At 43.2% G+C, this 57277-nt stretch carries 63 protein-coding genes (2 of these 63 running past the window's edge); 51 read left to right on the forward strand and 12 right to left on the reverse strand.

Annotation, left to right across the window (positions count from 1 at the left end; all coding sequences use genetic code 11):
* The 11 genes from SNR34_RS07565 to SNR34_RS07615 form a co-directional block, all read left to right on the forward strand.
* Positions 1-340 carry the 3' portion of an ABC transporter substrate-binding protein gene (locus tag SNR34_RS07565; protein WP_486181566.1) on the forward strand. 38 nt of this gene lie to the left of the window's left edge, so the window shows 340 of its 378 coding nt (coding positions 39-378); its start codon lies off the left edge, out of view; the stop codon is at positions 338-340.
* A gap of 444 nt (positions 341-784) precedes the next feature.
* On the forward strand, positions 785-4405 hold the full coding sequence (locus tag SNR34_RS07570; protein ID WP_486181567.1) for an S-layer homology domain-containing protein: 3621 nt from the start codon (positions 785-787) through the stop codon (positions 4403-4405).
* Between the two features lie 420 nt (positions 4406-4825).
* A complete protein-coding gene (locus SNR34_RS07575; protein WP_486181568.1) occupies positions 4826-5848 on the forward strand; it encodes a hypothetical protein in 1023 nt (340 codons plus the stop codon).
* A gap of 145 nt (positions 5849-5993) precedes the next feature.
* Positions 5994-7040 (forward strand): hypothetical protein, encoded by a 1047-nt coding sequence (locus SNR34_RS07580; RefSeq protein ID WP_486181569.1) that lies wholly within the window; start codon positions 5994-5996, stop codon positions 7038-7040.
* Positions 7041-7275: 235 nt separating this feature from the next.
* The gene (locus SNR34_RS07585) at positions 7276-8232 is read left to right on the forward strand and encodes a DUF2971 domain-containing protein (RefSeq protein WP_486181570.1); all 957 of its coding nucleotides are present in this window, start codon (positions 7276-7278) and stop codon (positions 8230-8232) included.
* Between the two features lie 150 nt (positions 8233-8382).
* Positions 8383-8892: a GIY-YIG nuclease family protein gene (locus tag SNR34_RS07590; protein WP_486181571.1), complete on the forward strand. Its 510-nt coding sequence runs from the start codon at positions 8383-8385 to the stop codon at positions 8890-8892.
* 330 nt (positions 8893-9222) lie between these two features.
* Positions 9223-10329 (forward strand): DUF4062 domain-containing protein, encoded by a 1107-nt coding sequence (locus tag SNR34_RS07595; RefSeq protein WP_486181572.1) that lies wholly within the window; start codon positions 9223-9225, stop codon positions 10327-10329.
* 285 nt (positions 10330-10614) lie between these two features.
* On the forward strand, positions 10615-11250 hold the full coding sequence (locus SNR34_RS07600) for a macro domain-containing protein (RefSeq protein ID WP_486181573.1): 636 nt from the start codon (positions 10615-10617) through the stop codon (positions 11248-11250).
* Complete coding sequence (locus SNR34_RS07605) at positions 11250-11819, forward strand: TIR domain-containing protein (RefSeq protein WP_486181574.1); 570 nt, start codon at positions 11250-11252, stop codon at positions 11817-11819. The genes SNR34_RS07600 and SNR34_RS07605 overlap by 1 nt, the downstream gene beginning before the upstream one ends.
* Positions 11820-11952: 133 nt before the next feature.
* Complete coding sequence (locus SNR34_RS07610) at positions 11953-12153, forward strand: hypothetical protein (RefSeq protein WP_486181575.1); 201 nt, start codon at positions 11953-11955, stop codon at positions 12151-12153.
* A complete protein-coding gene (locus SNR34_RS07615; protein WP_486181576.1) occupies positions 12134-12454 on the forward strand; it encodes a hypothetical protein in 321 nt (106 codons plus the stop codon). Before SNR34_RS07610 ends, SNR34_RS07615 begins: the two co-directional genes overlap by 20 nt.
* Positions 12455-12970: 516 nt before the next feature.
* On the opposite strand, the gene SNR34_RS07620 is transcribed toward SNR34_RS07615, so the two are convergent.
* Complete coding sequence (locus SNR34_RS07620; RefSeq protein WP_486181577.1) at positions 12971-13222, reverse strand: helix-turn-helix domain-containing protein; 252 nt, start codon at positions 13220-13222, stop codon at positions 12971-12973.
* 163 nt (positions 13223-13385) lie between these two features.
* Here SNR34_RS07620 and SNR34_RS07625 point away from each other — a divergent pair, with 163 nt between their 5' ends.
* The 5 genes from SNR34_RS07625 to SNR34_RS07645 all read left to right on the forward strand — a co-directional run bounded on the left by SNR34_RS07625 (position 13386) and on the right by SNR34_RS07645 (position 17054).
* Positions 13386-13571 (forward strand): aspartyl-phosphate phosphatase Spo0E family protein, encoded by a 186-nt coding sequence (locus SNR34_RS07625; RefSeq protein WP_486181578.1) that lies wholly within the window; start codon positions 13386-13388, stop codon positions 13569-13571.
* Between the two features lie 36 nt (positions 13572-13607).
* Positions 13608-13913 (forward strand): hypothetical protein, encoded by a 306-nt coding sequence (locus SNR34_RS07630; protein ID WP_486181579.1) that lies wholly within the window; start codon positions 13608-13610, stop codon positions 13911-13913.
* 562 nt (positions 13914-14475) lie between these two features.
* On the forward strand, positions 14476-14880 hold the full coding sequence (locus tag SNR34_RS07635) for a RidA family protein (protein WP_486181580.1): 405 nt from the start codon (positions 14476-14478) through the stop codon (positions 14878-14880).
* An 18-nt stretch (positions 14881-14898) separates the two neighbouring features.
* A complete protein-coding gene (locus tag SNR34_RS07640; protein WP_486181581.1) occupies positions 14899-16398 on the forward strand; it encodes a monooxygenase in 1500 nt (499 codons plus the stop codon).
* Positions 16399-16568: 170 nt separating this feature from the next.
* Positions 16569-17054 carry a MarR family transcriptional regulator gene (locus SNR34_RS07645; RefSeq protein ID WP_236416304.1) on the forward strand — a complete coding sequence of 162 codons (486 nt, stop codon included), beginning with the start codon at positions 16569-16571 and terminating at the stop codon, positions 17052-17054.
* Here the strand turns inward: SNR34_RS07645 and SNR34_RS07650 are convergent.
* The gene (locus SNR34_RS07650; RefSeq protein WP_486181582.1) at positions 17023-18579 is read right to left on the reverse strand and encodes a serine hydrolase domain-containing protein; all 1557 of its coding nucleotides are present in this window, start codon (positions 18577-18579) and stop codon (positions 17023-17025) included. The genes SNR34_RS07645 and SNR34_RS07650 overlap by 32 nt on opposite strands.
* Before the next feature lie 369 nt (positions 18580-18948).
* On the opposite strand from SNR34_RS07650, the gene SNR34_RS07655 reads away from it, so the two are divergent.
* The 3 genes from SNR34_RS07655 to SNR34_RS07665 all read left to right on the forward strand — a co-directional run bounded on the left by SNR34_RS07655 (position 18949) and on the right by SNR34_RS07665 (position 20567).
* Positions 18949-19572, forward strand: coding sequence for a hypothetical protein (locus SNR34_RS07655; RefSeq protein WP_486181583.1), 624 nt, complete (start codon positions 18949-18951; stop codon positions 19570-19572).
* A gap of 65 nt (positions 19573-19637) precedes the next feature.
* A complete protein-coding gene (locus SNR34_RS07660) occupies positions 19638-20048 on the forward strand; it encodes a GNAT family N-acetyltransferase (protein ID WP_486181584.1) in 411 nt (136 codons plus the stop codon).
* Between the two features lie 36 nt (positions 20049-20084).
* Positions 20085-20567, forward strand: coding sequence for an HIT family protein (locus SNR34_RS07665; protein ID WP_486181585.1), 483 nt, complete (start codon positions 20085-20087; stop codon positions 20565-20567).
* On the opposite strand, the gene SNR34_RS07670 is transcribed toward SNR34_RS07665, so the two are convergent.
* A complete protein-coding gene (locus SNR34_RS07670) occupies positions 20564-21463 on the reverse strand; it encodes an AraC family transcriptional regulator (RefSeq protein ID WP_486181586.1) in 900 nt (299 codons plus the stop codon). The genes SNR34_RS07665 and SNR34_RS07670 overlap by 4 nt on opposite strands.
* A 149-nt stretch (positions 21464-21612) precedes the next feature.
* Here SNR34_RS07670 and SNR34_RS07675 point away from each other — a divergent pair, with 149 nt between their 5' ends.
* From SNR34_RS07675 to SNR34_RS07685, 3 genes are all read left to right on the forward strand, one after another.
* Complete coding sequence (locus SNR34_RS07675; RefSeq protein WP_486181587.1) at positions 21613-23394, forward strand: glycoside hydrolase family 43 protein; 1782 nt, start codon at positions 21613-21615, stop codon at positions 23392-23394.
* Positions 23395-23416: 22 nt separating this feature from the next.
* Complete coding sequence (locus SNR34_RS07680; RefSeq protein ID WP_486181588.1) at positions 23417-24655, forward strand: MFS transporter; 1239 nt, start codon at positions 23417-23419, stop codon at positions 24653-24655.
* A 252-nt stretch (positions 24656-24907) separates the two neighbouring features.
* Positions 24908-25267 (forward strand): hypothetical protein, encoded by a 360-nt coding sequence (locus SNR34_RS07685; protein WP_486181589.1) that lies wholly within the window; start codon positions 24908-24910, stop codon positions 25265-25267.
* 204 nt (positions 25268-25471) lie between these two features.
* On the opposite strand, the gene SNR34_RS07690 is transcribed toward SNR34_RS07685, so the two are convergent.
* Positions 25472-27241: a methyl-accepting chemotaxis protein gene (locus tag SNR34_RS07690; protein WP_486181590.1), complete on the reverse strand. Its 1770-nt coding sequence runs from the start codon at positions 27239-27241 to the stop codon at positions 25472-25474.
* Between the two features lie 704 nt (positions 27242-27945).
* On the opposite strand from SNR34_RS07690, the gene SNR34_RS07695 reads away from it, so the two are divergent.
* From SNR34_RS07695 to SNR34_RS07715, 5 genes are all read left to right on the forward strand, one after another.
* Entirely contained in the window at positions 27946-28293 is a 348-nt protein-coding gene (locus tag SNR34_RS07695; protein WP_486181591.1) for a LytTR family DNA-binding domain-containing protein, read from the forward strand.
* A 13-nt stretch (positions 28294-28306) separates the two neighbouring features.
* Entirely contained in the window at positions 28307-28735 is a 429-nt protein-coding gene (locus tag SNR34_RS07700; RefSeq protein ID WP_486181592.1) for a DUF3021 family protein, read from the forward strand.
* A 466-nt stretch (positions 28736-29201) separates the two neighbouring features.
* On the forward strand, positions 29202-30221 hold the full coding sequence (locus tag SNR34_RS07705; protein ID WP_486181593.1) for an alpha/beta hydrolase family protein: 1020 nt from the start codon (positions 29202-29204) through the stop codon (positions 30219-30221).
* Between the two features lie 13 nt (positions 30222-30234).
* A complete protein-coding gene (locus tag SNR34_RS07710; protein ID WP_486181594.1) occupies positions 30235-30615 on the forward strand; it encodes a hypothetical protein in 381 nt (126 codons plus the stop codon).
* A 16-nt stretch (positions 30616-30631) separates the two neighbouring features.
* Complete coding sequence (locus SNR34_RS07715) at positions 30632-31453, forward strand: DUF2785 domain-containing protein (RefSeq protein WP_486181595.1); 822 nt, start codon at positions 30632-30634, stop codon at positions 31451-31453.
* A 164-nt stretch (positions 31454-31617) separates the two neighbouring features.
* Here the strand turns inward: SNR34_RS07715 and SNR34_RS07720 are convergent, their stop codons facing one another.
* The gene (locus SNR34_RS07720) at positions 31618-33378 is read right to left on the reverse strand and encodes a methyl-accepting chemotaxis protein (RefSeq protein WP_236416275.1); all 1761 of its coding nucleotides are present in this window, start codon (positions 33376-33378) and stop codon (positions 31618-31620) included.
* Positions 33379-33910: 532 nt separating this feature from the next.
* Here SNR34_RS07720 and SNR34_RS07725 point away from each other — a divergent pair.
* A complete protein-coding gene (locus SNR34_RS07725) occupies positions 33911-36034 on the forward strand; it encodes a bifunctional metallophosphatase/5'-nucleotidase (protein WP_486181596.1) in 2124 nt (707 codons plus the stop codon).
* 388 nt (positions 36035-36422) lie between these two features.
* Here the strand turns inward: SNR34_RS07725 and SNR34_RS07730 are convergent, their stop codons facing one another.
* Positions 36423-36659 (reverse strand): DUF6953 family protein, encoded by a 237-nt coding sequence (locus tag SNR34_RS07730; RefSeq protein ID WP_339276878.1) that lies wholly within the window; start codon positions 36657-36659, stop codon positions 36423-36425.
* 105 nt (positions 36660-36764) lie between these two features.
* Entirely contained in the window at positions 36765-37169 is a 405-nt protein-coding gene (locus SNR34_RS07735; RefSeq protein ID WP_343260066.1) for a VOC family protein, read from the reverse strand.
* A 321-nt stretch (positions 37170-37490) separates the two neighbouring features.
* Between SNR34_RS07735 and rarD the strand changes: the two genes are divergently transcribed.
* Positions 37491-38369, forward strand: a complete 879-nt coding sequence (gene rarD / locus SNR34_RS07740; protein WP_236416267.1) for an EamA family transporter RarD — start codon at positions 37491-37493, stop codon at positions 38367-38369.
* 91 nt (positions 38370-38460) lie between these two features.
* Here the strand turns inward: rarD and SNR34_RS07745 are convergent, their stop codons facing one another.
* Positions 38461-39045, reverse strand: coding sequence for an NAD(P)H oxidoreductase (locus tag SNR34_RS07745; protein ID WP_486181597.1), 585 nt, complete (start codon positions 39043-39045; stop codon positions 38461-38463).
* A gap of 248 nt (positions 39046-39293) precedes the next feature.
* On the opposite strand from SNR34_RS07745, the gene SNR34_RS07750 reads away from it, so the two are divergent.
* The 10 genes from SNR34_RS07750 (at position 39294) to SNR34_RS07795 (ending at position 46903) form a co-directional block, all read left to right on the forward strand.
* Entirely contained in the window at positions 39294-39680 is a 387-nt protein-coding gene (locus SNR34_RS07750; protein ID WP_236416262.1) for a winged helix-turn-helix transcriptional regulator, read from the forward strand.
* A 57-nt stretch (positions 39681-39737) separates the two neighbouring features.
* On the forward strand, positions 39738-40010 hold the full coding sequence (locus tag SNR34_RS07755; protein ID WP_236416259.1) for a hypothetical protein: 273 nt from the start codon (positions 39738-39740) through the stop codon (positions 40008-40010).
* A gap of 60 nt (positions 40011-40070) precedes the next feature.
* Positions 40071-40406, forward strand: coding sequence for a hypothetical protein (locus SNR34_RS07760; RefSeq protein WP_486181598.1), 336 nt, complete (start codon positions 40071-40073; stop codon positions 40404-40406).
* 26 nt (positions 40407-40432) lie between these two features.
* Positions 40433-41332, forward strand: a complete 900-nt coding sequence (locus SNR34_RS07765; RefSeq protein WP_486181599.1) for an alpha/beta fold hydrolase — start codon at positions 40433-40435, stop codon at positions 41330-41332.
* Between the two features lie 116 nt (positions 41333-41448).
* Positions 41449-41973 (forward strand): GrpB family protein, encoded by a 525-nt coding sequence (locus tag SNR34_RS07770; protein ID WP_486182427.1) that lies wholly within the window; start codon positions 41449-41451, stop codon positions 41971-41973.
* Between the two features lie 390 nt (positions 41974-42363).
* Positions 42364-43263, forward strand: coding sequence for an AraC family transcriptional regulator (locus tag SNR34_RS07775; RefSeq protein WP_486181600.1), 900 nt, complete (start codon positions 42364-42366; stop codon positions 43261-43263).
* Positions 43264-43387: 124 nt separating this feature from the next.
* Entirely contained in the window at positions 43388-44302 is a 915-nt protein-coding gene (locus SNR34_RS07780) for a helix-turn-helix transcriptional regulator (RefSeq protein ID WP_486181601.1), read from the forward strand.
* Positions 44299-45126 carry an NAD(P)H-binding protein gene (locus tag SNR34_RS07785; protein ID WP_486181602.1) on the forward strand — a complete coding sequence of 276 codons (828 nt, stop codon included), beginning with the start codon at positions 44299-44301 and terminating at the stop codon, positions 45124-45126. Before SNR34_RS07780 ends, SNR34_RS07785 begins: the two co-directional genes overlap by 4 nt.
* A gap of 20 nt (positions 45127-45146) precedes the next feature.
* Entirely contained in the window at positions 45147-46097 is a 951-nt protein-coding gene (locus tag SNR34_RS07790) for an ATP-binding cassette domain-containing protein (protein WP_486181603.1), read from the forward strand.
* Positions 46094-46903, forward strand: a complete 810-nt coding sequence (locus tag SNR34_RS07795; protein ID WP_486181604.1) for an ABC transporter permease — start codon at positions 46094-46096, stop codon at positions 46901-46903. The genes SNR34_RS07790 and SNR34_RS07795 overlap by 4 nt, the downstream gene beginning before the upstream one ends.
* 374 nt (positions 46904-47277) lie before the next feature.
* On the opposite strand, the gene SNR34_RS07800 is transcribed toward SNR34_RS07795, so the two are convergent.
* Entirely contained in the window at positions 47278-47829 is a 552-nt protein-coding gene (locus tag SNR34_RS07800) for a VanZ family protein (protein ID WP_486181605.1), read from the reverse strand.
* Between the two features lie 228 nt (positions 47830-48057).
* Here SNR34_RS07800 and SNR34_RS07805 point away from each other — a divergent pair, with 228 nt between their 5' ends.
* Positions 48058-49170, forward strand: a complete 1113-nt coding sequence (locus SNR34_RS07805) for a sensor histidine kinase (protein ID WP_486181606.1) — start codon at positions 48058-48060, stop codon at positions 49168-49170.
* On the forward strand, positions 49160-49852 hold the full coding sequence (locus SNR34_RS07810; RefSeq protein ID WP_236416244.1) for a response regulator transcription factor: 693 nt from the start codon (positions 49160-49162) through the stop codon (positions 49850-49852). Before SNR34_RS07805 ends, SNR34_RS07810 begins: the two co-directional genes overlap by 11 nt.
* Positions 49853-50376: 524 nt before the next feature.
* Here SNR34_RS07810 and SNR34_RS07815 read toward each other — a convergent pair.
* From SNR34_RS07815 to SNR34_RS07825, 3 genes are read right to left on the reverse strand one after another with little or no spacing between them, the layout of a single operon-like run.
* Positions 50377-50715: a DMT family transporter gene (locus SNR34_RS07815; RefSeq protein ID WP_236416241.1), complete on the reverse strand. Its 339-nt coding sequence runs from the start codon at positions 50713-50715 to the stop codon at positions 50377-50379.
* Positions 50712-51266, reverse strand: coding sequence for a TetR/AcrR family transcriptional regulator (locus tag SNR34_RS07820; RefSeq protein ID WP_486181607.1), 555 nt, complete (start codon positions 51264-51266; stop codon positions 50712-50714). The genes SNR34_RS07815 and SNR34_RS07820 overlap by 4 nt, the downstream gene beginning before the upstream one ends.
* A gap of 34 nt (positions 51267-51300) precedes the next feature.
* Positions 51301-51690 carry a DUF5360 family protein gene (locus SNR34_RS07825; protein WP_486181608.1) on the reverse strand — a complete coding sequence of 130 codons (390 nt, stop codon included), beginning with the start codon at positions 51688-51690 and terminating at the stop codon, positions 51301-51303.
* A 295-nt stretch (positions 51691-51985) separates the two neighbouring features.
* On the opposite strand from SNR34_RS07825, the gene SNR34_RS07830 reads away from it, so the two are divergent.
* The 10 genes from SNR34_RS07830 to SNR34_RS07875 all read left to right on the forward strand — a co-directional run.
* Entirely contained in the window at positions 51986-52411 is a 426-nt protein-coding gene (locus SNR34_RS07830; RefSeq protein WP_486181609.1) for an HIT family protein, read from the forward strand.
* A gap of 218 nt (positions 52412-52629) precedes the next feature.
* Complete coding sequence (locus SNR34_RS07835) at positions 52630-53367, forward strand: ATP-grasp domain-containing protein (RefSeq protein WP_339276897.1); 738 nt, start codon at positions 52630-52632, stop codon at positions 53365-53367.
* Positions 53368-53380: 13 nt separating this feature from the next.
* Positions 53381-53677, forward strand: a complete 297-nt coding sequence (locus SNR34_RS07840; protein WP_486181610.1) for a hypothetical protein — start codon at positions 53381-53383, stop codon at positions 53675-53677.
* A gap of 257 nt (positions 53678-53934) precedes the next feature.
* A complete protein-coding gene (locus SNR34_RS07845) occupies positions 53935-54576 on the forward strand; it encodes a FusB/FusC family EF-G-binding protein (protein ID WP_486181611.1) in 642 nt (213 codons plus the stop codon).
* Between the two features lie 146 nt (positions 54577-54722).
* Positions 54723-54890: a hypothetical protein gene (locus tag SNR34_RS07850; RefSeq protein WP_486181612.1), complete on the forward strand. Its 168-nt coding sequence runs from the start codon at positions 54723-54725 to the stop codon at positions 54888-54890.
* Positions 54891-54939: 49 nt separating this feature from the next.
* Entirely contained in the window at positions 54940-55269 is a 330-nt protein-coding gene (locus SNR34_RS07855) for a hypothetical protein (RefSeq protein WP_486181613.1), read from the forward strand.
* 51 nt (positions 55270-55320) lie between these two features.
* Positions 55321-55719 carry a phosphotransferase gene (locus SNR34_RS07860; protein WP_486182428.1) on the forward strand — a complete coding sequence of 133 codons (399 nt, stop codon included), beginning with the start codon at positions 55321-55323 and terminating at the stop codon, positions 55717-55719.
* A 40-nt stretch (positions 55720-55759) separates the two neighbouring features.
* Positions 55760-56233, forward strand: a complete 474-nt coding sequence (locus tag SNR34_RS07865) for a hypothetical protein (RefSeq protein WP_486181614.1) — start codon at positions 55760-55762, stop codon at positions 56231-56233.
* 38 nt (positions 56234-56271) lie between these two features.
* Positions 56272-56679, forward strand: a complete 408-nt coding sequence (locus SNR34_RS07870) for a hypothetical protein (protein WP_486181615.1) — start codon at positions 56272-56274, stop codon at positions 56677-56679.
* 40 nt (positions 56680-56719) lie between these two features.
* Positions 56720-57277, forward strand: the 5' portion of a protein-coding gene (locus SNR34_RS07875) for a phosphotransferase (RefSeq protein ID WP_486181616.1). Its footprint extends 252 nt past the window's final position; 558 of the gene's 810 nt are visible here — the first part of the coding sequence; its start codon is at positions 56720-56722; its stop codon lies off the right edge, out of view.

Here is a 57277-nt window from a genome sequence, read left to right on the forward strand (position 1 = left end):
TTCTCTCGTGCGCGTCCATTCGGCGGCTCATCGGACAGGCGCGGTGCTGTACTGTGATCCAGGTCTGCGCGTTCCGTTATTTGTAGCAGACACCTCCGACACGGCCTATCATATCTTGGTTGAGAAATTACCTGCTGTACAAGCGAGTCATTACTTCTTTCTGAGTAATCAGCTTATGCAGGATGGGGTATCGACCACAGAGCAACGGGTCTTGGGAATGGTTGGTGGGGCTGAGGGACAGCAGGTGCATTCAGTTGATGCCGCGATGTGGATTGGTTGTTATGGGCCGATGGGTATCCATGGGATTGTGGATCAGATTGAGCAGGCGTTGTTGGGGTGAGGGTAAATCCTGTGCCACCTATAGAGAGGCTAGTGAATTATCTAACCAGACGTATAGACAGGTCATCTTTTGTCTCAGGAGGGGGAAAAGTGGCCTGTTTTTTAGTTTTTAGCGAGGTACAGGTAAAAGAAGAGTAAGTTTCGTTATCGGAACGGTATGTTTCATACGATGTAATATAGTCAACATTCACAATGCAGACGTTATGAAGGCTAGATCCATATTACACTAAAGAAAATCGAAAAAATATGCTTAAAGTCCTAAAAATAGTTCATAAAGCACAGGAATTCTCTTCGAGAATGTCGCAAAATGGGTTTTATCTAAGTAGAAAAGGAGATATAGTATCCATCGAATATGAGAACACATTGACTAAATATAGTCTGCTGCTTACCTTACAGCAATGGTTGCACATTCAGGATTAAATTTAAATGACAGGGGAAATAGTCAATGAAGAACGTAATACGTAAATTGATGGTCCTGCTTACCATTGCATTAACCTTCCAGACGGGACTCGGTAATTATATTACGCCGACCACCTTCGCAGCTACGGGTCCTGTGTTAACTATAACTGGAGGTTCGGCTTCATTCGTGGCTGGAGATAATGCGCCCTCCACTCCGGTTGCTATCGACTCTGGCGTAACCATAACTGCAGATAGCAGCACTACCCTTGCAAGCGCAACAGTGGCGATTACAGGCAATTTTTATGCTAGAGAAGATGTACTGATTTTCATCAATGACGGGCTGACCAAGGGGAACATTACGGCCAGTTATGATGCATCTACTGGCATGCTGACGTTGACATCATCGGGCGGAACTGCAACGTTGGAGCAGTGGCAAGCCGCTTTGAGATCAATAACTTATACAAATACGGCGATCACGCCAAATACGGCGACACGTACGGTTAGCTTCACGGTGACGGACGGCGTTAATACAAGCAGTGCGGCTACGCGAACGGTGACGGTGACGGCTACGGACCAGACACCAATGGTGACCACGAGTGGTGGTTCGACCAATTACATCTCTGGAACTTCGACTTCGGTCGCTATTGACGGTGGTCTGACGGTATCAGACCTGGACAATGCAACCTTGAGCAGCGCAACGGTTAGCATCACGAGCCACTTCGACGTGGGAAAAGATGTACTGGCTTACATCAATGATGGGGCGACCATGGGAAATATTACGGCGAGTTATAATCTATCTACTGGTGTGCTGACACTGATATCATCAGGCGCAACCGCAACGTTGGCGCAGTGGCAGAGTGCGTTGAGGGGAATTTCGTTCTCAAGCACGAGCGCTACGCCAGGGCAGCGCATTATTAGCTACGCTGTAAGCGACGGAACAAAGACCAGCGCTGCTGCTACACATACTATGGAAGTAACAGTGATCGCGCCTCTGAGTCTGACTACAAGCAGCGGTTCGGCTTCATTCGTGGCTGGGGATAATGCGCCCTCAACTCCGGTCGTTATCGACTCCGGCATAATGTTAACCGCAGATAGCAGTATTACGCTTTCAAGCGCAACAGTGGCGATTACAGGCAATCTTCATGCTGGAGAGGATGTACTGAGTTTCATCAATGACGAGCTGACCATGGGGAACATTACGGCCAGTTATAATGCATCTACTGGTGTGCTAACGCTGACATCCGCAGGCGGAACCGCAACGTTGGAGCAGTGGCAAGCCGCTTTGAGATCAATTACTTATACAGATACAGCGATCACGCCAAATACGGCGACACGTACGGTTAGCTTCACGGTGACGGACGGCGTCAATACAAGCAGTGCGGTTACGCGAACGGTGACGGTGACGGCTACGGACCAGGCACCGATCGTGACCACGAGTGGTGGTTCGACCAATTACATTTCTGGAGCTTCGACTCCGGTGGCTATGGACAACGATCTGACGATATCAGACCTGGACAATGCAACCTTGAGCAGCGCAACGGTTAGCATCACGAGCCACTTCGACGCGGGAAAAGATGTACTGGCTTACATCAATGATGGGGCGACCATGGGAAATATTACGGCGACTTATAATGCATCTACTGGCGTTCTGACGCTGACATCATCAGGCGCAACTGCGATGTTGGCGCAGTGGCAGAGTGCGTTGAGGGGAATTTCGTTCTCAAGCACGAGCGCCACGCCAGGGCAGCGCATTATTAGCTACGCTGTAAGCGACGGAATAAAGACCAGCGCTGCTGCTACACATGCAGTAGAAGTAACGGTGATTATGGTTCCTAACCTGACTACAAGCAGCGGTTCGGCTTCATTCGTGGCTGGGGATAATGCGCCTTCCACTCCGGTCGTTATCGACTCCGGCATAACGGTAAGCGCAGATAGCAGCACTACGCTTGCAAGCGCAACAGTGGCGATCACAGGTAATTTTCATGCTGGAGAAGATGTACTGAGTTTCATCAATGACGAGCGGACCATGGGGAATATAACAGCCAGTTATGATGCATCTACTGGTGTGCTGACGTTGACATCCGCGGGCGGAACCGCAACGTTGGCGCAGTGGCAAGCCGCTTTGAGATCAATTACTTATACAGATACGGCGATCACGCCAAATACGGCGCCACGTACGGTTAGCTTCACGGTGACGGACGGCGTCAATGTGAGCAATACAGCGACACGAACTATGATGGTGACGGCTACGGACCAGACACCAATTGTGACCACGAGTGGTGGTTCGACCAATTACATTTCAGGGAATAGTACAGCTTCGACTCCGGTCGCTGTTGACGGCGGTCTGACGGTTTCTGATCTTGACAATGAGACCTTGGCCAGCGCAACGGTTAGCATCACGAGCCACTTCGACACGGGAAAAGATGTGTTGGCTTACATCAATGACGGGAAGACCATGGGAAATATTACGGCAACTTATGATGCTCTCATGGGCATGCTGACGCTGACGTCCGCAGGTGGAACCGCAACGTTGGCGCAGTGGCAGAACGCTTTGCAAGCAGTTACTTACAATAATACATCCGTCTCTCCCAATACGGCGACGCGCACGATCAGCTTCACCGTAAGCGATGGTACCAAAGTTAGCAGCATCGCAACGAAGAGCGTTACCTTGCAGGCATTAAGCAGCTTAAGGGCTACTCCGAATACGTTAAGCGTACTGACCGGGCAGACGGCATCGGTGGCGATTACAGCTATTTTTTCAGATCAGTCGCATATGGATGTGACCTCATCGGTAACCTGGACCGTTCAGAATCCCGCAATCGCTAATGTTATCAGTGGGAGAGTTACTGGTAAGGCGACAGGTAGTACCGTCGTCAGTGCTGTCTATGGAACCCAATCGGTAGATATAAACGTAACAGTAGCCGGCACGCCAGTTTCGTGGCCAGAATCCTCTACGAGCAGTTCAACAACCAATACAAGCACTTCAATCGATACGAGCACTCCGACTAAATCGGACCCTTCAACGCCTCCTGCTCAGGAGACCAAGCATTTTCACACTCTTGTTGATACCGATCGGCTCGTAGCTTTTATACAAGATGCATTGGCTGGTAACGCTGTAACGTTCCAGGATGTGGCGTCCCATTGGGCTTCCAAAGATATTTTATCCGCTGCCAAGATAGGAATAATCAATGGCTACCCAGACGGCAGATTCAGACCGGATGCTTCTATTACGAGAGCAGAGTTCAGCACACTTCTTGTTAAAGCATTTGCCCTACGTTCAGGAAGCGGAACGATTGAGTTACGGGATATTCAGACCTCCTGGGCGCGAGAATCTATAGAAATTCTTGCTTCCAATGGAGTTATCAACGGGTACTCTGACGGAACGTTCCACGCTGATCAGAGGATTACACGAGCCGAGATGGTTGCTATGATTTCGAAAATCCTGATTTTTCAGAACATTCAATCTGGCGATGCCGCAGCATTCGTTGATGTAGCACCCAAGCATTGGGCGAAGGAGATCATTGAAGCGGCTGCAAAGGCGGGATTACTCGAGGGCAAGAGCCAGAATCGGTTTGAACCGGACGCCAACCTCACGAGGGCGGAAGCGTTAACGGTGATCATGCGCATGTTGAGAGAGAATCCAACGATAGATCAATTGCTGGGTTAACCATGAAATAGCTCATAGCTTCTAAGCTGAGCAAAGGTAAATTTGTCCCCCTTGTTGTAACAGGTGTATAGCTAAAACCTGCTACAGTGAGGGGGGCTACCGTATCATTAAACAGGCATCGGAAGGTCGCTTGACTCCCTATGGGATGAAGTAGGCCTTCCTTTTTGTTTTGACATTTGACATTACAAATACTCGATGTATTCAAAGTCCATTGGATCGCAGGGACATGAAGGAATGCGTATCGAATATATCTCCCTTTTTCACCAAAATTTTCTTCGCAAAAATCACCGCATAGGTTATCATATACGTAGTTCAGATAATCGGCGAAAAGTGTTGTATTTACGAAGTACATAGATTAGATGTTATAGGAAATCCGCAAAACAGAAGGTAGTCAATAAAATTAAAGGAGAGTTTAACTTTATGAAAGAGTGTGCTTACTGTGGTAATCAAGCTCCAAGCTTTACAAAAGAACATATTATTCCTTCAGGTCTAATAGAAATGTATCCAGATCAAGATGTGACTTTTAATACTACAACTACCCAAAGTAGAATGTATAAAGACAACCAAGGACAATCTATCAAGGACGTATGTGCTAACTGTAATAATAACTTGCTCGGTAAACTAGACGCTTATGGAGTACGATTGATTCGACAATATTTTTTGGAGAAGTATAACGAGGATTCAATTATTAATATGGAATATGATTACCATCTCCTTCAACGATGGTTATTAAAAATAATTTATAATTCGATACGAAGTTCTGGAATTGAAAGTGATTGGTTTAATGATGAAATTCAATACATTATCTCAGATGAAATTCAAGATAGGTTTCCTCCGGTCTCGATATTTGGAGGTATTCACGTCGACATGACAGCTTTTGGAGAAGATAAAGCGTTGCTTACAAGCCCACTTAGCTCTTATCAACCTCTGTATGTTCTTCATTCTCCTTCAATATTAATCCATGGTATTCAATTTAATCGAAAACGTAGTAGATCAATTACTCGTGATAAAATGAAAATTCGTCGTGCTCATCATGTTGTTACTATAAGATTTGCTTCTGCTATGTTTTTAGTTGTTTTATGGAATAAAGATACATTTCCAAGTGCAATTGAAAAATTCAATTCAGAATTTGAAGCTGATTATCCATATGTGTTGATTAAACAGAATCAAAATAATGTTGTCTTACAAAGGGCTATAGATAGTGTTAGCTGTTTGCAACCAGGAATAATTCAGAGTAAGAAGGCGATGATTGAAGCAGATGAAGATATTAGAATGACATTAGGTGGAAGAAGTATATCCGAGACGCAAAAGGAATGGAATCAAAGTTGGTCACAAGAAGATCAACAAAAAGGCAGAGTCCTAATTGATAATTTGCTTTTTCCTGATAATAAAAGTGTACAAAAAAAATATGAAGAATTGTTCGGAAAAAGAACAGATGAGTAAAACACTAAAAACTAAGATTTAAAAGTATTTCAATGAAGTTGCTGACATCCTATAACATAATATTCACGCTGCGGGCATATGCCCTGGGTCCGGCATTCGCCGGACACCTCAGCATGTGCTGAGGTCGTGAATACAGGAACGCTAGATGACACCATCGAAAAACATTAAACGGAGGGATAGCATGGAAGCTAAAAAACTAAAAGAATTCCAACAAAGATTTAAAAATGAAATTTCGAACATTTTTTTAAATTCTTACTTCGATATTTCATTCTATGAACCTTATGAAGAGATAAGGGGGCAGTATTGGTTAATACAATTCGTTTATATTTATGATGATTTTGAAAAAATAGTAAGAAACAATTTATTTAAAATAGTTAGAACTGATGAGAATTCGCTTGAGAACGGTGATGTTAATACTTTTTTTCGGAACAATGAAGAACTCTGTGATGAAATTTCTAGAATGGTTGAGAATAGGGATTTCGATTCACTTATTCCAATATTTCGAGAGGTAATGACAGAACTTAATGATCAAGATGAAGAAGCAATTGAAATCTCATTCAATTCAAAATTCAATTCAGAAGATGGTTTTAAAAACCATGTACTTGAGGAACATATCTGTGGCATTAATTTAAACGAGATCAATTCTGACGATATATTTTTTGGTATTGGAATGCTTGAAAGAAAAGAAATTACTGTTCCAGATGGTGATAAGGTAATTCAAATTAGTTTACCTTTTGACAAAGTTGAATACTTTCCAAGAGCATATCAACCGCCAGTTGTAGAATTAAAAAATCAATATAATTATTTGTTTGTAATAATGTCCTTTCAAAATGATCCAGTACTTCAAGATGCATATAATGCAATAGTTAGGGCTGTGAAAAAATGGAACAGAAAGGTTATTATTGAACGAGTCGATTTGATCGACGGTGATTTTAAGATTACCGATAAGATAATAGAGTGTATAAATAAATCTGACATTATCATCACTGATTTAACGGGTGAAAGACCAAATGTTTATTATGAACTAGGTTATGCAATGGCAAAACAAAAAAAGATTGTTAGAACAGCGAAGAAAGGAACTTACCTTCATTTTGATATTAAAGATCTTAACACTATTTTTTGGGAGAATACCTCTGAATTAGAAAAGTATTTGTTGAAGAGATTAAGAGGCATGACTAAAGGAACTATGTAAGGGTGTCTAAGAAGTCGGTGGCCTCATCAACAACATATTCACGCTTCAGCCATTCGACCCTCGGTCCGCATGGGGAATTTTCGAGGACGCAGGTACAGGGGGACACATCCCACCGGCTAACTGCGCAAGCGCAGCCGGACCCAATCGAGCTCTATCAGCCCGATTAGGGGAATCCTTAAGCCGCTGGGACGTTTTGAATACAAGAACGTTAACTGAACGAAATGAGGTAGTTTGAATGAGCAATTCATTATATCACTACTGTAGTAATGATACATTTTTGAACATTATAAAAAATAAAACAATAAGATTGTCGGACATTTCTAAATCAAACGACTATAAAGAAACAAAGTGGTTGTTTGAGTACATTGGAGAAGAAATGGTTCGTCAATATAAAGAACATTCATTCTTTAGAGGACAACTAATTTATGGATTAGACGAAATCACATCCTTGGAATTCATTGTTAAATCTATTAAAGAAAAAATGTTAGAAAGAAGTGAAGAACTATTTTATGTAGCTTGTTTCTCTGAAGAAGGCGATAAACTCAGCCAATGGAGAGGTTACGCAGACGATGGTTATGGCTTATCTATTGGATTTAGTATTGACTCTTTAAAAACATTAATCAATAAAGAAGAAAGTCTAAAGTTATTACAAGTTGAGTACCCACAGCAAAATAATAATAGTTCCTCTAATAAAATTAGAAAGCATTCAAAAGATATATTAGAAAGTGTATTGCATGCAATTACAGAGGGGGATACAAAAAAACTTTTCTCTAGAGAGACTTACGCAATTGATGTTTTTCATGAAATATCTTCAAGGATCTTTATACAAAAGTCAATAAAATATAAAAATCCTGCTTTCAAGGAAGAGGCAGAATGGCGAATAGTTTTTGATGACGAATTAGATAAATATACAAACTGGGAAGATTGGTATGATGAAGTAGAAGATAAACCATTATTAAGTGGCGATATGGCAGCGCTTTTTCCTAATGGCCTGCAATTTAAAGCTTATAGGAATAAAATTGTATCGTTTTTTGATTTATCTTTTAAAGTGTATGCGAAAAATATTATTAATGAAATAATAATAGGCCCTAAATCAGATATACAGGAAGGAGATATTTACCATATGTTAAGCTATTATGGGTACGAGGCAACAGATATAAATATCATTAAATCCAAAAGTACATATAGGTAGTGATTTGTAAGTTAACCAAGAGGTCCTTGACATCAGTTAACATTATATTCAGGCTGCGGACATTCGTCCTTGGCCCGGCATACGCCGGACACCCAGCATGCTCTGGGTCGTGAATACAGGAACGTTAAGCGAAATACTTGGAGGATTACTATGAAGGAATTACTTGAACCTAATGCTTTTATTCTTTATATAATCATTTGTTCATATAAAGAAGATTCATTTGTGAAGATTGGTCGAACAAGGAATATCTACAATAGAATTAAAAATATTCAAACGGGATGTCCACATGAAATAAGTAATATATTTGTTATAACATCAGAGTTTGAATATGAAGAAGAAATTATAGGACTTGAAGGAGTTATACATAAACTGATTGATAAATATCAAATGAAAGGGGAATGGTATCTAGCAACAGAGGAATTCTTTCAGATTTTCAGTAAGTTACTGGAACGAATAAACAATAGTGATCTTAGTGATTACGTTTTTGAGGACGAAGAATTATTTTCACTTGATGAAGTAGAGATATTATTTCATAGCCATAACTACATTATCTATGAATTGATTATGCCTATAAAACCCAATCAAATAGTAAAAGGCAGAAAAATACTAGATTCAATAGATATATATATAAGCATCAAGAATTTGGAATTAAATGTGTAAGTTATACTGTCCGCACTTCCGCTTAACACTATATTCAGGCTGCGGACATTCGTCCTGGGTCCGGCATTACACCGGACACCCAACATTGGGTGGATCGTGAATAGAATAGAAGAACGTTCAAAAGTGGTTGGTACTTACTTGAGTATGTATTACAGTAATGTTATTAGGGAAAAGAAGGTTTCTTTATGTTCTAAACACATGAGATATATTATTAAGTAATTTTGAAATAGATGGGTCTTTTAATGGCTAAATTAGAAAAATTTCACTAGGATTTTTGGCGATAGTCTTATCAAACAAAATTAAGTGATGTATTTATCTAAAGGAGTATATATGAAACCAAGAATTTTTGTGAGTTCTACTTATTATGATTTAAAGTACATTAGAAGTAACATTGAAAGATTTATTAATCAGTATGGTTTTGAGCCGGTGCTTTTCGAAAGTGGAAATGTTTTCTTTGAACATGACAAAGAGTTAGACATCTCATGTTACAACGAAGTAAAACTGTGTCATATGATGATATTGATAATTGGAGGCAGATACGGGGCACCTAATAGTGAGGAAAAACATACGGAATTTGTGAGGGAATATGAAAAAAAGTATATCTCTGTTACTCGAAAAGAATTTAAAGAAGCACTTAATCATAAAATTCCAATATTTATCTTTATTGAAAAAAATGTTTACAGTGAGTATCAGACGTTCAAAAGAAATCAAAAAGTGATTTCGCATATTCTAGACGACTCTAACTCAAATTTCAACTTCGCATTTGTTGATGACATAAATATTTTTGAGTTTATTGATGAAGTAAAGGTAAAAGCTATTTCTACTTTTGAAAAGTTTGAAGAGATAGAATCTTATCTGAAAAGTCAGTGGGCAGGAATGTTTTACAACCATCTAATAGATATAAAGGACAAAAATAGAATTATCAATGAGGTTTCAGAATTACACAGTATAACAGAACGTATGAATCAAATGATAGATCAGGTTGGTAAGTCAATATTAACTAAATCAGGTGAATATGATAGTGTTGTAAAAATGCAGCATGAGAAAAGTCTTTTATTTTATACTAAGAAAATTGTTGAAAGTATCCAATTTGCGGATTTAGTTTGGTTGGATAATAAAGATAAGAATAAGATATTTGAGGTATCTGAAATTTTTGTTGATACCGTTTTGAATAATGAAAAGGTATATGATCAAGATTTGAATTTTATAGAGAGAGATTTCATTTTTAGTGATCTTGATGAAGAAATTAGGAATATATTCCAGATTGAACTTAAGGAAATAGATAAAAATTTACAAATTGAAAGAATTGATTTGAGAAATATTTACAATGTATATTCTGCAAAATTGAGACCGTTATTTGATGAAAAGGGACTTGAGAGTTTGTTCAAAGAAACTTTACAGAGATTATTAAGTGATGAATTATTATTGCCTTTTTAAATAAATTTATCCTACACCTTTTAGCATACAAACAGGACGACATTTTAGAAGGGACATAAATAAATTGAGAGGTGACAGGTAAAAATGAAGTTTAAAGTAAAGGTCGCTCTATTAGATAAAACACTTATAAAGAACTATCTATCTTTCTTAACAGTCCTAAGTGTGTTTTTCACGTTGGGCTCTCTATTTATTAGTATACCTAATAAGTATAAATTGATATCTTTGATAGGTTTCATTATATTTTTGTTGACATTTTATTTTTTTCTTTGGGCGAGAGCAAATTTAATGAAGAAAGTACGATTACATATTAATAACTCAGAATTAGAAATAAGGAGAGGGGATATCTTTGAAGCGGACGGTTTTAAAGTTATAGCTTTTAATGAATATTTTGATACACAAGTCGATAATGTAATCATATCTGAAACAACCCTAAACGGCATCTATGTTAAAAAAATGGGGAGTCGAGAGATTTCTCAACTGGATAAGAAAATAAAAAATGATCCTACTTTAAAAGAGAAGGTCATTGAACAAAATAATGCAAGAAGAATAGGGAAAAAGACTAAATATAAACTTGGAACTATACTTCCTAATAATGATTATTTCCTTACGGCATTTTCTAAATTTGATAGTGATAATAGAGCTTATCTATATATGAACGACTATATTAATTTTTTATTGAACTTCTGGAATGAAGTAGATAGTTTTTATAACGGTCAGTCAATAAACATCCCCCTTATTGGATCAGGAATAACTCGTTTGAAAGATGCAGGTCCAATAACAGACCAAGAATTACTAGAGTTATTAATATGGTCATTTAAGATTAGTCGAATAAAATTTGTTTATCCTTCTTACGTATCAATCTTAATACACGATTCAAGAATGGACAAAATAAATTTTTATAAACTAAAGGAGATCGTGTAATGGCATATAGAAATGGAAATTACTCAGCATTTTATGTAAGTGAACCTTTTAGCGAAAGTAATCTAGGAGCTGCTGCTACCAAAGATTTTGTATCTTATAACATGTTGAGGGCGTGGAAAGCGAAAGAAAATGACTTCCCTTTTGTAGACTCTCATAATAAAAATTACAACGTTAGGGATGGTAGTGATTGGGAAAAAACTCTCAAACCACGTTTACATGAAAGGCTTAGAAACTCTAAAAACATTATCTTGTTTTTAAGTTCAGCAACAAAAAATAGTCGAGCCTTGAAAGAAGAATTAAATTATGGAGTGGGTACACTGAAATTACCAGTAATCGTTGTTTATCCAGAATATAAAGAAAAAAGCGATATAATTAATTGTGAAACAAAAACAATTAAACAACAAATAATAAAATTATGGGACAACTTACCTGCTTTTCGAAACCAAAAAGAAAATGTTCCAACAATTCACATACCCTACAAAAAGGAATTGATAAGAGCTGCTTTAAACAATAAAAACTTTATGGTGGATTCTAAAGGTGCTACTAATATTTATTTTTATCCTTGCTGATCCTTATAGATGAATGTTAGCAGGCAATTTAAGTAGTCAGTGACTTTTCACATAATGCAGTGTTATAAACTTCTTGATCTGACCTCAGCGGATAACCTTTGAGGGTTGTAATTTTAATAATACGTAACTCAATATGAAAAAACAAAAAAGAGGTGATAGAATGGCAACCTGTTATGTGATTCAGCCATTCGACGGAGGAGATTTTGATAAAAGGTATGAAGATATCTTGGTTCTATCTATAACCGAATCTGGTTTAGAGCCTTATAGAGTAGACCGAGATCCTACCGTAACTGTACCCATAGATGATATACAAAATGGAATTAAAAATCGCTGATGTAGTATTAGCGGAGATTTCATTAGATAATCCTAACGTGTGGTTCGAGCTTGGGTATGCAATTGCGAGTCAGAAAGAAGTTATACTGATTTGTTCAGATCAAAGAAATTCAAAATTTCCGTTTGATATACAGCATAGAAAAATAATCACTTATAGTACAGCTTCCTTAAGAGACTTTGAACTCTTAAAGAATCAAATTAAAGAACGAATTTATGCGATAAACCAGAAGCAATTAAAGATGGGGCTAATATCTACACAATCCTCAATCGCACTTACTGAGGGATTGTCACACATGAATTGACACTATTGGTTTCAATTACTCATAATATAGATAGCCCCGACGAGACAATAAGCACATATATTATAAGACAGGACATGACCAAAGCGGGATTTACCCCTATTGCTGTAACATTAGGTTTGGATTCTCTTCAGAATAAAGGATTAATTCAGTATTCTGATCAACAAGATTATCAAGGTGAATTACAAGGCATATAGTGTAACAATCAGGGAATGGGTTGGTTACATAACAATATAGATAAGTTAATACTAGAACAGAAGTATATCGAACCTGAAGCACATAGTGATCCGTTAGTTGATGATAAATTGCCGTTTTAATCTATTGAATATAGAGATTCCCTTTTATAAAGCCGATGCTGGAACCGGGACAATCGGCTTTTTTGTGATTATGCAATAGCTATTGATAAAGTAGCGTGGAGATATAATGATCGTGACGGTGGAGAATTCTTATAGATAATTGTGGGGAAGGAAGGGACGAGGGGTCTTGTAAAAAATATGAAGATCTATCGTAATATAAGCTTCATTCGGCTTCTTCCCCAAGTAAATACCCCACAGAAACCTCCAAAGCTTTCGCAATTACCACCACTTCATAATCCTGAACGAGACGATATTGACCCTCAAGACGCGAAAGACTGGTCTGACTGATATCCAAACCCAGCGTTTGCAATCTGGCCAAGAATTCTCTTTGTTTGATTCCTTTGCTATTACGAATAGCTACGACCCGTGAGCCGATGATATTTTTGTCTCCAGGTGGGTCTTGTCTATGCTTCATTATGTACACCCCTCATTTCAACCAAATTGTATGAGAAATAATGGTTGTTTTAATGCGTATATCGAATTAAAATGAAATAAACCGATAATCGCATTAAAATGACTACTCATGTCTAGCATTAACAGAACATGATGCAGTTTAGACCCATCAGAGAGGTGGATGTATGAGCCGGTTGCTTGACTTATTGGAAGAGGAACGGCGCAAGCTTAATCAGCTTGGAGAGGCATCCTTGGAGCAAGCGATTCCGTTGTGGGACAACCCAGAGGTTCAGGAACAGAGTCGAAGGGTAGATGAACTGGTGGCCCGAGCGGGTGAAATGAAAGTGAGACATAACCGAGTTGCACGATGATATGTGAGGTACATAATGCATATGGGAGGATGAGCAATGGATTTTCCACCGTGGTTGCAACAAGCAATTCAAGCAAGACTGGATGAGGTCTCTGCCCGAATCGAACATGATCCTAAACTGAATCGCGTACGTGGGGAAACAGACGAAGCGTTTGAAGCTTTGTTTGCAGGCGAGGGAGTCGCGCAGACACCTGAATATACTGAGTGGGAGAATCGTTACATTGTCAGCAAAGGAATAGAAAATGAGAAGTTATACATGCAAGGGCTAAGAGATGGCATTCAGCTCACAGTTTCCTTGCTGGGGCAGTCGATGCTGGAGGAGAGAGGATTTGAATCTGATTAAGGGTTGGTATTGGGCGAACTTAGCGGTGTGGCCGAGCAAGCAAAGCAGGATCTAGTGTAAACCATGTTAGGAGTTTCACACCGAGTGAAACGATTTAAACTACTAACGCTAACCCAAGTCAGAGGAAGCGCCCCAATCTCTACATTAAAAACCGAACCGAAGTGTAAATTATCGCTTCGGCTCGGTTTTTAATGCTACTTTTCCCAAATCCCAAACCTTACTTCCGATTCACCGACTTAAACCAATCATTCACTTCTTGCGTGATCTGATCTCCGCCATTGGAGTTCCAGTTGGCGACGAATTGGTCGAAGGCGTCCAGTTTGGCAACAGGGGGTATACCCCAAGAGCAAACCACCCGTTGGACGGGTGGTCCTGATTCATTCAACGAACCCGAGTCAAAGCCAGAGAACTACTTAACAAAGTCAGAAATTATTGTTCTTCTCAAAACAATTTATAAAATTTTTGTTGTATTTACTTTGTTATAATGCTACCATAAATTTGTTTCATATGAAATAATAAATAGTTTTTGTTTTGAGCAAAACAATCCCTAAGGAGGAAGCGCATGCAAAAAATCAATCCGAGTACCCTTACCCAAACAGTGACCAATCTCATTTCACAAATCGTCATTGCACCCGCTTCTCCGTTAGCTTTTATTTCCGGACAAGTTGCGTTAAACGAAAAAGGCGAGCTGGTCGGAAAGGGTGACTATCTGCTTCAGGCCAAGCAAGTCTTTGCTAATCTGAAATTAGCTTTGGAGGCCATCGATACGGAAGCGGAGAGCATTGTTCAAATGAGGATTTATGTCGTAAACCATAAGCCTGAGTTGGTTGAGTCGATTTTTCAAGCTGGCTTTGAAGTATTCGGCGACGGATGGCCCAAAACGGCTAGTACCTTTATAGGTGTTCAGGCGCTTGCCTTTGAGGAATGGTTAATTGAAGTGGATGCCATTGCAGCGGTTTCCAACTAAGAGAGGAGAACTCTAAAAATGAATTATGATGTTATTATCATCGGCGGGGGACCTGTCGGTATGATGTTGGCAGGGGAGCTCGCTTTGGCGGATGTGAAGGTTTGTGTTTTGGAGAAATTGAAAGATACCACCCCATACTCTAGAGCGCTTAGCATCCATCCTCGTACGTTAGAGATTTTGGACTTGCGTGGTTTGAAAGCGGAATTGTTGAAGATCGGTAAACCGCTGCCGACCGGGCATTTTGCAGGCTTGGAAACGCGGTTGGACTTTACGGTCATCGACTCTTCATCCAATTATTCATTGTTTATCGCCCAATCGGAAACCGAAAAGGTACTGGAGCGCAGAGCCAGAGAGCTGGGTGCAGAGATCCGGCGAGGAGTGGAAGTAACGTCCATCTCACCGAATTCGGAATATGTCGAAGTGATGGCCACTGGAACGGAAGGCGAAATGACATTAACAGCAGCATATGTGGTGGGTGCAGACGGAGCCGGAAGTATTGTACGTAAACAGGCGAACATTTCCTTTAACGGAACGGATGCAACGCTAACAGCGGTCCAAGGCGACGTTGTGTTTAAACGCCCGCCTGCAACGAGCGGCGTTTCCAGCTTTGACGAGAACGGGATGATCATGATCGTTCCTGTGACTGAGGAACTGCACCGCGTAGTCTTTATCGATCCGGATCGAACATCCGTTCCAAAGGATACACCCGTCACACTGGAAGAATTACGCTCGGGAATGCTCCGTATGTTAGGGGACGACTACGGGATTTCAGATCCGTACTGGATGACCCGCTTTGGCAATGCTACTCGACAAGCTGACCGCTACAGGGAGGGAAGGCTTTTCCTTGCAGGGGATGCTGCTCATATTCATTTCCCTGCCGGAGGACAAGGTATGAACGTGGGACTGCAAGAGGCGATGAATTTGGGGTGGAAGCTGGCTGCTCAGGTGAAAGGATGGGCACCCGAAGGGCTGCTCGATACTTACCATGAAGAGCGTTTTCCCGTCAATTCAGCATTGCTTAGCAATACACGTGTCCAAACCCTGCTATTTGGTACCGATTTTTCGTCGACTATGATCCATCTGCGGAGAATGATATCGGATTTATTGGAAAGTCCGGAAGCGAACTACCGTTTAGCGAGTCAAATTGCAGCCGTGGATGTTAGCTATAAAGTGCCGGATGCAGTTTCTGCACATCCGTTAAATGGTCGCAGGCTTGCAGAGATCAAACTGCGTAAGGAAAACGGCGATGTCTTCAGCAGTTACGAACTTTTCCGGGAAGGCAAATATGTATTGCTTAATCTCGTTCATGATCATCTCGTGGACGGCATCATTCGTCGTCTGCCCGATCAGCATTTCACATGGGTTAGCGCGACGTTGGCGGAACCGGCTCTGGACTGGAACAATGTACACACCGCCATGATCCGTCCGGATGGATATATCGCATGGGCCATTTCCGATCAAGAACGTCCATTGGAACGATGCATTGAGGAAGGAATTAGGAGGATCAGCAAAGGGTAACGCTTTTTTTTAACCTTATTGTTTTGTGAGAAACAAAAACAGGCCCGGAAGCCTCTGATTCATCGTTTTCCGGGCTTTTTTATTGTCCGAAATATAAGCGCATCAAATGTTCTTTGCGAAACAATCATGTATAATGAGGAAAGATACGCGAATAGAGGAGACCGAGGAAAATGCAGCCCATGGATCTTTCGAAACAATGGATTTTTAAAAGCTTCATCCATCTTATGAGTCAACAGGACATAAGGGAAAGCAAGTTATCCGTCCGCATGAGTGAGGAAATACATAAATTCGAAAAGGAATTTGGTGAAAAGGGGAATTTGACCTTGTCGGAGATTCACCTTATCGCATGTATCGGAGATTTCTCACCGATTAATGTCACCTCCATTGCGGAAAAAACCGGATTAACCAAAGGCTCCATCACAAGAATCAGCAAAAAACTTCTGAAGCTGGCGTTAATCAAAAGACAGCAGATGAATGACAATAAAAAAGAAGTCTATTACGCTTTGACCTCGAAAGGCCAAAAAATTTATGTGATCCATCATCGGATCCATCAAGAAATTGAAGAGCGATTCATGAATTTTCTAGATAAGTACACTGCTGATGAGCTTGTTTTTGCGAGTAAGTTCATTCAGGATTTAACGGAATGGGATTATTAAAGGATGAACGCTCTGGCGATTTCAATTTACGTTTTTTGGGGTAAAAACCCGTGAGGACAAGAACGAATAGCCACGCCATGATCAGCATCACATAATCTTTACGTCCGGAACTTAAATTTAGTATTTGCCAAACATAAGAAGCATAGAACAAGAGGGCACCGACAGCTAATAAAAGTAATGTCCTACATCCTAATTTTACAACATATTTATCCTTAAGCCTGGTGAAAAAGACTCTTCTACCGGTAGCCATTCTTATACCAAACATTATCACGTAAATGCCAAACAAGGTCCCGATCGAAATGGATAGAATGAAATTATTCGTTCTCGATTGAGTCAACGAAGAATGGCCCTCCGGTAACGAACCGGTTACATATTCAATCCATGCATGGTAAATATCCTGCCTCAGATCGATTCCATTATCGCTGTTCGTAAGAATCACCAAACCTTCTTTGGTTTCCGGGACAAAACCGTACAATGCATGCCAGCCTCGATTGTCGCCAGAATGGTAAATGAACGTCTGCTCTTTGGATAACTTTCTGATAAATACGCCCAATCCACTCTCACCTATTACTGGCTGCTGCATCTCCTCAACAAGCTCGTTTTCGAGAAGTCCATTCCCTTGCATCCGATTCAAATGATCCATGCTGGCAAGAATCAGTCTCGTCATATCCGTGGAGTTCGTTTTAAGTCCAGCTGCTGCCTGCTCGGTAAATTGGTAGTTCGGAAGCTCCTGTCCGAAATAACCGTATGCTTTTGACATCCGGGGATCGTTGGGATCTTGATGGAATGAACTCGAGTCCATGCCTAGCGGCTTAAGGACTTCTTCCTCCATATAACGTTCAAATGCCATTCCAGTAACCTCCTCAATCACGAGCTGTAGAATGGTATAGCCCCCACCAGAGTAAACCTCTTTTTCCCCGGGCGTATCGGTAATCCTCACAGGTTCATTAAATAGGCCTTTTCCGTTCAACGAATCTTCTATACTGGAAAGCCGGCTTTGCGGTGCCGTACCGAGATACCCTTTATGGGCAGCCAAGCCTGCCGTATGACTTAACAATCGTTTTATGGTGACCTCAGCAGGATTGAATTTGGCGTCAGGTAATTTCCACGAGGTCAAGTACTTTTCAACAGGGTCGTCGAGCGAAACGAGCCCCTTTTCTACCAATTTTAGGACTCCCCATGCTGTAACGCTTTTGGATATCGAGCCCGCCTGGAACAAGGTTTGATCGGTCAGTTCGATCTTGTTTTTCTTATCGGCATAACCATAGTTGAGAAGATAAGCGACACGACCTTCGTGAACTATGCCGACGGTCAATCCGGGTACATCATATTTATCCTGCCATACCGGAACCTGTTCATCTAATCGTTTCTTGAATTCCTCTATTTTTCGTGGCGTCTGAGAGAGGGGGGCTGCTTCAACCGTCTTCACATAATCCCCAACTGAAACCAAGATCACGACAAGACATACCAAACATCGAAATAGATTTTGTACCTTTCTTTTGCGCACCCGTTTCACTCCTGCCATGTTAATGAACTCGCATATTTAAAATAGCACTGATCCAATGCTTCGATCGATCGATTTACCTTACAGTTTCAGTTTTTACCTTACATATTTGTCATATGAGAGAACCTTCGGGCACCCATGATATTCTTGAGGCTTGTTAGGTATTGCTAAAATAATCTGACCATGTAGTAAGCCATTCCTGGTCAGAAAGTCAGATAAGCCCATTTGAGCAGAGGCAGCCAGACTTCCTGCTTTTTTATTACGCTATCTGGAAACGGTAACTGAATAAATCCAAGAAGGTAGCCGATCTACGTTATCGGCTACCTTTTTCAAGTTTACGCTAATATGCTATCAATCGGAGTTACATTATAATATGAGGTATAAAAAAATATGGAATTATTCGAGATTGCCAACTACCAGATTTGGGGGAAAGAGATGGTTAGAGGATATCAAATTCCTGAGACTCTACAACGATTGTTTCAGTTAGACGAGCAATTAGTCAAAAAGTACGGTAAAAAGTTTGATGATTTTTTTGGGGCCAGGTTAACCTTTGAAGAGGAGGGTTACGATTGTACTCCGGATGACGCCATTGTCTTCTTATGGACGGGGGCAGATGGGGATCACTTTGTTTTTCTTACTGATGGGGACACCGTAGACTCATTAGAAGAAGCCCCAATTTTCTTTATACAGCCGATGAGTTTTAGTGACCCGTACAAACCTGTTGCAAAAAACATAAAAGAGTTCTTAGCTCTTTATGTACAACTTAGAGAGCTTTATCTATTTGAATGGCTGCCAAGCTACAAGACCGAAGAAGCATTTTTGCAACACTATAAAGATGAATTTGAAAAGGATATTTTAGAAAATAAACAGGATCAAGATGTCTTCATAGCAGCCATTGAACAGGAAATCCAACTCCCGAAAATTGAAAGGGTATTTGTCTATATTCAGGAACTTAACGAATTGTTCCAAAAGAGACTTAAGAATTTAAAGAAAAGTTACGATATGAATGGCTAACGGGAAGGAAAGTTTATGGGATATAATGGTATGAAATCTTAATTGTGATATTAGGGGGAGTTACAATGAACATCGCTTTTGCAAATGATTCGGATTACGAATACATCAAAGGCAGGGATCGTCATATTTCAGAGAACCTCATATCCGCCAAAATAAAGGGGAAAGAAATCTACATCATAAGAAACCTGGATGGAAGTAACATCGGATGGATGAGGTATGGTTATTTTTGGGACAACATCCCGTTTATGAACATCATTTGGATCGATGAACCATTTCGGGGCAAGGGTATAGGGAATAAAGTTGTTCTCTTCTGGGAGGAGCAAATGAAACAAAAGGGCTTCAACATGGTCATGACATCTACCCAGGCTGATGAAGGCGCACAACATTTCTATAGAAAGCTGGGCTATCAAGATGCTGGATGCCTATTACTGGATACACAACCATTGGAAATTATCCTGACCAAGCCATTAAACTAGCAGAAACGGCGGCAATACAAACATAAAAGGAGTTGAATGAGAACGATGACAGCATCATTTTCACATCAGCCTGAAGGGTACGAATGTCCATTTTGTTGTATTTGGGGGATCGAGCGACCCAATCAGGGAACCAAACAAAGGGATATCATCTACCAGAATGAAAAGGTAACAGCATTTATAGCGGGCAAATGGTGGCCAAATAATAAAGGACATGTTCTTGTTATTCCGAATCAACATTTCGAGAATATTTATGAACTCCCTGCGGATTACGCTGTTGAAATTCACCGTGCGGCACAGCTTACAGCATTTGCAATGAAAAATACATATGGATGCGACGGGATTTCTACGCGGCAGCATAATGAGCCTGCCGGCAATCAAGACGTGTGGCACTATCATCTCCATGTGTACCCTAGGTATGCGGACGATCAACTTTACCTGTCAAAGGGTTCACCGTCCGATCCGGATGAACGCGCTTTCTATGCGGACAAGCTGCGTTCCTGGATAAAGAAAAATGATTAAATACTTGTCTTTTTACGAAATGCGGACGGGTTTATGCCAGTCCATCTCTTAAATTGTCTGCTGAAGTGAGAAAGATTTTTATACCCTAATCGATTTGCGATTTCATTCAAAGATAACTCTGGTTGCTGCAATAAGATTTTTGCTTCTTGTAATTTTAGCTCGGATAAATATTTTCGAGGTGACATTTGGTAAATCTTTTGAAAGACTTCTAAACCATAATTGGGGCTGATCCCAAGAGATGCAATAATCGGCTGTATGTGAACGGTAAAGTCTACTTTACCGTTTGTTTCTATGCATTTTTTTTTGAAGGTCCACTTGATGGCCTCTGCAATTTCCTTGGCGTATTTTGCAGTGGTCATGGATTGATTCGTTCTTACATTCGAGTTTGTTGGTTGCAGATCTACAAGTATTTCTAATAATTCAAAGAGGATAACCTGTGCTCTTAATTTTGCAGTTGAAAATGAAATCTCTTGATCTTCTAAAATGTCAATCCATTTTTGAAGACAGCTCCTTAACCTGCTGTAATACGGATTATCGGGCGTATAGACCCAATCGCAGTTTTTCATGATCTTCATTCGCAAAGAAGGTTCGTCAATATCAAAATGAGCACAAAAATAAGTCATTGAACCAGGAGAGATGCAATGATTGGTATGTTCAAAACCAGGAGGAATAAGAAGAATTTCGTTCTTTTGGATGATATAACGGTCTTTTTCAAGACATGTCTCCTGAGTGCCATCTAATACAATTAATATCTCAAAAGCATGATGGAATTCTTTCGTCATGGACCAGTGTGAAGGAACGGTCTGCTTATGGGCACCGAAAAAACGTATGTTCCAATCAATACGCGGGAGCAGTTGTGTTGTATCTCCAATAAATCGTTGTATATCGTTTTCCATTTTGAGATCCCACCTTGATTTGGGTAAATTAAACCTTCATTGTGCAATCGAATTTCAAGTTTAATCGTTATTATAATATAAGTGAGCAGCAGGAAACGCTTTCGAGAATGACCATGATTTATGTTCTATTATCGATATTTAGCAGACGCATGTTTATTATAGTCAAAAAAGAAAACGGTATCAACATGTTGCTTGGTAATGAAAAAAAAAGGGTAAGCTGCATGCCGGGAAATAGAAAGCGCTTAAAAATGCGATTGAAAGGGAAAGAAGAAATGACAATGATTAATAATCCGATAATACCTGGAATGGCACCAGACCCATCGATTATTCGGGTGGATGATGAATATTATATCGCAACGTCTACGTTTCATTGGAATCCAGGGATCCAGATCTTTAAATCATCAGATTTAGCCAACTGGGAACTTATTAACTTTGCATTAAAAAAAGGGGAGGTTGATTTAAGGGGAACACATACACCCGCCGGAATCTGGGCACCGCATTTATCCTATGATGCTTTCACAAAGAAATACTGGTTAGCCTACTCCCATATGATCAATATGGCCGGTCGTGAATTTAATGCGGATTCATACGCGATGTGGGCAGAAGATATACACGGGCCATGGTCAGCGCCGATGTATCTAACGTCCATCGGTTTTGATCCAGCCATTTTCCATGATGACGACGGAAAACACTACATTTCCATCCTTGAATGGGAAACGAGAGAAGGCTATCAAGCGCCCGGGCATATTGTCATCGCTGAGTATGACTTGGAAAAAGGTGAGGTCATTGGTGCTTGGCACAGAGTAACACAAGGGTTTACTAGTCGTGGGTGCGCAGAAGCACCGCAAATTTATAAACATAAAGACTATTATTATCTTATTATTGCTGCCGGTGGAACAGGCTATGCTCATGGTGTGGAGATTGGACGCTCCACAACTATCTTTGGCCCCTATGAACCGCATCCATCGAAAGAACCGATCATCACGTCTTCACCGCGGCATCTTTTTTCACTTGGCGATCCGGATGCGGGACATTTTGAAATGTACAATCCACATTCATTGATGCAAAAAGCAGGTCACGGTTCATTAGTTCAAACCCATACGGGCGAGTGGTATATTGCACATCTGATGTCACGCCCTCTTGAAGGAACTCTCTTAAATCCGTTAGGTCGGGAAACATCGATTCAAAAAATGAAATGGTCACAGGATGGGTGGCTCGAAATGGAAGATGGATCAAACCTGGCCAAAATGGAAGTAAAGGGGATGGAGGGGGTCCAGTTATCGCCTGTAATATCCCATGACATCCATGATCATTTTGATGATATAACCTATGATATTCGCTTTATGACCCCCTATCGAAAGCAGGAAGCAAGTTGGGTAAATACAATCGAACGTCCCGGATATCTGCGCATTTACGGAGAAAACTCTCTTTTTTCACAAATGAATCCAGCAATCATGGCAACTCGCGCGACATCATTCCATTATGAGTTTCAAACCAGAATTGAATTTCTCCCTGACCATTACTCCGAAACTGCCGGTATGGGACTCTACTATGATTCAAATAATTGGATCTATGCACACTTAACGTATTCAGAATCATCAAATGGAACGGTTTTGAGCTTATTGCAGGCTAATCTAGGTAAACGTAAAGAATTGGTTCAACAAATGATACCGGTTCCTGACAATGTAGTTGATTTAAAGGTTATCTATAAGTCGGGTATGGTGGATATATTTTATCGGTTGGAAATAAACCAGGAGTGGCAATTATTAAAAAACGATATCAATGCTATGTATTTATCGGATGAAGGCGTAAACGGTGAACCAGGTGAAATCGGTGGATTCACAGGACTGTTTAACTTCATAGGTTCGGTTGACGCACATCAACATGACTCATACGCAGACTTTGACTTCTACTCCGTAAAGAATTTTTAGACGTTCAGAGAGGAAATTACACATGAAAACGATACCGCTTAAACGATTAGTGCCCGGATTAATCATTGGACCTGCTTCCTGGCTGGGACCATATATTGCAACAGCAAGTTTATTTTTGCCTGCGATGATACAACATTTGGATGCTGAAAACAAAATTAATATCGTAGCCTTGTTCTCCGCATTAGGGATGGTCGTGGCAGCCGTTTCTAATATGATCGCCGGATATGTCTCTGACCGTACCCAATCGCGTTTTGGCAAGCGGACGCCTTGGCTTGTCTCTGGAGCTTTTGTATTTATGTTGGCGATGATCTTCGCCTCAATGGCTACTTCCATACCTGTTTTGTTGATCAGTTGGATGCTTGGGCAGGTTGCATTGAATTTTATTGTGGCTCCAATGGTCGCTTGGTTAGATTTAGCACCCGATCATGGCAAAGGGACGGCTTCGTCCGCTTATGGCGGGCTAGGTATGGCGCTTGGAAACAATGGTTTTACGATTCTAGCCGCCGTTTTCTTGGGGCAATATCGTTTGGGGTTTGTTATCTTTGGCATCATTACATTCATTGGTACACTGATCGCAGCGTATATTGTACGTGAACCATCCAATTTGGATGAGAAGATGGATCAATCATCATCACCAACGAAGAACGCGTTTTCATTCAAAGAATTGGTTACAGTGTTCCCTAAATGGTCTATCGGTCGTGACTACTATTTGGCTCTCATTGGAAAACTCTCTCAAGGCATTGGGAACTTTGCAATAACAGGGTATCTGCTGTTTATCATGACGGACTTCTTGCATAAAGATACAACAGCAACACAACAATCGATACAGTTGATCAATATCATTATGTTAATATTTGGCATTGCTATGGGGTTTATTGCTGGACCAATCTCCGATAAGTTTAATATCTTAAAATTACCTGTTGGTTTATCTACAATTTCATTAGGAATTGGAGCGCTGAGTCTGTTCTTCCTGCAAAATGATGTTGGTATCATGATTTATGGATTTTTGGCTGGTCTGGGAATGGGGATATGGAACTCCTTGGATAATTTATTGAATTTAAGAGTTATTCCTGATAAGGAACGAGTGGGATTGTTTTTAGGGATATACAACTTGGGAAATACGGTAACACAAGCAATAGCACCCGTAATTGCAGCATTTATGATTTCACAAATAGGGTTTTCATCCATTTTTGTAATGTCATTTATTCTTGCAATCATCGGTGGTATATCCATCCTCTCTATAAAATCTGTAACTAGATAGTACCGTAAAGTCTTACATCCATTTGGATATATTGAGTAAATACAATCAATATAAAACCATGATACGAAGGGAGCCCGTATTGCTGCGGAGCTCCCTTATTGTGAGTTCATGCGTCCAATACCACTAATATGGAGCTTCTTTTGTCTTTTCCATTAAAGGGCATCCTCTGTAAGTTGCAGTAAAGTCGCACGTCGATCATCGGGATCTGCTATCCGCTGAATGAGCCCATCACGCTCAGGGTGCTTCTTTTTGGTGGCCAAATTCATTCATCTCGTATTCTTATTGGATATGATGAGAAAACTATCCTTAAAAATGCTGGGGATGAGGGTTTCAGACATGAAGAGATTTATCGGATCACTGCTAACGGTCATCATTTTCTTGATGACAATGCAGCACGTTTGCGCAGAGCCAAACGATGAACCATTGAAACGGCTTGTGCTGACTTTGTTAGCTCCAAAAATACAGGAACAGATTAACCAATACTATACTAATAAATTTACTGAATCACCTACGTTTGCGCCTTTTTTGGATGGAACTGATGTAGACGTTGAATATTTTTCTTCACATATTGAGGTTCAGGTTAAAACACCCATTGAACTCCCTCAAATATGAACTAGTTTTCTCACTCAAATACGGAGGATTGAGGTGCGCGCTCGAAGCTCATGCAGGTCCGCCATTTATGATAATCATCGTTGGCTTGTTGCTCTTATTAGTAGGGGATCGTTCTAATAAAGCGAAGAGGAGTATGGCTGTTTATCGGAATGGATCTATAGCAAGAACCCCGTTATCTGATTCAACAGGTAACGGGGTTTTTCATTATTCTGAACGATCGGATCTGCGCACTTCGATCTGAAATTGATCGGAATACGATTTGAGGTTGCCTGCAAGGCTGGCAAGCTGTCCGGAGATGTTCGACAGTTCGTTGGCCGAACGTTGCTGCTCTTCAGCACTTGCCGCGACTTCTTCAGTCATGGCCGATGTTTCCTCGGTTGCGGAAGCAATATAACTCAAGTGCTGTTCCACCTCCTGACGAATGGAGTGCATATCCGCCGTCCGGTTTTCCAAACGTTTAGCCAGCTCCTGGACTTCGTTCGATAAGCGGCTAACCTGCCTAAACGTCTGGAGGCACTCAGCGATCTGTTCTTCCTGTTCCTTGGCCGCAGCCATATTCGTATCAAAATGACTACTCATACGTTGTATCTCTTGAACGAATGAACTCAGAATTTCATCAATCTCCTGAATCGAACGTTCGGATTGCTGAGCGAGGTGTCCCATTTCACCAGCAACGACAGCAAAGCCTTTCCCCGCTTCGCCAGCCCGGGCTGCCTCGATGGAAGCATTCAGCGATAGAATTTGAGTTTGTTTTAAAATGCCGTGAATTTGTCCGCTAATGGTAGAGGCGAGTTCCGACTGAGTCGTCAGGGACTTAGAGATTTCCTGCTGATGCTCGACACGCTTGGCATTCTCCCGGCCCTTCTCAAGCAGAGCCTCATGTTCTCGCGTAACTTGTGCTTGTACGGCAGATAGCTGTTCTGAAGTATCGGTGAACTGCTGCACATATGAACCTACTTCATCCATGATTTTGCCCAGATTCTCGGAGTGCTGGACGGAGTGTTCCGTCTCTTCAGCTTGTTTCATGGAGCCTGTGGCTATTTCCTCGATCGCTCTGGAAAGTTCTTCGGTCTGACGCAGGTTTGTCTGAGCCGTTTCGGCAATATGGTTTGAGGACTGCTGGAGAGTGTTGGATCCTTGCTGTATTCCCATCAAAATATTCGTCAATTGGGCAACCATGACATTAATCAAATGACTGATATCACCGAGCTGGTCGTTTGTCATAGGTGTGGATACGACTTTGAGATTCCCATCGGCGACCTGTTCGAGGCTTAACTTAATATCGCGTACTTGTCTGAGAATGCCTCTTACCACAAATAACATCATGACCAAAGATAGAATCAGCACAACCGCAAAAATCGGGATGATGGTCCGATACGCATCATTTACGGATGCCTTGGACATTTGATTCACGGCTGCAGCGGAAATATCGATGCCCAGGTAGCCGATTACAGTACCTTGCGAATCCTTGATTGGCGTAAAGGAGGACAATAGCTGCCCCCAGGTCGGATCTTCAACGATGCCTGTTGTGACGACTTCACCGTTTAACAAGCGCTCCTGAATCTGGGGATTGAATTCCATGGCAGTCCCGTAAGGGCTATATTCCGAATCGTCCCAATCCGCTCCATCCACGGTGTAGATCCATCCGTCCGAAGTTTTGTTATACATATAAACATATAGGGCTCCGGATTGAAGCCTGACTTTAACGAGTTCGTCTCTAAGACTTTTGTATTCGTTGCTCTCCTCCGAAGCAGTAGCATATAATGTTTTGATAATTTCCGATTCCTGGCCTAATTGAGAGGCCGTGTTCATTGCCAGCTGCTGGTTGTTATGCTGCATGGTCATTAATGATGCATTTTCACTGGAATCCATCGTGGCCCATATGATTAGACCACCCATGGCCAATAGCGGAACCAGAATGATCAAATACAGTTTAAACCTTAAATCCGTCTTTTTATTGCGAGCCTGTCTCACGATCTGTTCCCCCTTAGAAGTAGTTAAAACCTAAAACAACATCGTCGTTTTTTAATATAGCTCCATACTATTTATCGTAAAATAGGAGGGGGAAGTGAAGAATAAACCTGGAATTATACTTGAATATACATAAGAAATCGGAGTCCCAGAGGACTACGAAGTGAATTGAATGTGGGATATAATGGTACGAGGCTGTCAATATGCTGGATCGGCGGTATAGTTTGAATATCCATCGCTGCGTAATACGGGTGAAGGGAAACAGGGGGAATAATCAAAAGTGGATTTCTTTTAACAACCTTTTGTTACTGATGATGCTTACGCGTTGTCTTTCTATGATTCGTTATAAACGCTATGTAGGTTGAACTAGATATTTACACGAAAACGAGAGGGGGCAGAAAGAATCTGGAGAAGCGAAGCGGTCGCTTAAAAGCTTTCTGAAAGAAAGCTGCATCGGAAGCATAAGCTTCATCGGATTTTCCCTTTGAAAAGGGAATCAAAAAATCTGGGGATAATAGCGATCGGAAGATGGTTCTGACCACGTAGTGACTCTGTGTAAAAATCATTGGTTCAACTTATATAACAAGTTTTGATTCGAATTTCCGAGGGTGATTGTTATCAACATTTCCATCGAAGTAATAGACCATACAGAAGAAGAGGAGATCCGCATCAGGTGTCACCAGGTAGACGAAGAAATACATGAGCTCGTGAATAAACTAAAAACCGAAACGCTCATTATACTTGGTTATCATGAGGATCAGATCAGCCGCATCAAAATGAGTGATATTTATTATTTTGAAGCTGTTGACGGAAAAGTGTTTGCATACTGTAAGAACAACGTTCATGAAGTCAAACAAAAGCTATATGAACTGGAGGAACTTTGCAAAGAGAAACATTGTTTTCGCGCTTCCAAATCCACCATTCTAAATATAGCTAAAATTTCCAGTATTCATCCGTCCATCAGCGGACGATTTCAAGCCTTATTGGATAACGGGGAGAAGGTTGTCATATCACGACAGTATGTACCCATGCTTAAACACATACTTGGATTATAAAAGGGGGACCTATATGAAATATTCCGAGTTCATTAAAGGAATGATCAGAGATTTCTTAATTATATTCGCCTCCATCATTATAATCATCACTATTTTGCGGCAAATCTTTGCTCCTGATGCAAATTTCGAATTAAAGACGATTTTTATAATTATGGTTTTCTCTTTTTTGGGTGCTTTGACTGGAATCATTTTATATACGCCGCATGCCATTAGCGAGAATAAAATGCGCCTTCGAGTCATTTTTCATTTCTTGTTTCTGGAAGCTCTATTAATTTCTCTTGCTGTCCTATTGAATCTCGTATACACCACTTCCGGTATACTATTACTGGCGTTGCAAATTGCTGCAGTATACGTAATCGTTCGCCTACTGACGTATAAGAATGACAAAAAGGAAGCTCAAAAGATCAATGAAAGACTAAAAACATTTAAAAACGAGGTTTAGAAGATCTACACAAACCGCTCCCCAATAAAGTCGTATTCGCAGCGCGTAAGTACACAGCTTTACGTTGTGTTTTTACAACTTATTGGCTCTCAGCGACAGCTTATCGTTTATGCGTATACACCTGCTCTGCCATTTCTTATGATGAACTCATAAAAAGCTGGAGGAGGAGCAGAGAAGTCTTATGGAGATGTTAATCCTTGTTGTTACGTTGGTCTTCGAACTGGCCATTGCCGTTTATTCCATGGTAACGAAGCAAAGCCGTCACAAGATAAAGAGTTGGACGAGAATCGCAATGTTTATCGGATTCATCATGCTGAGCTTGGGGAACGTTGTCGTATGGGAGTACACTTGGGGACTGTTTGCAGGTTTTCTTTTTCTATTAGCGTTCAAGGAAATGGTTGTGCTCCTGCGCAAACAAACACATCCCCCGCGTTACAAAACGTTCTCTACGGTATGGAAATTTCTTTTGTTAGCACTGACCGTCGTCGTTACCCTTGTTCCTGTTTTACTTTTTCCACAGCATAGGCTGCCGCAAGTGACAGGTCCGTATGCAGTGGCGACCGCCACTTACAGTTACGTGGATAAGAATCGTATCGAAGAATTTTCGGATCAGGGAGAGCATCGAGCTGTTAACGTGGAATTTTGGTATCCTGAACAGGCAGACGGAACGTATCCTTTGCTTGTGTTCTCCCATGGAGCATTCGGTATTAAAACCAGCAACACGTCTACCTTTACAGAGCTTGCGAGCCACGGTTACGTCGTCGTTTCGATCGACCATCCCTATCATTCTTTTTATACGGTTTCCGAGGATGGGAAGGTCGTGACCATTAATCCCGAGTACATGCAAGAATTCAACAATGCAAATAAAGGGGTTTATTCGCTTGGGGAGTATTTCGAGCTAAATCAAAAATGGATGAAATTGCGAACGGATGATATGGATTTTGTCATAGATACGATCCTGGAACAAGCCGAGCAAAAAAAAGACTCTCTATATGAACGCATCGACACACAGAAAATAGGCGTGTTCGGTCATTCTATGGGGGGAGCGGCAAGCGTAGCACTGAGCAGGGAGCGCGATGATATTGACGCCGTAGTAAATATAGATGGTCCGTTCTATAGCGAGCTTGTATACGATAAAGTTACGAACCAATTAACTGCAAAATCCGAAGCTTTCACCATCCCGCTTCTTAACGTTTATTCGGATGATGTGTGGATACAGCTCGACAGCAGTCCTCCGTATATTTCGAATCGCATTTCGAATCCATATTTTAAAGATGCATACAACGTTCATTTTAAAGGCGCAAAACATTTGAGTTTAACCGATCTACCTTTATTCTCGCCTATATTGGCAAACCTGTTGCATGAAGGCAGAAAAGCAAATATCGATAAATATTACGCGATTGAAACTCAAAATGAACTTATCCTTCGTTTTTTTGACGACGCTCTCAAGGATCAAGGTCAGTTTGCTCCAAAAGCGACGTATTGAGCATCTGTTCCGCATGCAGGAAGAGCAAGAGGTGTACCTAATGAAGCTAACAAAGCTTAACTTAATATTCTCAGTCGCATTCTTAATTATAGTTCTGTCGATTCTAACTTTTTATTTGGTCACCTACATGAAATTGTTCATTGATGGGGCTCAGATTGATTCTGACCCCCAAGCTGCAATTGAAGAATATTTAAACTACGAAACTCATGAATATAAGATCATCAATGTCACTTTAAAAGAAGAAAAGTTTAGAACGCGTACATATACCATGGAGTGCGAATGTGACTTTAAAAATGAAGAGTACAAAGGCGCTCAAAAGTATAATGTTCAATTGATCGATGATCTGGCTTGGATGGTTACTGATATAGAGATGATTAAAAATGAATCGGAATAGAGTAGGAGTGTGTAATATGAATTTAAAAGAAAAGTTGATATTAATTAAAGAAAATGGCTACCAAGCACCTCACGAACCATTCCAGTTGGTACAAGAAATGATGGATAACATCGGATCTTTGGATGCCCAGCTGCGGGATGAGTTAATCTACACAACCTTATCCCATTGGATTGCTGGCAACACCCTAACTGCAAACGAACTGGAACAACTTGTACCTGTCGTTTTGGACGAAAATCATTTGTTATATAAGCTGGGTGAAACCAATACAGACTCCGTCTTCACTCGATCGTTCTCGATGCTGGTTATACCGCTCCTGCTCATTAGGCACAGGCAAACCCCTTTTCTTTCAGGAGAGCAGATCCATCAGATCAAAGAGAAGGTGTTTTACACTATACATAAAGAGCGAGATTATCGCGGTTATGATGAAGAGAAGGGCTGGGCTCACGCCATAGCTCATGCAGCAGATGCTTTGGACGATTTGGCTCAATGTTCCGAACTGGATCAAAAAGACCTCATAACCATCCTCAATTTGGTTTACGAAAAGATGATCATAACAGATCGAGTTTACTCCGATGGGGAAGATGAACGAATGGTAACGCCCGTAGTTAGTGTCCTCAATCGAAAAATACTTCTTCCAAATGATGTGGAGCAATGGATTCAACGTTTTGGTGATGTGGAGAAAGAACCAGAATTTCTGCCTGCTTTTAAGCAAAAGAACAATATAAAGAACTTTTTAAAGAGTTTATACTTCCGAATAAAGTTTCACAACGTAGATACCGATCTCTGTCCAACGATTGAGCATACTTTATACAAAGTAGATAAAGTATATTATTCCTAATGTACAAAATTAGGATTTCCAATGGGACTGCAAGTTGATGTTCAACACCCTTATCGGACAGATCCTGTGCATATTAGAATAAAAAGACCTTCTTATGGAGAGTTATCCTCTCCCGTTAAGAAGGTCTTGGCTTAAAAATGAGTCCATATCGTAAAAGTTGAAACTTAATATTTAAACTTGACCGTAAGGTTTTCCAGCTTCTGCGACATATCCGACAAGGTTGCAGCCAGGGTCGTGATTTGCTCCATGGAAGCCAGCTGCTCCTCGGATGAAGCTGCAATATTCTGCGAGTTATCTGCGGCTCGAAGCGCCAAATCCGATACTTGCTCTTGGCCTGCTGTGATTTCCTGGACACTTGCGGTGATTTGTTGCGTAACGCTGGCGAGTTCTTCTGTTTGCTGCGCGATCAGGTTGGTAGAGCCTACGATTTTGTTAAACTGCTCCTCTGTCTCATTAGCAATCTGTATACCTGAGTCGACCTCCAATTTGACTTGTTCCAATGTTTTAAGCGATTGTTCAATATCTGTCCGCATCTCCTGAATCAATGTGGAAATCTGGCCGGATGACTGGTTAGACTGCTCGGCAAGCTTCCTTACTTCAGCAGCAACTACGGAGAAACCGCGTCCTTCTTCGCCTGCACGGGCAGCTTCAATTGAAGCGTTCAATGCAAGGAGGTTAGTCTGTTTTGCGATATTTGTAATCGCATATACCATCGCATCAATTTGCTGGCTGCGTTCATCCAGCATTCTCATCATGGCATCCGTTTGGTTCACGGAACGGTTAATCAGGTTCATTTGCTTCGCCGTATGCTCGACAGCCGTACCACCGATGTTAGCCAATTCCATCGCATCCACAGAAGAGTCCGCAATCGTTGAAGAGCTTTCTGCTATTCGCTGAATACCCACTGAAATTTCCTGGAGCGCATTGGTTGTCCTCTGAAGCATGGTTTGTTGATCCTGTGCACCGGCTGCTGATTCTTGAATCGACATGGTGATGTTTTCGGTGGCCTGGCTTGTGTGCTCTGCTCCAAGAGTCAATTCTTTGGAGGATGAAGCTACCTGCTTGGTGGAGAGATCGACTTGGCGAATAAGATGTCTCATGTTTTGGATCATATGGTTAAAGTCCTTCGAAAGCTCTCCGATCTCATCGCTGGACTTATTTTTAACTTCTTCTACGGTCAGGTCGCCGTCCGCAACCGCTTTAAGCCGCTTCGCGACCTGTAGGATAGGGTTCGTTAAACGGCCCGAGATCATGCTGACGATCACTGTTCCGAGAACGACCGCAACGGCCGCAACAATGAGAACAAGATAAAGGACTTTCGTGGCACCGCTGTTGAACTCGCTTAGATATGCACCCGAACCGATGATCCAACCCCAATGTGGATCCATTTGAACATAGGACACTTTCGTTTCCACTTCACCTGTCCCGGGGAGAGCCCATTTATACGAGACGAATCCGCCGCCGCTTGTACCTACTTTAACGAGCTCTTTTCCCAAATAGACACCATCTTCTGTGACGACATCCGTCAAATCCTGGCCTTCGTTGGAAGGGTTCATTACTGAACGGGCATCTTTGGTAACCGCCCACGGATATCCCGTTTCTCCTACCGTATATTCGCTTTTGATCGTCCGCTTATTATCGGCATTTTTCTCGCCGAGCAGTTCGACGCGAAGTTTTTCCTGTGCTTGCTCCAATGTTAAATCTCCGCTTTCGACTTGCTCATTAAGAAGGTTAATCATGCCAATAACCATACTCACATTATTTTCGAGCGCTGCTTTGCCTGATTCATTCATTTCATTTTTCGAAACGGTATAAGAGCTAAACCCGATGACGATTGTCGGCACAATAAGGATGGCCAGGCACAAAGAGACTAGTTTTGCTCTTAAAGATTTTATTTTTAGTAAAGATGCTAACTTTGTTTTCACTGCATTTCCCCCTTGGATATAGCCATTTACAGATTGAATTCTACCTTGTCTACATTGAACCAATGATTTTTACACGAAGTCACTACGTGGTCAGAACCAGCTTCCGATCGCTGTTATCGTGTAAATGTCTAGTTCAACCGATATAATAGTTAAAATTTTAAATGAATCTGTACATTAATATATCGTAAAAATATCCCGAAAAATGAAGCATTTTCGCCATTCCATTACGAAGTTCGTTAGCCGATCCACGTGACTGCTTTGTTTAACGAACTTTCAGTTTTTATCGTTAACGTGTACATGTTTTTTTCAGCTTTTATAGAAGGAGAATTAACAAGTCTATGGAAATAAGAAAGGGAGGGCTTTCTACCAGTACCTCAAGCGCTGATTTTGATGTAGAGCCTGACCTAGGTAGGCTTCTTCTCTATTTATTTGTCAACTTTTTTACATAGATTTCATACAACCTACGATTTATATGAATTTAACCATGCTAATCTGTTTCAGGATCAGAAATTGGAGAGGGGTTTTTTAACTTATGTTATGGAAAAAAATGTTGGGTAAAAGCACAATTCGTGTGGCTGCCACTGCACTATTGCTTTCTCAATTATTGGGCGCAGTCGGTCCAGTCTCTGCTGCAAGCAATGACGTCGAAGTACACTTGATCGGAATCAATGACCTGCACGGTCAGTTGGATACGACATCGTTGGTTAATGATAAAAAAGTAGGAACAGCTCCTATTCTGGCTACATATCTAAAAGAAGCTCAAGCCAAATATGAACATTCCCTGCTCTTCCATAATGGAGACTCTGTGGGCGCATCCGCTCCTGTCTCGTCTCTGGATCGGGATGAGCCTACGATGGAATGGATGAATATGATGGGCTTTGATGTAGGTTCTTTGGGCAATCATGAATTCGACCAGGGCATCGCTGCATTAAAAGCACAAATCTTCGGCGGCCTTGATCCCAAAGAAGGCAAGGTCACTCATGCTGGCGCCAAATTTGATTATGTAAACGCAAACGTCATTGAAACCTCCACGGGCAAACCATTGATTAAGCCCTATGTGATTAAAGAAGTGGGCGGAGTCAAAATCGGATTCATCGGGTTGGTGACGAAGGCTACACCGGCTAAAGTATCTCCATCCGGCACAGCAGGCGTGCGTTTCTTAAGTGCAGAAGAAGAAGTGGAAGCCGTTAATAAATATGCAAAAGAATTGCAAGATCAAGGCGTAGAAACGATCATCGTCCTGGCGCATGATCCAGCATCAACCAAAGAAGGCGTAACCACTGGCGAAGCGGCCGATTTAGCAAAGGCTTTACCCGCAGATTCCCCTGTTGACGTGATCGTTGCAGGCGACAATCATGCTTTGGCGAACGGTGAAGTGAATGGAAAATTGATCGTGCAAGCTTATTCATATGGTACGGCATTTGAAGACATCAAGTTGATGATTGACCCTGCGACCGGGGATGTCACCGAAAAATCAGCTACAGTGACAACGACGTTCCAAGAGGGTGTAAAGGAAGACCCTGAATCTTTGGCAATCATTAAAAAATCATTGGACAAGCATCCTGAGCTTACGAAGCCGGTAGGCACAACGGATGGTTCGGTCACTCGCACCGATGCCTATAATAACGAAGCACCTCTGGGCAACCTTATTGCAGATGCCATGCGTCAAGCAGACTTTGGCGATAACGCAAGCGATGCTGACTTTGCATTCATGAATCCAGGCGGTATTCGTGCCGATCTGCCAGAAGGCGATGTAACCTTTGCGGATCTTGCCAAAATCCAACCTTTCGGCAATACTCTGGTGAAATTAGAGCTGACGGGTGAACAAATTCAAACCTTGCTGGAGCAGCAATGGGGTACGAATGCGGACGGCACACCAAACACCAAAACATTACAAATTTCCGGCCTGAAATATACGGCAGATTTCAATAAGCCAGTAGCAGAACGGGTGACGAGTCTAAGCCTTGAAGATGGCACACCTATTGATCCTGCAAAAACATATACGGCTGTCGTTAACAACTTTATGGCAGCAGGCGGAGATAACTATAAAGTGCTGGTGGATGCCAAATCATCCTTGGCAGGTCCGATCGATCTGGATGTATTTTACCAATACATCGTAGATACATTTAAAGGTGGCGCGATTCAAGCTAAAACGGAAGGACGGATCACGAACGTCGCTGCATCTACGGACCTACCGGAAACTCCTGTAACAACAGAAGTCATTTCCCGTGCTGAATTCGTAAGTGCGCTGGTAGACATGTTGAAACTGAACGAAGTAACTGCAGCGCCTGCATTCAAGGATGTTGCTGCCGATGCTGCATATGCTGATGCGATCGCTGAAGCCGCTCATGCCGGATTCATTCAAGGGTACGGCGGTAACTTCAGCCCGGATCGTGATATCACTCGTGAAGAAGCGGCTACGATTCTTGCTAAACTGCTGGACAATCAAGATGCCGATAAAAATGCGGCTGCGATCATCGCAGGTTTCGAAGATGGGAAAACCGTTTCCAAATATGCGGTTGAAGCCATGGCAGCATTGATTGACCAAGGTATTCTTAGCGCCGCAGAGAAAAACCTGCTTCAACCTAAGCAAACGTTGTCTGCTGACGAGGCAAAAGCTTTAATTCAAAAAGCGGTTGCAGCAAAAGCTTCATAATGTAGAACGTATTCAAACCTTATAGTAAGACAGGAAAACACATCCTTTTGGGTAAATAAGCTTCCTCCTAGTGATAAACCTCATGTGAGTCCTTCAATTCATGAAAGGGTTTATCCATATAAACCGCAATAATCGATCACACTAGCCACTGCGAGTGCAGTACCATCTTCCGATCGCTGTTATCCCCAGATTTTTTGAATCCCCTTTTCTAAGGGGAAAATCCGGTGATACACGCGACCGCTTCGCTTCTTCAGATTGGTTCTGCCTCTCCGTTAACATATGGATGTTTTTTGCGGTTAATCTAGGAGAATGCGATGTCCTCATTTAGGATGTGTTTTCCCATGCTTACATTCATTCCAAATTATTACATAGAATACGCGACGGTCGATCAGGTCCAGGCCCACAGGAACCGGTCGCGGTCCCAGGCAATTCTGCCGCCGTGGAGCTTGCGGAAAGCCTTTTTCACCTCTTTGGATAACGATGCATTTCCATTCTCATTGATGAATACGAATTGTTCGCCGAAATGGGTCTTCGCATATTCGATCGCATCGCTCTGGGTTAGCGTCCCCGTGAACCTGATTTCCTTGACCATCCATTCCGCGACTTCCTGTGCGGTTGCTTCCATGAAATCATGCTCCTTCCTGCTCGTTGATTGCTCCATTATATCATGACCCGCAGCGAGCACTTGAAGAGAATCAGGCGGCACAATCGCCCATTGCCTCAACAACCGTCAACGCCTGCCGTCGAACCGTTGGATGGCTTCCTTGGTCACCGGCGCGAAGAGGTTAACAAGGTTGCCGTCGGGATCGCGAAACAGCATGGCACGGTTCCCCCACGGCATCGTGGTCGGTTCCTTTACCCACTCGCTCACAAGCGGCTTCAAACGCTCGTATTCGGCATCGACATCATGGACGCGGAACTCGATGATGACCGTGTGATTGTCGGCCGCCACTGCGGAACCCGCACCGAACAGCTGCACCGTCTGGGAGTGGCCGATGGCCAAGGTGCACGACGGCATCACGAATTCGGCAAAGACGGGCGCGGGGCGTTCCGCCGAAACACCCAAGATTTTCTCATAGAACTCGACGAGACGATCTACGTCGTCGGTAATGATGCGTACAGAAGCAAAATTCATGATATACCATCCTTCCCATAATAGGTAATACAATACCTTGAACATATTATTTTGGGCCAAAGATACTTCGCATTGATTTCCTATGCCCTTACGATCCAATGATACAAAAGCGCTGCTGACAACAGTATGTCAGTAGCGTTTTATATAAACTGTAGGGAAATAGTGATGGGCTTTAGCTGACGGAAAACGATGGCTCCAAACACAGAAGCAGCCTGACAACAGCGCGGCGTTCCGAGAGAGGAATGATTCATCCCTTTACTTAAACGAGGATCGAGGCGTATAATCCGTAAAGACATCGGAGTGAGAAGAGGGAAGTAGATTATGAATAACGGTTTGGTCAATGCGATTATCGCGTATATCATGTGGGGGGTTCTCCCGCTTTATTGGAAGTTGTTTAACGATGTGCCGGCAGGCGAAATTCTGTCCCATCGGGTTGTCTGGTCGTTCGTCTTCATGGGTATTCTCGTCGCCGTCCAGCGCCGCTGGGGTGACATGAAACGGATTGCGGCCAGCCGTTCGCTCCTGCTGTCGCTCGCCGCCAGCGGGCTGCTGATCGCTGCGAATTGGCTCATCTTCATCTGGGCGGTCAACAACGACCACGTCGTTGAGACAAGCCTTGGCTACTATTTGAACCCGCTGCTGAACGTGCTGCTGGCAGTTGTCTTCCTTCGTGAGAAGCCAAACCGCGGCCAATGGCTCGCGATTGCCATCGCTAGCGCCGCGGTGCTCATCATCGCCGTCGACTACGGGCGGTTCCCGTGGATCTCGATCTCCCTGGCCGCAACGTTTGGCTTGTACGGCCTCGCGAAGAAAAAGATCGGACAAGACGCTTCGGTAGGCTTGCTGTCAGAGACGGCTGTAGTCCTGCCTGTCGCGCTCGGCTACTGGATCTATTTGGCTGCCGTGGGCAAGACGACGGCATGGACGCTGCCTGCGTCCACGTTCGTCGAGCTGCTTCTTTCCGGCGTGGTCACCGCGCTGCCGCTGCTCTTCTTTGCGCGGGCGGCCGCCCGGATGGCGCTGTCCACGCTCGGCTTCGTCCAATACATCGGGCCGACGATCATGCTGTTACTGAGCGTATTCGTGTTCAAGGAATCGGTCTCGCCGGTTCTTCTCATCGGCTTTGCGCTCATCTGGACAGCGCTTGTCGTATATGCTGCCGCATCCGTTCGCGGTGCGAAACTCGCAAAGGTCAACTGACTACAAAGGCATGGCCCTGTACCGTCAAAACAGCCATTTCCGTCCACTGGGGAGGAGATGGCTGTTTTCCGTTTGGACTTATAAGCGGTCTTCAGAGCGTGCTGTCCTTGGCATAATTCACTCCTAAATGATGAGCCCGATCAAGCAGCATTTCATAATGTTCTGGCTTGGAATCCAAAGTCTCATATAAAAATTCAACCTTGGAATGGGGCACACCGCAATAATCTGCAATGCCTACATTAAGCAGATGCGTGATCGATTCATCGTAGTTGCGCTTTTGCATCTGTTGTTTCGAAACGCCCGCAAGCCCAATCCACAGCATATGCTGATGATGAAGCTTGTTCGAACCGTAGGCAAACCCGTTGTTCAATACACGATCAACATACCCTTTCAACATGGCCGGCAGGTGCCACCACCAGACTGGAAAAATAAAGGCCACGGCATCATGCCTCTTCAACCGTTGGATCTCCGTTTCGATCTCAGGGGAGAAGAGCTGATGCTCCAGAGACCAGTCAGGTTCATCGACGCCTTGAAGAACAGGGTCAAAGCCAATTTCGTGCAAATCCAATATTTCATAATCGTGGCCAGCCTCGGCAAGACCTTGCACGAAACGATCGGCAACCTGAAAGGTCAAGGAATCTTTTCTCGGGTGCGAAACGATAACCAATACGTTCATATTTGTATTTCACGACCTTTCTCCAGCGCTGACTTGTAGCCATGCTCCATGGCTGATGCTATTATAAACGAGGAATGAAATATTCTGGAAGAACGCACTTTCAAGTGCTATAGGAAGAATGAGGTACCATAGGAACATTGAAGTACCCTAAGTCGATGTCTTGAAAATGGGTCCTGATCATGGACTGAAGAGTAGAATGGAGGTAATGGTTGTAGCCTGGATACAGCCTGATCACGGAGGGATAACAGATGACTGAGCATCGCAAAACGAACGCTCCCAAGAAATATAAAGTAGGCGTAGAGGCGGCCTTGGAGGTGATGGGCGGAAAATGGAAGCCGTTGATCATCTATCACTTGATGACAGGACGGAAACGTACGTCGGAGCTCAGGCGGTTGATCCCTGACATTACGCAGAAAATGCTGACGACTCAACTAAGAGGCCTGGAGAAGGATGAGATTGTGAAACGGAAGGTCTATTCGGAGGTTCCCCCTAAAGTGGAATATGAGTTAACGGACTACGGCTGGGGACTAAAGCCCGCCCTCGATTTTTTATGTTATTGGGGAGAGGATCATCTGGACAAAGTGTATGGCGACAAATCCAAGGTTTTGGAGGACTTTTCGGGCTGTAACGAGTAAACGGGATGATTCCAGATCACTCCTGAGCTAAATCAGCTGATTGACAGGGGGATGAGTATGAAATGGCAAGAGGTTCAACAGATTTTTCCGAATCAATTTGTGAAGTTTGAAGTTCTTCACTCTGAAGAGACGGAGGATCAAGAAGTTATAGATGAGGTTGCTGTAATCGGACCTGTACGCGACGAAGAGGCAACCCGAGAATTATTAAATAGCCGGGATAAAACCTTGGTCTATCATACTTCCAAGGAACAAGTTATCGTTAAGGTGCGGAAGAACGTGGGTCTAAAGAGAGATTTGCATTCAAATATCATAATATTAACGGATTATTAGGACTAGACATACTGGTAGATGTAGAATGAATACCAAAGAAGTTATCAAACAAAAGTGGGGGTGATTCATCTGACCATTGCTGCAATTATCATAGAGCCAAAAGATCAGGATCATTTTTATGTCCCGGTGTCAACGGAAGCCTTTTTCCAAAGATGCTGGGTGCCTGGAATCATCGCATTGGAATTGGATTTGATTTCTCGATTTGCTGATCCTGGCATAGATATCAATATTCATGATCTTCCCAAATTAACGGGTGAATTCCATGTGTTAAGGGAATGGGCTCGGAGAAACTTGGATGAAAATGATTCTGCTCAATTAATAAATCGAATCAATTTCCTTCTAGAGAAGATCGGAGAAGCATTTAGTGATGAGAAAATCATCATCTATATTGGATAACTGTAGTATGAAGATTGGAGGACAGTATGAGTTCATCCTTATTTTCAATCAGAGGCACTCGATTATTTGTTGAACAGTACAATGAACCATGTGAAGAAGCGCTCCTTTATTTGCATGGGGGACCCGGGGCAAGCTGTGTTGACTTTTGTTATTTTCAAGCTGAAGCTTTATCTGATTCCTTAAGAGTGATTGCGATCGACCAAAGAGGCGTATTACGCTCTGACCCCATTCAAGCGAATGAACAATTTGGATTAAACGATATTATTGAAGATCTCGAGGAACTACGAAAACAATTGGAAATCAGCAGATGGAGTTTATTAGGGCATTCGTTCGGTGGATACTTGGCGGTTAAATATGCATTAAGTTATCCAGAATCGATCCATAAAGTGATTTTTGAAACGCCTTGCTTTGATGTGAAAAGGGCAACCAGATCCATCATTTCGAAAGCCAAAGAACATTTTATTCATGTTCAGAATCAACCTGGTATTGAAGCGTCGAATGAGTATCTCCATGGAAGTTACAAGGCAAATGAATTATGGAATGCTTTAGGGGATGTTTTTCAATTATTAGGCGAGGATAAGAATCTTTTATATTTTCGGCAATTAACTACCCATCAATATGATGAAATCATGCAAAGCCAGGCATCCTCAAATGATATGTGGAGTAAGAATCAAGTACATAGTCAAAAGCTGCAAGAAGAAGGATTGTTTTTTGAAAATCTGCTGCCCAAGCTCTCCGGGTTAACACAACCCACCCTATTATTAGCAGGGGCCTATGATCCTGTTTGTTGTGGTGAGCAGCAACGGGTTTATTTGGAGAAGGTGCAGGACGGTAGGCTCGTCATGTTTGATCGAAGTGCTCATTTTCCGAGGCTTGAGGAGCCAGAGAAATACACGAAAGAGGTATTGAACTTTATTTTTTCTTAGAGAAAAGGACCTCAGTGATTTATGCATTTAAGATCTGAACGAAAACAGGTGGTTTAAAAACCATGTTTCTGCAGGTGAATATCCAAATACATATAAAATCCAAAGAGGTGATTCAGATGCTCGGCTTGCCCAAAGGTCAGGTGTTTCTTGTTCCATGGACTGAACAATGGGAAGTTGAATTCACTGAGGAAGCGATGAAGATTCGTAATGAACTGAAGGGCGATATTCAATCGATTCATCACATCGGAAGCACTGCCATCAAAGGACTACATGCCAAGCCGATCATTGACATTGCCATTGAAGTAGAGTTTTTTGAAAAAGGAGAGCGCTGCATCCCTGGGCTGGAGAGGGTGGGTTACTCCTATAAAGGCACCAATATATTACCGGATCGGCACTATTTCAGTAAAGGCGAACCTAGAACTCACCAAATTCATATGTACCCGTCCGGGAGTGAATATCTGCATAAGCAGTTGCTTTTCAGGGACTATTTAATATCCAATGTCGAAGCAAGAACAGCGTATCAACAGCTTAAAGAGGCATTGGCAAAGGCGAATTCGACCGATAAGTTGGCGTACGCAGATGCGAAAACGGAGTTTATCCGTCGCGTTGTATCGGAAGCTGAATCCACTGATACTATATAGACCGCAAAAAACATACACACGTTAACGGAGAGGCAGAACCAATCTGGAGAAGCGAAGCGTTCGCGTTTATCACCGGATTTTCCCCTTAGACAAGGAGATTCAAAAAAAATCTGGGGATAACAGCGATCGGAAGATGGTACTGCACTCGCAGTGGCCTTGTGTGGTTGATTAATGCGGTTTCTATAGTTTCCTCTGAATCCATTGATGTGACTTAACTCATAGGCGCGGCGATTTTGGTCATAGTAAGGTGTGTTTCGCTTTCTTCAATGTAACTGGAAGCATAAGTTTGTGTCACAGATCGAGACTGGCGGATAGGAAACTTATTTATGCACAAAAAGTTGCGATACGAAGCCATGACATCACTATACTTCTATGAAGAGGAGGGGTTAGATGGATTGGCTTATGAGAATGAATCGGGCATTGGACCATATCGAAATGAATTTAACCGGAGAAATCGAATTAAGCGAAGTGGCTCGATGTGCTTGCTGTTCGTCTCATCAGTTCCAAAAGATGTTTTCGTTCATTACTAACGTATCGCTTGCGGAATATATAAGGCGAAGACGGCTTACTCTGGCGGCCATTGAATTGCAGAATAGCGATATAAAAGTTGTTGATGTTGCCATAAAGTATGGCTATGAATCACCGGTTTCATTTGCAAGGGCTTTTCAAGCGCTGCATGGTGTTAATCCGGCAATGGCCCGTCAAGAAGGGACTGCTCTCAAAGCCTATCCTCGACTATCCTTCTTCATTTCCATTAAAGGAGAAGAGGCTATGAACTATCGGATCGAGACGAAAGAATCCTTTCAAGTATACGGGATCGAAAAAATGTTTCCATTAAACGGCGTAGACACCCCGGCAGAATTATGGAAGCAAAGCCATGCGAACGGCGAGGTTGAAAGGCTTGCGGCCAATGCAGGCGACCTCCCCGCCTTTTTAAATCAGAACTATCATAAGGTACATGCCGTTTGCAGCTACAAAAAAACAGATGAGGATACTTTTCCGTACATGCTGTGCGCATTTAAAGGTAATTCAAGTAAAACGGATGGGTACACAAGCATAACCATACCAGCTCAAACGTGGGCGATATTTTCTTCGGATCCGTTCACATGGGACCAATTTGATGAAACGATTGAGACATTGTATAAACGATTTTTCTCCGAATGGCTGCCTACTGCTGGATACGAACAGGTCGATGGAATGGAATTTGAAATTACAGGAGGTAAAGATGGGCTTCATTTCGTTGAGCTATGGTTTGCAGTAAGGAAAATATCCGAGCATAGACCATTTTAATATTCTACAAGAGGTAGAAAAAGATATGTATTACGTTGAAATCCTGACAACGATGTTGTCAGGATTATTAGTTTAGAATAGCAGCAGATGACCCACACATCACTGACCGAGAGGAGAAATAGCTATGAGACTGGATCGTTTACTTGGGATCGCATTGGAACTGATGGCTAAAAAAAGGATAACCGCTGCGCAACTGGCCGCCAAGTTCGAAGTTTCGATACGCACCGTCTACCGTGATGTCGAACTGATCAATCAGGCTGGCATCCCCGTCGCTTCATTTGCCGGCGCGGACGGCGGGTTCGAGTTGATGAACGGGTTTTTCCTGACGCGGCAGCACTTCTCGGTCGATGAATTGTCGGTGATCTATATGCTTTTAAAGGCGTTGGAAGGAACTATGGGAAATGCTGTGGCACCCGCCATGCGGAAGCTGGCCAGTCTGAATCCGGAATTGGCGAACGAAAGAAGCGGCGAAGCTGTCATCCTGAGCATTAGCATGTCGGACGATGACGTGAATTACGTTCAGGAGCTTTTTAGAGCTGTCCGGCAATCCAGAGTGGTTAGACTAGCGTACACAAGCGCGTCCGGCACAGCAACCGAGCGGTACGTGGAGCCGCTAAATCTTCTGTGGGAGAAAGGCGTGTGGTACCTGGAAGGGTACTGTCGATCGCGTCAGTCTAAACGCTATTTTCGCGTGTCGCGTATCGCCTCGCTTGATGTGTCCGAGGAAAGGTTCGTCCCTCTGCAAATTCCGGAAGAGCCTGAACGAGAAGAAATTCAAGGTATACATGCTCATCTTCGCTTCGACCTGACGGTTCGCACCCGGGTACTGGAACAATTCCCGGGGGAATGCGCGTATCAAGGAGATTATATCGTTGTGCGCACGACCTTTTACAAGAAAGAGTATGCGCTATCGGCCATCGTCAGCTACGGAACGAACGTCGAGATTGTATCGCCGGCTGAACTGCGGGACGACGTTATCGCCCATATCGAAACCATCCGCCGACATTATTTGAAAACTCAAGGAGGAGATTCTGCATGACGATTTTGGTAACGGGAGCAACAGGCACGGTTGGACAACATGTGACGGAACTGCTGGTGCAGCGAGGAAATCCTGTAAAGGCGCTGACGCGTAATCCAGAACGGGCGAGAGCCAAGCTGCCGGAAGGCGTGCAGATCTTAACTGGCGATCTGATGAAGCCGGAGACGTTAAAGGAAGCGTTGCAAGGGATCGAAGCGATGTTCCTGATCATCTCCAGCGATGAGCCGAACGCCGATTTGAACACGAACCCGCAAGTTGTGGCGTTGGCTGAAGCGGCCGGAGTCAAGCGTGTAGTCGTACTCGTCGGCTATGAGGAAGGTCCAGTCGAGGAAACGCTGCGGGAAAGCAGTATGCAGTGGACGCTGGTTAAACCTGCCGAATTCATGGCAAACGTGCTGGCGGATTGGCAGGAGAGCATCCGAACGGAAGGTGTGGTGCGGGAAATTTGCGGAGATGCGCTAAGCGCACGGGTGCATGAGGGCGATATTGCTGCTGTCGCCGTCGAAGCGCTGCTCGGCGAAGGCCATCACACCCAAATATATCCGTTGACCGGACCTGAAGCGCTGACGCGCCGCGAAGCGGTGCAGGTGATCGCCTCGGGGATCGGCAAAGACATCCGATTCATCGAGTTGTCCGAAGAAGAAGCGCGGCAGCAATGGCGGGAACAGGGGTACGACGAGGAGAGCATTGAATTTTTCGTGCAAATGGCAATAAACACCCCGACATCTGGATATACCTTGTTGCCAACAATCGAGCAAGTATTAGGCCGACCGGCTCGCAATCTAGCCGAGTGGGCTGCCGAGCACAAAAGGGAGTTTCTATAACGGCGTAGGAGGATCGGAAAATGGGCTATGCAATTGAAGCGCAAGGCTTACGCAAATCCTTCAAGGATCACGAGGCGGTTCGCGGAGTAGATCTATCCATTCGGCAAGGGGAGCTGTTCGCACTTCTTGGGCCGAATGGCGCCGGCAAGACGACAACGATCCACATGTTGACGACGTTGCTTCGTCCGAGTGGAGGAACGGCGAGCGTCTGTGGATACGATGTCGTAAAGGAAGCCGTCGCTGTTCGAAGGCGCATCAGCGTCACAGGCCAATACGCGGCACTGGACGAGTCGCTTACCGGCTGGCAGAACCTGACTCTGTTCGCTGGGCTTCACGGTTACTCTCCCAAGGAGGCTCGTGCGCTTGCGTCGGAACTACTCGAATCGTTCTATCTAGCGGAAGCCGGCGGACGGCCGGTTGGAACGTATTCGGGCGGCATGCGCAGACGGTTGGACCTTGCAGCGGGCATTCTTTCCCAGCCCGAGGTGATGTTTCTTGATGAGCCGACGACCGGACTCGATCCCCAAAGCCGTCGTGAACTATGGGGAATGCTGCGCCAATTGGTTAAAAAGGGGACAACTGTGCTGCTAACGACACAGTACCTGGAAGAAGCCGATGTATTGGCCGATCGCATCGGTTTCATTGCTCAGGGCAGGCTCATCGCCGTCGACACGCCGAAGCAGCTCAAGGCAACGGTCGGCGGCAAGCTGCTGATGATTCGACTGGCTGAAGGGGGCGATCCAGCTTACGTCTGTCGTCTGCTCGCAAGCAAATACGGATTGGAGGCCCACTCGGATGAAGAAGGGCTGGTCGTGAGAGCGGGAGTACGAGAAGCGGCGCTGGCGCATGCCGTGATCGGCACCCTGATCGATGAATCGACGCCGATCGACGATTTCTCGTTGGGCGAGCCGACTCTCGACGATGTATATTTCGCGCTGACAACAAATTGTGGAAACGAGGCGACATCATGAGTCTTACTCAGACGTCTGGAGCGAGCAAGCCGAGAAAAAGCCCGAGCGGCCTGGTCGCCACTGTACTGTTTATGCGGAGAACGCTGCATCACATAAGCAACAACGGTTTTGGCTTGGTCGTTGAGGCGGTCTTGTCTCCGATCATCATGCTGCTTATCTTCACGTTCTTGTTCAGCGGGGCGATTGCCGGCTCTTTGAGAGGGTATATCCAATATCTTCTGCCTGGCATCCTTGTGCTGACGGTTGTGCCGATAACGGTGTACACCGGTACAACGTTATGCACGGATATCGCCAAAGGTGTCTATTACCGGCTTCGAACGATCCCGTTCTGGCAGCCCGCTGCCATTATCGGCTCGGTCATCGCCGATGGGTTCCGTTATTTGGTGGTGCTGCTCACGGTTCTAACCATGGGGCTGGTACTTGGATTTCAGCCGGAAGGCGGTGTCGTCGGCGCTGTGCTGGCGTCGATCTATGTTTTATTTTTTGCTTATGCTGGAAGTTGGGTGTTTGCGTTCATCGGCAATCTGGCTAAACAGCCGGAGACTGTATCGGGCACGAGCATGATGCTTGTATACCCCCTTCTGTTCGCCAGCAACGTGCTCGTCGACACATCGACGATGCCCCGATGGTTGCAGGTGATGGTCGATGTGAACCCGGTCAGCGTAGCCGTTACGCTGACACGCGGACTGTTTCACGGAACTGCGAACGCAGCCGACCTTGCGGCGGGCATCGGGGACTGCCTGCTGTTAATCGTCCTCTTTGTTCCTCTTACAATATACGTGTACTTAAAGAGGCAACTTCAGTAGGAGTGTAAACGATGTCATTGCATAAAACATGCGAACTACCTCGACTTCCGTTTCTAGAGGTGAGTGAGGAAAATTCATGAATGAGATCAGGCAGACTAAAGGGACCAGGGAGAAAGCGGGCTGCGCGGCTTGTTCCCTGGTTCATGCCTGCATGGGACCGAAAGCAGCCGAAAATGGAATCGGCTGCTTTTGTTCAATTAACGAAGCAGGTTAGTCTAACAGTTCCCAATAATACTTATTTGAATGTTTCTTAAGTTATTGGCAGTTATCTGGATAAGGTGAGCAAACTGAGCCTCAGATTAATACAAGGCATGAACTGTTTAAAGAGATCCCTCGGTTCGATGCCTTGTCTTTTTTGTTTTTATCTATATTCTCTAAGATAGTCGTTGATTGTTAGGGGAAATCCAACGTAAAAGGTTCTTGATCGGTCCTATTTTGATAACTTGTTGGATTATGAGGTAACCTACAACACACCCTATCGTGTTAGCTATAAGGTCATTGATGTCAATACTTCTTGAACTGCCTAGAATTAATTTAAGGATCAGCTGCATAAACTCAATGCCGAATGATACGGTCAGTCCTATTCGTATTGCTTGTTTTAAGGAAAAGATGCCGCGAGGCGCAAGCCATACGAAAACACCCAATGGCATAAATAGAATGATATTTAATATAAAACTTGTCATATCAATTGTTAAAATGGGGATAAAATTAATTGAACTGTACCAAGGAGCTTGATTACGGTGAATGCCGAAGGTTAGCTCTATAGGTAAAAATACAAAATAAATGACACCCAACGCATAGCAAAAAAATAAAACTTCAAGTAATGTTATCTTATTTTTTTTATGAGTGATCACTCTAAAAATGATATATAGCAATGCTAATGGGATTAACACGGCTATTGGTGGAATAGTGTATAACAAATCCATAAAACTCTCTCCTTTGTTGTATCAGCTGATTTGTAACCAGTTTACAAGGAGAACATTTAGAAAGCTTAAATTGAAAATAAAGAATTCTAAAGTTTTTATTTGTAGGGTGAGCTGAAGCAGTGGAAAATGCCGGGCATGTCGTATATAAGTTATATGGTATGTTTATAAAATGGTTATTTGCGTACAATAATATATTCATAAATTGAAGTACGGGGTGGAGTGGATTGGATGGAAACGAAATACAAGAGAATGCGTTTGGAACTGGCGAGATTTGTTAGTCTCAACGCAGTATTTGCGTTAATAATTTGTTTTTTACTTATGGCTGTTATCTTGATTGTAAGAGCTATTTCAGAGGGATTATATAACTTCATAATGAGTTTAATTTATGAACTTAACGGATTGCTGCCCAAGGTGTTTTCTATTATGTTTCTTGTTTTTTTCTTTACCTTCATATTCAATCTATTCATAGTGTCTCGGCGGTCTTTTCGTTACTATGCGGAGTTATCCCAAACCCTTCAATCCATGGTAGAAGGAAATCGAAACTTAAAATTGCCTGTTAGCGAACAGGATTCGGTTTTTGGAGGTCTGGCACAGAACATCAATAAACTCGTTGAGCAGCTAGAGCTTTCCCTTCAGCAGGAAAGAGCAGCAGAAGAATCTAAGAATGAGCTTATTACTTCGGTATCCCATGATCTACGTACGCCTCTAACATCAATTCTTGGTTATCTCTATATTATTGAACAAGATCGTTACCAAGATGAAGTGGAGATGCGATACTATACGTCTATAATCTATGAGAAAAGCAAAAATTTAGATCGTCTTGTTAATGAACTTTTTGAGTATGTTCGTACTAAAAGTCCAAAACTTTCGCTTCATAAAGAACAGGTAAATTTGACCAGAATGCTTCAACAGCTTGCTGCACAGTTTATTCCTGAGTTTAAAGCAAGGCGTATGGAGTATCGTTTATTCTTACCAGATAGTGAAGTTTGGCTACATGCAGATGCTGAGAAATTAGTACGAGTTTACGAAAATCTTATAAATAACGCTCTACAATATGGTGCGGATGGAAAATGGATTGACATACAGCTTCAGGAGGATACAAGTGGGATCCGTATCGAAGTAAGAAATTATGGGAAACCAATTCCTCCGTATGCAATTCCTTATGTTTTCGAGCGGTTTTATCGAGCGGATCAAGCTACCGAGGCAGGTTCAGGGCTTGGTCTAGCTATTGCAAAAAATATTGTTGAACTTCATCAAGGAGAAATTTGGGTGGAAAGTGATGTGAGCGGGACAGCTTTCTTTACGTTGTTTTTGAAAAAGGAGAATAAGGATGAATGCTAATATATTGGTGGTAGACGATGATCTTGAAATTGTAAGACTTGTGGCGCTTGCACTTCGACAAGAGGGTTATACTGTATTGACTGCATCTAATGGACGGGAAGCTTTGCAATTCATTGAGGAACAGGAAATAAATCTGATGATTGTAGATGTGATGATGCCCGAGATGGACGGACTCACCTTCTCTAAGGAAGTAAGGAAGAGGAGTGAGGATATTCCGATTCTCATGCTCAGCGCCAAGTCAGAGGATATGGATAGAATAGAAGGTTTATTGATCGGTGCGGATGATTACATGACCAAGCCGTTTCATCTACTGGAGTTAGTAATTAGAGTAAAAGGATTATTGAGACGGGCTTACCCAGCAAATAAAAGTACGTATGAAGATCCTTCCGTTTTGAAGTACGGACCACTCACCATTGATCATAGACGTTACGAAGTAAGGTACAATGAAGAAAAAATCGTTCTCACCGCAAAAGAGTTTGATATTCTATATTTACTTGCAAGTCATCCGGGTCAGGTATTTGCTGCCGAAGACATTTTTCAAAAGGTATGGAAGGAAAAGTCTTATGAGGGCAATAATACGGTGATGGTGCACATCAGTAATCTAAGAGAAAAAGTAGACAAGATATTAGGCTATAAGCTCATTCAAACTGTATGGGGTGTGGGGTATAAGATTGAAGCTTAACTTAGATGAAATCCGTGTACTGAAATGATTAATCAACCTGAATTAAGGTGATGTTAAGAATGGATTTAACAGGTGTTTAACCGGTTGCTTTAATATAAGAATCAGTGAATTTACTTATAGGGGACTACTACACGTTATACCATTTTTTACATCCGTTACTTGGGAGAGTATAACGAATTTTGGCTGGTTTTAGCTGCGTCTGTACTTGTTGCGATAAGAACAGGATTGAATCAACTGAAAAGGGGATAGATTTAAAATGCTCACTGATAAAAATAGCAAAGACGAAATTGATGATAAAATTAATAATGCTGAAAAAGTAATAACAATCGGCGAAATCTTTTATTGGATTGCAAGGTCAGTAGGCAACATACTAAAATAAATGGGTATTGTGCTGATGTTTTGAAATAACGATGACTCGGCAGCCGGCCCAAAGGATCGGCTGCTTTAGTTTAACCAACGGGTAGGCTTTAAAGCGCTCCGTTTTGGAAGATGTCTTCAAATCGCGGCGACGATGCTCTCTTTTGTTAAGCTTCCTGTTCCATAGGAGAAGAGCCAAGATTGATCAATACAACGCCTGCAATAACGAGCGCAATACCAAGAACGGTTATTAACCCGACCTTTTCCTTCCAGATCAGAATCCCGATGATCACCGTAGCCAGCGTTCCTACCCCCGACCATATTGCGTAAGCGATGCCTAGGGAGATGTGTTGCAAACTCAGGGAAAGCATATAGAAAGCCAACCCAAAACAGATGACCACCGCAATACTCGGATATAATTTCGTAAATCCGTTCGATAATTTCAGCATCGATGTACCCAGCAGTTCGCCAACAATAGCCACAAGCAAAAAAAGGTACGGCTTCATTCCGATCCATTCCCCTCATTTAAAATGCCCTGCATCAAGAACTCGACCATTTGCATCAATACCTTATCCAGAGACAATCCGATCTGGTTCGCAACATGTATGTCCATAAGCTGGTTTAAAGCCCCGATGTAGGTCTGAATGAACAGCTCGACATGAAACGGCCGGAGGCTTCCTGCCGCGACTCCTTCCCGGATCAAAATCCGAATGTTATCCCACCCATGGTTTAAGTATGTATCCACCTCATGCCATAATTGCGGATATCGTTGTTTTAATTCATGAAGGACACGAACGTCCTTAATGACGAATCCTTGAGGCAAAATGACTAAGGCCCTTCTCAACTTCTCTACGTCAGTCAACGAAGCATCGTTCATCACTTCCTGCTCAGCTTCCCGCATACCCGCAATGGATTGATCGATCAGATAGCTTATCATTTGCTCCTTTGATTCATAGAATTGGTATATCGTCTTCGTGCTCATCCCGAGACTGGCAGCGATATCCCGAAGCGAAAACTTCAGCCCCCGCTTCATGATTTCTTCTCTTACAGCTTCCATAATTCTCTGCTTCATAAAAGGCTCACATCCAATCCTAGCTTATTTTCCGAATTAATCGAGGCAGGAAGAACAGTGGGTAAATCATCAAGAACAAATTCGGTATCCACCATGACACATCAAAATCATGCCGCAGTCCCCAGAACGCGATGGCTTGCAAGCCAGAACAAAACGTGAGCGTTAACGAGATGATCCCTAAGGTGATTCCAAATTGCCGTCGCTTCTGATAAACATAGATGCTCGTTAACCCGGTAAAGGAGATCAACAGATCCAGCGGAATAAACGACAGATTCCACGCCACCATCATTTCATTATCGTAATCCTTGTAGAGAAACTCCTTCGGCAGCAGATGAAGAAATACGACAAACCAGTACACAACAAATCCCAGATCAGTGACAAGCATGGCTGTCTTCAATGTTTTTCCCAATGCTTTAAGCTCCTTTCATTACATATCATCCGGAAAACATAAATACAATTTTGTTTTCCTTGTTTTCCATTATACAATGCAAGTTCCATCTATTCAATGGTTCAGGCCAAATTGCTTCTAGCCCCCAAGCTTTAATTGATGAATATATAAACTACGAGACTTATGAATATTAATATAAAATGAAATGGAGCAGTTTGCTGTCGGCAGCGCACCATTTTACATGAAGGTAACGGGCAGGAGAGTTGAAATTACTGACGAATATAGGGTGTTATCATGAATCATGGGGGAATAAAAGATGCCGAATCGTACGTGTTTAGGGTGTCAGCTTGCAAATCAAATCATTGAAACACATACGGTTTATGAGAACGATTACGTGACGTGCATTCTGGATATCGCACCGCTAAATGAAGGACATGTTCTCATTCTTCCTAAACAACATTATCACGAGGTTGATGACTTGGACGAAATTACTGCCAATGAGATTATGAAGGCATCCATCATGCTGAAAAGGTTGATCGAGACCCAATTTCATCCTGATGGGGTAACCATCATTCAAAATGGGGGTAAATTTAACGATTTGTTGCATTATCATATGCATGTCTTTCCACGTTATGATGCAGATGGTTTTGCTTGGGTCGAACCTCCCGACACTACGAATGCCAAGGGGCGTTTAAACGAAACCAGAGAGAAATTGGTGAAATTAATAAACCATATAGGTTGAACTGGATATTTACACGCTAACGGAGAGGGCAGAAAGAATCTGGAGAAGCGGAGCGTTCGTCTTTATCACCGGATTTCCCCCTTAATAAGAGAATCAAAAAAATCTGGGGATAACAACGATCGGAAGATGGTTCTGACCACGTAGTGACTCCGTGTAAAAATCATTGATTCAACTTATACAGCAGTAATTATGCTAGATTTGAGTATATTGGGTAGGTGATGATTCCTTTGAAAGTTTTTGTGAAAAAAGGATTAGACAATGAAATTGCCAATCATAATTTCTATGCTGCCTATGATGGGTTTAAACAGTTAGGCTTTGAAATATGCTATTTTCAAGATATCCGTACGTTATCTGGGCACCAGAAGGAAGATATTGTTATTAGTTACGTCGAGGATGTCAGAAGCATGCTTCGCAGACATGACATCGTCGCGCCAGAGATCGATTATCCTGAAGAGTTAACCGCATTTTTGGGGAGAAAGGTGTGGAAATCCAGGTTAAGTGTCATTGCAAATCACCCGGAGAACTGGAATGTGTTTATCAAACCGGTAGAGGACAAGAAGTTTACGGGTATTGTGGTAAGAAGCACAAAGGATCTGGTTGGCTGCGGGACTTATGGTGAAGATCCTGAAATTTGGTGTTCCGATGTGGTGAAGTTTGTAGCCGAGTGGAGATGCTTTGTAAGATACGGGGACATTTTGGATGTCCGCAGGTATCGTGGGGATTGGCGAGTACATTTTGATGCCCGGATCGTTCAAGGGATCGTTGATCAATTCCAATCAGCGCCAAAAGGATATGCGGTAGACATTGGGTTAACGGATCAAGGAGAAACTCTCTTGATTGAAGTTAATGATGGATATGCACTGGGGCATTACGGCATGTCTTCTCTTGATTATGCCAAGTTGTTATCAGCAAGGTGGGCAGAGTTAACCAATACTACGGATGAGTGCAATTTCTAGGGAGGTCGCACGGATGAATGTTGGAATGCTTTTTAGAGTTGGTTTGGTGTTTGATACACCGGAGTATGGAACGATTGTTGGAGGGGCCAATGCGGACTTGGATGACATGACTCCCGCAGAGATCAAAGAGATGATCGGGGAACGGATTATGATCCAAAAACCAGACATGGAAGAGCAAATTTTCGAAGTGGTTTCTTTTCAAATCAGTTATTCCATTATTGGAAAAAAGAATATCGGCATCTGTTTAGGCAAAGGAACCCCAGCGGAATCGATACCTGCAGGTTCGATCGTTTATTGCCATTCTTCCTAGGTTGAACCATTGCCCGAATAACCCAAATCCTGCTATAATTCCAGTATATCTACTGTATTGGGGGTTATACCGTGGCAATATTGGCAGTGCCGGATTGCTCGTTCACTAGAAAGGCCTTACGCAAAGCCTGAATAGGGGCGGACTTTGTGTAGGGCGCGACGAGAAGAGAATCGATCGCCCTGAATAAACCATAACGTTTCATCCCGCAGGCTTTGCACCTTATTTGCTTTTCCAATAAAAATAAGGGGCTGAAAGCCATGCAAACACCATTTATCCAAAACCATCAATTGAATGTCATTCAAAAACAAGCTGATTTCCTGTTGAAAACACTGCGCACAGTCGCGGATCGAAAAGTGCTGCAAACCGTCCGTCATACGGTCGTCACGAACGCGATTGCGGCTTTCGACGAGCTGACTGACGAACAAAGGCAGCTGTTGGAGCAATTGTCCTCTTACGAGGCAGCGCATGAACTGCAGGAATATCTGGACCGGCTGGAAACACACCTGATTCCATTTCCGCAAGTGACGGCGAAGCAAATCCAGAAGCTGTTTCCGAAGGCGAAGAAGCTCAAGCTGCCGAACCTGGAAACGGTGGATTACGCGCATACGACGTATTTGAGATGGACCGACATCGCGACCAACCGCTTGTTCATCGTATATCCGCATAAAGGCAAGTTCCTCGGCATCGAGGGGCGGATCACGGCCGCGAACAAGAAAGGGTACTGCATGTTCTGCAATCGCCATCAGGAGCTGGGATTCTTCAATGTGAAGACGAAGGGGAATTCGCCGGACAACTTTTCTTCCATCGGCCAGTATGTGTGTTTGGACGATACAGCTTGCAACCATAGCATTACCGACACCGCCATGCTGGAGAAGTTTCTTCTCTCGACGGGAAAATAACGCAAGGAACGAACAGGGTCGCTCTTCGGAGCGGCCTCTTTGCGTATGACTCCATTTCCATCTATGCTAGAATAAGGGATATTCTATACAAACCGCAAAAAACATCCACACGTTAACGGAGAGGCAGAACAGGCCGCATGGCGGGAATGAATACAAAAAGGAGCGTGATGGAGATGACCCATGAGCAGCTGATGCATCTGCTACATGCCTATGAGATGGATCGGCCCGAGCCGACGTTCTTGCGGCATAACGAGAACCGAACTTATCGGGTGCAGGACAGCGACGGGAAACGGTATTCTGCTTCGTATCCATGAACCCTTTGTCCAGGAGATGAAGGGACTGCAGCATACTGAAGCAGGGATTATGGCAGAACTGGACATGTTGAAGCAGTGGGGACAATGGAGTCGGGATGAAGTACAGGTGCCTGTACGGAACAAGAACGGAGAACTTGTCACGACCTTTGAAACAGATGGACAAAAAATGAATGCATCGCTCCTTACGTGGATGGAAGGCCGGGATCTGAGCCAAGAAGATGTGCAGGATGCCGATATTGCGAAGAAACTGGGCAAGCATATGGCGGAGCTGCATGCTTTTTTCAGGCAGTACAATCCATCCGGCATGGAAGCACGGCCGAGCCAGGGGAAGGCTTACAACCAACGAATGGCGCAGGTCATTCATTCGTACGTATCCTAAGGCTTATTTACGTCTGCCGATGCGGCTACCATTGACGAAACGTTGCAGCTGGTGAACGAGCGATTATCCGATGAAGGCGGGGATGACGGGCCAGACCTCATTCACGGCGATGTTTGCCAGGGGAACGCGATCCTGACGGTGAATGGTGACGTGCGGTTCATCGACTTCGGTTTTTACGGGAAGGGCTACGCACAGACGGATACGGCGATGGGTGCATTGATGCTGCCTGCGAATCGGCGGGATGCGTTCCTTGAGGCGTATTATGGACGGGCTTGCTCAGAGAACGAGTTGCTGCTGCTGGAGGGTTTAACGCTTGCAGCGATCATCGGGTTCTATGTCTTTCAGATTGGGAACGAGAAGCATCACGATGGGATGCGTGAGCGAATGCCGATCTTGTGTGCGGAGCGATGCCGGCCTTTTTTGCGAGGAGAACGGATCTTTTATCAATAATCAAAATAAGCCTACCGAATCAATGTGAGGGAGAGAACAAATGGGAACGTTAACGCTTAAACGTTTTAACGGCATTGAACAATTCCGATTGGTGAATTCCAATGCTTTTGCCGTCAGAAACGATGATGGTACGATTATGTTATGGTTTGAAACGGAGACAGACCCTATGGCAATAATGTCCGTTGAGGATACGGCGGAGCTTTCCATGAATCCGGATGCGGAAATCACGTTGATCCTTGAGCATCTTGCCCTCAAAGAATTCAAGGCCATGTCATACGAACTTATAAACGGATACAATCCGGAAACGAGAAGTCTGGATGCGAGGCTCTATTATTTCGAGCATGAGGCAGTTAATGAAAACACCGTGGAACTGGAGTATAGAGACAAGGGCGTTTTTTATCTCAAGTGGGCAGGGAGAACGACAGATATCAGCTATTACGATGGCAGTAAACCAGATACGATTCTTGAAGTAGAAGGGGAGTTTATTTTAAAGGATTATGAGAAATGGAATTGATTGGAGCATATCACCATCAAGGAGGGAATTGAACAATAATGAATAAGATGGTTGAGTATGGACTCATATGTGAAAGCAAGGAAGAAAAACAGCTTATGGCCGCTCTTCAGAATTTCATGGAACCCATGAATCGAACGTTTGCGAAAACGAAGAACAAGGGGTTGCTGGAGGCAAGGCTGCCGTACGTATATAAGCATTATTATTGGAACCTGAATAAAGAAAAGCAAGTGTACATCGAAATTTATCCTAACAAGGATGCGGAAGGGAAATGTAAGTTTTCTGACGGGCGCATTGGCTGGATTCTCTTCTCGAATTGCAAGGACCTGGCACCGCCGTATGATGTGCCTCTGGATGAACAAGGGGAATATATCCAGGACATTCTGACACAAACGGAATTGGAATATGTGACGTTATATGAGTATAAGGAGGGCGAAGAGAGACTGTAGAGTCTGGAGGTGAAAATACATAGATGAAGGAGACCTTTGCATGCCGGAGCGTGAAGAGATGCTTTCTGGAGGAAACGTGAATCACGTCGTCCGAATTGGAGGAACAGTGCGCCGCAGCGTCCAATCCAATTCGTATGTACATGAACTGCTGCAGCATCTTGAAAAGGTGGGTTATCCGAATACGCCCAGGTTTAGGGGGATGGATGAGAAGGGGCGAGAAATTCTGACGTATCTTGAGGGCGTAGTTCCGGGAAACGATTATCCCGAAATAGACAGAACTATGTGGTCGGATGAAGTATTGGTTTCGCTTGCAACCCTTCTTAGAAGCTACCATGATGCAACCGTCGGCTTCAAGTCTTCGGTGGACTCCCTACAGGCTTACCCTGATCCTTCCTTGCATGAGGTGGTTTGCCATAACGATGCGGCCTTGTATAACGTCGTTTTTGACGGAGAACATCCCGTTGGTCTGATTGACTTCGATATGGCAGGTCCGGGGCCTCGCATTTGGGACATCGTGTATATGTTGTATACATCGGTTCCTTTATCGGGTATTTCACCAGGAGGTGAGGATCGCGTTGTCGTGGAGTATGACCCAAAG

This window comes from Paenibacillus sp. XP01, from assembly GCF_057364885.1.

What these genes read in the sequence shown, in the direction of transcription:
- SNR34_RS07800 (WP_486181605.1), bottom strand. Translation starts at nt 47,829, where the DNA reads ATGGATTTGTTATACACTATTCCACCAATAGCCGTGTTAATCCCATTA.
- SNR34_RS07725 (WP_486181596.1), top strand. Translation starts at nt 33,911, where the DNA reads ATGTTATGGAAAAAAATGTTGGGTAAAAGCACAATTCGTGTGGCTGCC.
- SNR34_RS07710 (WP_486181594.1), top strand. Translation starts at nt 30,235, where the DNA reads ATGCAGGAAGAGCAAGAGGTGTACCTAATGAAGCTAACAAAGCTTAAC.
- SNR34_RS07790 (WP_486181603.1), top strand. Translation starts at nt 45,147, where the DNA reads ATGGGCTATGCAATTGAAGCGCAAGGCTTACGCAAATCCTTCAAGGAT.
- SNR34_RS07820 (WP_486181607.1), bottom strand. Translation starts at nt 51,266, where the DNA reads ATGGAAGCTGTAAGAGAAGAAATCATGAAGCGGGGGCTGAAGTTTTCG.
- SNR34_RS07840 (WP_486181610.1), top strand. Translation starts at nt 53,381, where the DNA reads ATGAATGTTGGAATGCTTTTTAGAGTTGGTTTGGTGTTTGATACACCG.
- SNR34_RS07715 (WP_486181595.1), top strand. Translation starts at nt 30,632, where the DNA reads ATGAATTTAAAAGAAAAGTTGATATTAATTAAAGAAAATGGCTACCAA.
- SNR34_RS07585 (WP_486181570.1), top strand. Translation starts at nt 7,276, where the DNA reads ATGAGCAATTCATTATATCACTACTGTAGTAATGATACATTTTTGAAC.
- SNR34_RS07635 (WP_486181580.1), top strand. Translation starts at nt 14,476, where the DNA reads ATGCAAAAAATCAATCCGAGTACCCTTACCCAAACAGTGACCAATCTC.
- SNR34_RS07755 (WP_236416259.1), top strand. Translation starts at nt 39,738, where the DNA reads ATGAAATGGCAAGAGGTTCAACAGATTTTTCCGAATCAATTTGTGAAG.
- SNR34_RS07810 (WP_236416244.1), top strand. Translation starts at nt 49,160, where the DNA reads ATGAATGCTAATATATTGGTGGTAGACGATGATCTTGAAATTGTAAGA.
- SNR34_RS07745 (WP_486181597.1), bottom strand. Translation starts at nt 39,045, where the DNA reads ATGAACGTATTGGTTATCGTTTCGCACCCGAGAAAAGATTCCTTGACC.
- SNR34_RS07680 (WP_486181588.1), top strand. Translation starts at nt 23,417, where the DNA reads ATGAAAACGATACCGCTTAAACGATTAGTGCCCGGATTAATCATTGGA.
- SNR34_RS07620 (WP_486181577.1), bottom strand. Translation starts at nt 13,222, where the DNA reads ATGAAGCATAGACAAGACCCACCTGGAGACAAAAATATCATCGGCTCA.
- SNR34_RS07665 (WP_486181585.1), top strand. Translation starts at nt 20,085, where the DNA reads ATGAGAACGATGACAGCATCATTTTCACATCAGCCTGAAGGGTACGAA.
- SNR34_RS07570 (WP_486181567.1), top strand. Translation starts at nt 785, where the DNA reads ATGAAGAACGTAATACGTAAATTGATGGTCCTGCTTACCATTGCATTA.
- SNR34_RS07580 (WP_486181569.1), top strand. Translation starts at nt 5,994, where the DNA reads ATGACACCATCGAAAAACATTAAACGGAGGGATAGCATGGAAGCTAAA.
- SNR34_RS07795 (WP_486181604.1), top strand. Translation starts at nt 46,094, where the DNA reads ATGAGTCTTACTCAGACGTCTGGAGCGAGCAAGCCGAGAAAAAGCCCG.
- SNR34_RS07670 (WP_486181586.1), bottom strand. Translation starts at nt 21,463, where the DNA reads ATGGAAAACGATATACAACGATTTATTGGAGATACAACACAACTGCTC.
- SNR34_RS07765 (WP_486181599.1), top strand. Translation starts at nt 40,433, where the DNA reads ATGAGTTCATCCTTATTTTCAATCAGAGGCACTCGATTATTTGTTGAA.
- SNR34_RS07660 (WP_486181584.1), top strand. Translation starts at nt 19,638, where the DNA reads ATGAACATCGCTTTTGCAAATGATTCGGATTACGAATACATCAAAGGC.
- SNR34_RS07655 (WP_486181583.1), top strand. Translation starts at nt 18,949, where the DNA reads ATGGAATTATTCGAGATTGCCAACTACCAGATTTGGGGGAAAGAGATG.
- SNR34_RS07805 (WP_486181606.1), top strand. Translation starts at nt 48,058, where the DNA reads ATGGAAACGAAATACAAGAGAATGCGTTTGGAACTGGCGAGATTTGTT.
- SNR34_RS07625 (WP_486181578.1), top strand. Translation starts at nt 13,386, where the DNA reads ATGAGCCGGTTGCTTGACTTATTGGAAGAGGAACGGCGCAAGCTTAAT.
- SNR34_RS07610 (WP_486181575.1), top strand. Translation starts at nt 11,953, where the DNA reads ATGAAAAAACAAAAAAGAGGTGATAGAATGGCAACCTGTTATGTGATT.
- SNR34_RS07600 (WP_486181573.1), top strand. Translation starts at nt 10,615, where the DNA reads ATGAAGAAAGTACGATTACATATTAATAACTCAGAATTAGAAATAAGG.
- SNR34_RS07650 (WP_486181582.1), bottom strand. Translation starts at nt 18,579, where the DNA reads ATGGCAGGAGTGAAACGGGTGCGCAAAAGAAAGGTACAAAATCTATTT.
- SNR34_RS07730 (WP_339276878.1), bottom strand. Translation starts at nt 36,659, where the DNA reads ATGGAAGCAACCGCACAGGAAGTCGCGGAATGGATGGTCAAGGAAATC.
- SNR34_RS07855 (WP_486181613.1), top strand. Translation starts at nt 54,940, where the DNA reads ATGGCAGAACTGGACATGTTGAAGCAGTGGGGACAATGGAGTCGGGAT.
- SNR34_RS07870 (WP_486181615.1), top strand. Translation starts at nt 56,272, where the DNA reads ATGAATAAGATGGTTGAGTATGGACTCATATGTGAAAGCAAGGAAGAA.
- SNR34_RS07735 (WP_343260066.1), bottom strand. Translation starts at nt 37,169, where the DNA reads ATGAATTTTGCTTCTGTACGCATCATTACCGACGACGTAGATCGTCTC.
- SNR34_RS07640 (WP_486181581.1), top strand. Translation starts at nt 14,899, where the DNA reads ATGAATTATGATGTTATTATCATCGGCGGGGGACCTGTCGGTATGATG.
- SNR34_RS07645 (WP_236416304.1), top strand. Translation starts at nt 16,569, where the DNA reads ATGCAGCCCATGGATCTTTCGAAACAATGGATTTTTAAAAGCTTCATC.
- SNR34_RS07775 (WP_486181600.1), top strand. Translation starts at nt 42,364, where the DNA reads ATGGATTGGCTTATGAGAATGAATCGGGCATTGGACCATATCGAAATG.
- SNR34_RS07590 (WP_486181571.1), top strand. Translation starts at nt 8,383, where the DNA reads ATGAAGGAATTACTTGAACCTAATGCTTTTATTCTTTATATAATCATT.
- SNR34_RS07785 (WP_486181602.1), top strand. Translation starts at nt 44,299, where the DNA reads ATGACGATTTTGGTAACGGGAGCAACAGGCACGGTTGGACAACATGTG.
- SNR34_RS07575 (WP_486181568.1), top strand. Translation starts at nt 4,826, where the DNA reads ATGAAAGAGTGTGCTTACTGTGGTAATCAAGCTCCAAGCTTTACAAAA.
- SNR34_RS07700 (WP_486181592.1), top strand. Translation starts at nt 28,307, where the DNA reads ATGAAATATTCCGAGTTCATTAAAGGAATGATCAGAGATTTCTTAATT.
- rarD (WP_236416267.1), top strand. Translation starts at nt 37,491, where the DNA reads ATGAATAACGGTTTGGTCAATGCGATTATCGCGTATATCATGTGGGGG.
- SNR34_RS07865 (WP_486181614.1), top strand. Translation starts at nt 55,760, where the DNA reads ATGGGAACGTTAACGCTTAAACGTTTTAACGGCATTGAACAATTCCGA.
- SNR34_RS07630 (WP_486181579.1), top strand. Translation starts at nt 13,608, where the DNA reads ATGGATTTTCCACCGTGGTTGCAACAAGCAATTCAAGCAAGACTGGAT.
- SNR34_RS07675 (WP_486181587.1), top strand. Translation starts at nt 21,613, where the DNA reads ATGTTTATTATAGTCAAAAAAGAAAACGGTATCAACATGTTGCTTGGT.
- SNR34_RS07835 (WP_339276897.1), top strand. Translation starts at nt 52,630, where the DNA reads ATGATTCCTTTGAAAGTTTTTGTGAAAAAAGGATTAGACAATGAAATT.
- SNR34_RS07850 (WP_486181612.1), top strand. Translation starts at nt 54,723, where the DNA reads ATGAATACAAAAAGGAGCGTGATGGAGATGACCCATGAGCAGCTGATG.
- SNR34_RS07750 (WP_236416262.1), top strand. Translation starts at nt 39,294, where the DNA reads ATGACTGAGCATCGCAAAACGAACGCTCCCAAGAAATATAAAGTAGGC.
- SNR34_RS07830 (WP_486181609.1), top strand. Translation starts at nt 51,986, where the DNA reads ATGCCGAATCGTACGTGTTTAGGGTGTCAGCTTGCAAATCAAATCATT.
- SNR34_RS07605 (WP_486181574.1), top strand. Translation starts at nt 11,250, where the DNA reads ATGGCATATAGAAATGGAAATTACTCAGCATTTTATGTAAGTGAACCT.
- SNR34_RS07815 (WP_236416241.1), bottom strand. Translation starts at nt 50,715, where the DNA reads ATGAAGCCGTACCTTTTTTTGCTTGTGGCTATTGTTGGCGAACTGCTG.
- SNR34_RS07595 (WP_486181572.1), top strand. Translation starts at nt 9,223, where the DNA reads ATGAAACCAAGAATTTTTGTGAGTTCTACTTATTATGATTTAAAGTAC.
- SNR34_RS07845 (WP_486181611.1), top strand. Translation starts at nt 53,935, where the DNA reads ATGCAAACACCATTTATCCAAAACCATCAATTGAATGTCATTCAAAAA.
- SNR34_RS07615 (WP_486181576.1), top strand. Translation starts at nt 12,134, where the DNA reads ATGGAATTAAAAATCGCTGATGTAGTATTAGCGGAGATTTCATTAGAT.
- SNR34_RS07780 (WP_486181601.1), top strand. Translation starts at nt 43,388, where the DNA reads ATGAGACTGGATCGTTTACTTGGGATCGCATTGGAACTGATGGCTAAA.
- SNR34_RS07770 (WP_486182427.1), top strand. Translation starts at nt 41,449, where the DNA reads ATGCTCGGCTTGCCCAAAGGTCAGGTGTTTCTTGTTCCATGGACTGAA.